General features: G+C 70.0%; 49 protein-coding genes, 1 tRNA gene and 4 pseudogenes (1 of these 54 cut by a window edge). 35 read left to right on the top strand and 19 right to left on the bottom strand.

Annotated elements, in window-relative coordinates; all coding sequences use genetic code 11:
- Together D7V80_RS11240 and D7V80_RS11235 are read left to right on the top strand one after the other, a co-directional pair.
- Nucleotides 1-894, top strand: partial view of a TonB-dependent siderophore receptor gene (locus D7V80_RS11240; RefSeq protein ID WP_120588138.1) — the 3' portion only. It extends 2232 nt beyond the left edge of the window; the window shows 894 of its 3126 coding nt (coding positions 2233-3126); its start codon lies off the left edge, out of view; the stop codon is at nt 892-894.
- A complete protein-coding gene (locus D7V80_RS11235; protein WP_120588137.1) occupies nt 894-1724 on the top strand; it encodes a 5'-nucleotidase C-terminal domain-containing protein in 831 nt (276 codons plus the stop codon). Before D7V80_RS11240 ends, D7V80_RS11235 begins: the two co-directional genes overlap by 1 nt.
- Before the next feature lie 47 nt (nt 1725-1771).
- On the opposite strand, the gene D7V80_RS11230 is transcribed toward D7V80_RS11235, so the two are convergent.
- Entirely contained in the window at nt 1772-2053 is a 282-nt protein-coding gene (locus D7V80_RS11230; protein WP_014396355.1) for a TIGR04563 family protein, read from the bottom strand.
- A gap of 9 nt (nt 2054-2062) precedes the next feature.
- Nucleotides 2063-2272 carry a TIGR04563 family protein gene (locus D7V80_RS11225; protein ID WP_014396356.1) on the bottom strand — a complete coding sequence of 70 codons (210 nt, stop codon included), beginning with the start codon at nt 2270-2272 and terminating at the stop codon, nt 2063-2065.
- A 432-nt stretch (nt 2273-2704) separates the two neighbouring features.
- Between D7V80_RS11225 and tilS the strand changes: the two genes are divergently transcribed.
- From tilS to tsaE, 8 genes are all read left to right on the top strand, one after another.
- The gene (gene tilS, locus D7V80_RS11220) at nt 2705-4075 is read left to right on the top strand and encodes a tRNA lysidine(34) synthetase TilS (RefSeq protein ID WP_120588136.1); all 1371 of its coding nucleotides are present in this window, start codon (nt 2705-2707) and stop codon (nt 4073-4075) included.
- A gap of 181 nt (nt 4076-4256) precedes the next feature.
- Complete coding sequence (ftsH, locus tag D7V80_RS11215; protein WP_120588135.1) at nt 4257-6173, top strand: ATP-dependent zinc metalloprotease FtsH; 1917 nt, start codon at nt 4257-4259, stop codon at nt 6171-6173.
- A gap of 397 nt (nt 6174-6570) precedes the next feature.
- Nucleotides 6571-7794 (top strand): dihydropteroate synthase, encoded by a 1224-nt coding sequence (gene folP / locus D7V80_RS11205; RefSeq protein WP_120588145.1) that lies wholly within the window; start codon nt 6571-6573, stop codon nt 7792-7794.
- A 164-nt stretch (nt 7795-7958) separates the two neighbouring features.
- The gene (gene glmM / locus D7V80_RS11200; RefSeq protein ID WP_120588134.1) at nt 7959-9353 is read left to right on the top strand and encodes a phosphoglucosamine mutase; all 1395 of its coding nucleotides are present in this window, start codon (nt 7959-7961) and stop codon (nt 9351-9353) included.
- Nucleotides 9354-9454: 101 nt separating this feature from the next.
- Nucleotides 9455-10180, top strand: coding sequence for a pyridoxine 5'-phosphate synthase (locus D7V80_RS11195; protein WP_120562698.1), 726 nt, complete (start codon nt 9455-9457; stop codon nt 10178-10180).
- Between the two features lie 6 nt (nt 10181-10186).
- Nucleotides 10187-10561 (top strand): holo-ACP synthase, encoded by a 375-nt coding sequence (locus D7V80_RS11190; protein WP_120588133.1) that lies wholly within the window; start codon nt 10187-10189, stop codon nt 10559-10561.
- A 14-nt stretch (nt 10562-10575) separates the two neighbouring features.
- Nucleotides 10576-12108, top strand: a complete 1533-nt coding sequence (locus D7V80_RS11185; RefSeq protein ID WP_120588132.1) for an NAD(P)H-hydrate dehydratase — start codon at nt 10576-10578, stop codon at nt 12106-12108.
- Nucleotides 12105-12590: a tRNA (adenosine(37)-N6)-threonylcarbamoyltransferase complex ATPase subunit type 1 TsaE gene (tsaE, locus tag D7V80_RS11180; RefSeq protein WP_120588131.1), complete on the top strand. Its 486-nt coding sequence runs from the start codon at nt 12105-12107 to the stop codon at nt 12588-12590. Before D7V80_RS11185 ends, tsaE begins: the two co-directional genes overlap by 4 nt.
- A gap of 1 nt (nt 12591) precedes the next feature.
- Here tsaE and D7V80_RS11175 read toward each other — a convergent pair whose 3' ends face one another.
- From D7V80_RS11175 to D7V80_RS11155, 5 genes are all read right to left on the bottom strand, one after another.
- The gene (locus tag D7V80_RS11175) at nt 12592-13461 is read right to left on the bottom strand and encodes a class II glutamine amidotransferase (protein ID WP_120588130.1); all 870 of its coding nucleotides are present in this window, start codon (nt 13459-13461) and stop codon (nt 12592-12594) included.
- Nucleotides 13462-13548: 87 nt separating this feature from the next.
- Nucleotides 13549-14814 carry an imidazolonepropionase gene (gene hutI, locus D7V80_RS11170; RefSeq protein WP_120588129.1) on the bottom strand — a complete coding sequence of 422 codons (1266 nt, stop codon included), beginning with the start codon at nt 14812-14814 and terminating at the stop codon, nt 13549-13551.
- A gap of 2 nt (nt 14815-14816) precedes the next feature.
- Nucleotides 14817-15536, bottom strand: coding sequence for a hypothetical protein (locus tag D7V80_RS11165; RefSeq protein WP_120588128.1), 720 nt, complete (start codon nt 15534-15536; stop codon nt 14817-14819).
- A gap of 10 nt (nt 15537-15546) precedes the next feature.
- Nucleotides 15547-17202, bottom strand: a complete 1656-nt coding sequence (hutU, locus tag D7V80_RS11160; RefSeq protein WP_120588127.1) for a urocanate hydratase — start codon at nt 17200-17202, stop codon at nt 15547-15549.
- A gap of 129 nt (nt 17203-17331) precedes the next feature.
- Nucleotides 17332-17769: a hypothetical protein gene (locus tag D7V80_RS11155; RefSeq protein ID WP_120588126.1), complete on the bottom strand. Its 438-nt coding sequence runs from the start codon at nt 17767-17769 to the stop codon at nt 17332-17334.
- A 230-nt stretch (nt 17770-17999) separates the two neighbouring features.
- Here D7V80_RS11155 and D7V80_RS11150 point away from each other — a divergent pair, with 230 nt between their 5' ends.
- The 5 genes from D7V80_RS11150 to D7V80_RS11130 all read left to right on the top strand — a co-directional run bounded on the left by D7V80_RS11150 (nt 18000) and on the right by D7V80_RS11130 (nt 26728).
- Complete coding sequence (locus D7V80_RS11150) at nt 18000-20360, top strand: FdhF/YdeP family oxidoreductase (protein ID WP_120588125.1); 2361 nt, start codon at nt 18000-18002, stop codon at nt 20358-20360.
- A 15-nt stretch (nt 20361-20375) separates the two neighbouring features.
- Nucleotides 20376-22601, top strand: coding sequence for a hypothetical protein (locus D7V80_RS11145; RefSeq protein ID WP_120588124.1), 2226 nt, complete (start codon nt 20376-20378; stop codon nt 22599-22601).
- A gap of 187 nt (nt 22602-22788) precedes the next feature.
- A complete protein-coding gene (locus tag D7V80_RS11140; protein ID WP_147447041.1) occupies nt 22789-24543 on the top strand; it encodes a hypothetical protein in 1755 nt (584 codons plus the stop codon).
- Nucleotides 24544-24591: 48 nt separating this feature from the next.
- Nucleotides 24592-25797, top strand: coding sequence for a sigma-54-dependent Fis family transcriptional regulator (locus D7V80_RS11135; protein ID WP_120588122.1), 1206 nt, complete (start codon nt 24592-24594; stop codon nt 25795-25797).
- Between the two features lie 58 nt (nt 25798-25855).
- Complete coding sequence (locus D7V80_RS11130; protein ID WP_120588121.1) at nt 25856-26728, top strand: MaoC family dehydratase; 873 nt, start codon at nt 25856-25858, stop codon at nt 26726-26728.
- 48 nt (nt 26729-26776) lie between these two features.
- On the opposite strand, the gene D7V80_RS11125 is transcribed toward D7V80_RS11130, so the two are convergent.
- Complete coding sequence (locus D7V80_RS11125; RefSeq protein ID WP_043321491.1) at nt 26777-27013, bottom strand: helix-turn-helix domain-containing protein; 237 nt, start codon at nt 27011-27013, stop codon at nt 26777-26779.
- Nucleotides 27014-27350: 337 nt separating this feature from the next.
- On the opposite strand from D7V80_RS11125, the gene D7V80_RS11120 reads away from it, so the two are divergent.
- The 6 genes and pseudogenes from D7V80_RS11120 (at nt 27351) to D7V80_RS11095 (ending at nt 33554) form a co-directional block, all read left to right on the top strand.
- Complete coding sequence (locus D7V80_RS11120) at nt 27351-27758, top strand: (deoxy)nucleoside triphosphate pyrophosphohydrolase (protein ID WP_120588120.1); 408 nt, start codon at nt 27351-27353, stop codon at nt 27756-27758.
- A gap of 2 nt (nt 27759-27760) precedes the next feature.
- A complete protein-coding gene (locus D7V80_RS11115; protein ID WP_199738503.1) occupies nt 27761-28699 on the top strand; it encodes a hypothetical protein in 939 nt (312 codons plus the stop codon).
- 176 nt (nt 28700-28875) lie between these two features.
- Nucleotides 28876-30895, top strand: a pseudogene (gene ftsH, locus D7V80_RS11110) (ATP-dependent zinc metalloprotease FtsH).
- 105 nt (nt 30896-31000) lie between these two features.
- Nucleotides 31001-31249, top strand: a complete 249-nt coding sequence (locus tag D7V80_RS11105; protein ID WP_120588119.1) for a hypothetical protein — start codon at nt 31001-31003, stop codon at nt 31247-31249.
- A gap of 84 nt (nt 31250-31333) precedes the next feature.
- A complete protein-coding gene (locus tag D7V80_RS11100) occupies nt 31334-31924 on the top strand; it encodes a nucleotide exchange factor GrpE (RefSeq protein WP_120588118.1) in 591 nt (196 codons plus the stop codon).
- A 94-nt stretch (nt 31925-32018) separates the two neighbouring features.
- Nucleotides 32019-33554, top strand: a complete 1536-nt coding sequence (locus tag D7V80_RS11095) for a trypsin-like peptidase domain-containing protein (protein WP_199738501.1) — start codon at nt 32019-32021, stop codon at nt 33552-33554.
- 22 nt (nt 33555-33576) lie between these two features.
- Here D7V80_RS11095 and D7V80_RS11090 read toward each other — a convergent pair whose 3' ends face one another.
- On the bottom strand, nt 33577-34212 hold the full coding sequence (locus D7V80_RS11090) for a DUF6066 family protein (RefSeq protein ID WP_120588116.1): 636 nt from the start codon (nt 34210-34212) through the stop codon (nt 33577-33579).
- A gap of 198 nt (nt 34213-34410) precedes the next feature.
- On the opposite strand from D7V80_RS11090, the gene D7V80_RS11085 reads away from it, so the two are divergent.
- Nucleotides 34411-34770 (top strand): PilZ domain-containing protein, encoded by a 360-nt coding sequence (locus D7V80_RS11085; protein ID WP_120549467.1) that lies wholly within the window; start codon nt 34411-34413, stop codon nt 34768-34770.
- An 85-nt stretch (nt 34771-34855) separates the two neighbouring features.
- On the opposite strand, the gene D7V80_RS11080 is transcribed toward D7V80_RS11085, so the two are convergent.
- Nucleotides 34856-36406, bottom strand: a complete 1551-nt coding sequence (locus D7V80_RS11080; protein ID WP_120588115.1) for a Glu/Leu/Phe/Val dehydrogenase — start codon at nt 36404-36406, stop codon at nt 34856-34858.
- A 285-nt stretch (nt 36407-36691) separates the two neighbouring features.
- Here D7V80_RS11080 and D7V80_RS11075 point away from each other — a divergent pair.
- The 4 genes from D7V80_RS11075 (at nt 36692) to D7V80_RS11060 (ending at nt 39547) form a co-directional block, all read left to right on the top strand.
- Nucleotides 36692-36767: transfer RNA gene (locus D7V80_RS11075), tRNA-Thr, on the top strand.
- Between the two features lie 66 nt (nt 36768-36833).
- Nucleotides 36834-38183: a hypothetical protein gene (locus D7V80_RS11070; RefSeq protein WP_120588114.1), complete on the top strand. Its 1350-nt coding sequence runs from the start codon at nt 36834-36836 to the stop codon at nt 38181-38183.
- Nucleotides 38180-38530, top strand: a complete 351-nt coding sequence (locus D7V80_RS11065; RefSeq protein ID WP_120588143.1) for a DUF2019 domain-containing protein — start codon at nt 38180-38182, stop codon at nt 38528-38530. The genes D7V80_RS11070 and D7V80_RS11065 overlap by 4 nt, the downstream gene beginning before the upstream one ends.
- 243 nt (nt 38531-38773) lie before the next feature.
- Complete coding sequence (locus tag D7V80_RS11060; protein ID WP_199738500.1) at nt 38774-39547, top strand: ferredoxin--NADP reductase; 774 nt, start codon at nt 38774-38776, stop codon at nt 39545-39547.
- 19 nt (nt 39548-39566) lie between these two features.
- Here the strand turns inward: D7V80_RS11060 and D7V80_RS11055 are convergent, their stop codons facing one another.
- On the bottom strand, nt 39567-39800 hold the full coding sequence (locus D7V80_RS11055) for a tautomerase family protein (RefSeq protein ID WP_014396389.1): 234 nt from the start codon (nt 39798-39800) through the stop codon (nt 39567-39569).
- Nucleotides 39801-40015: 215 nt separating this feature from the next.
- On the opposite strand from D7V80_RS11055, the gene D7V80_RS11050 reads away from it, so the two are divergent.
- Complete coding sequence (locus D7V80_RS11050; RefSeq protein ID WP_120588112.1) at nt 40016-40279, top strand: hypothetical protein; 264 nt, start codon at nt 40016-40018, stop codon at nt 40277-40279.
- A gap of 58 nt (nt 40280-40337) precedes the next feature.
- On the top strand, nt 40338-41546 hold the full coding sequence (locus tag D7V80_RS11045) for an erythromycin esterase family protein (protein WP_120588111.1): 1209 nt from the start codon (nt 40338-40340) through the stop codon (nt 41544-41546).
- A 328-nt stretch (nt 41547-41874) separates the two neighbouring features.
- On the opposite strand, the gene D7V80_RS11040 is transcribed toward D7V80_RS11045, so the two are convergent.
- The 6 genes from D7V80_RS11040 to D7V80_RS11015 form a co-directional block, all read right to left on the bottom strand.
- Nucleotides 41875-43017: a hypothetical protein gene (locus D7V80_RS11040; RefSeq protein WP_147447040.1), complete on the bottom strand. Its 1143-nt coding sequence runs from the start codon at nt 43015-43017 to the stop codon at nt 41875-41877.
- Nucleotides 43018-43089: 72 nt separating this feature from the next.
- Nucleotides 43090-43710, bottom strand: a complete 621-nt coding sequence (locus D7V80_RS11035) for an FMN-binding negative transcriptional regulator (protein ID WP_120588109.1) — start codon at nt 43708-43710, stop codon at nt 43090-43092.
- Between the two features lie 48 nt (nt 43711-43758).
- The gene (locus tag D7V80_RS11030) at nt 43759-44556 is read right to left on the bottom strand and encodes a DUF3014 domain-containing protein (protein WP_120588108.1); all 798 of its coding nucleotides are present in this window, start codon (nt 44554-44556) and stop codon (nt 43759-43761) included.
- A 36-nt stretch (nt 44557-44592) separates the two neighbouring features.
- Nucleotides 44593-45117 carry an OmpA family protein gene (locus D7V80_RS11025; RefSeq protein WP_120588142.1) on the bottom strand — a complete coding sequence of 175 codons (525 nt, stop codon included), beginning with the start codon at nt 45115-45117 and terminating at the stop codon, nt 44593-44595.
- An 88-nt stretch (nt 45118-45205) separates the two neighbouring features.
- A complete protein-coding gene (locus D7V80_RS11020; RefSeq protein ID WP_120588107.1) occupies nt 45206-46579 on the bottom strand; it encodes a sigma-54 dependent transcriptional regulator in 1374 nt (457 codons plus the stop codon).
- Nucleotides 46569-48686 (bottom strand): nitrogen regulation protein NR(II), encoded by a 2118-nt coding sequence (locus D7V80_RS11015; RefSeq protein WP_120588141.1) that lies wholly within the window; start codon nt 48684-48686, stop codon nt 46569-46571. Before D7V80_RS11015 ends, D7V80_RS11020 begins: the two co-directional genes overlap by 11 nt.
- 192 nt (nt 48687-48878) lie before the next feature.
- Here D7V80_RS11015 and D7V80_RS11010 point away from each other — a divergent pair, with 192 nt between their 5' ends.
- Nucleotides 48879-49430 carry a glutathione peroxidase gene (locus D7V80_RS11010; protein WP_014396399.1) on the top strand — a complete coding sequence of 184 codons (552 nt, stop codon included), beginning with the start codon at nt 48879-48881 and terminating at the stop codon, nt 49428-49430.
- 2 nt (nt 49431-49432) lie between these two features.
- Here the strand turns inward: D7V80_RS11010 and D7V80_RS11005 are convergent, their stop codons facing one another.
- Nucleotides 49433-50134, bottom strand: coding sequence for an MBL fold metallo-hydrolase (locus tag D7V80_RS11005; protein ID WP_120588106.1), 702 nt, complete (start codon nt 50132-50134; stop codon nt 49433-49435).
- Between the two features lie 82 nt (nt 50135-50216).
- Between D7V80_RS11005 and D7V80_RS11000 the strand changes: the two genes are divergently transcribed.
- The 6 genes and pseudogenes from D7V80_RS11000 to D7V80_RS43865 all read left to right on the top strand — a co-directional run.
- Nucleotides 50217-50543 (top strand): YeeE/YedE family protein, encoded by a 327-nt coding sequence (locus tag D7V80_RS11000; protein WP_120588105.1) that lies wholly within the window; start codon nt 50217-50219, stop codon nt 50541-50543.
- Between the two features lie 263 nt (nt 50544-50806).
- On the top strand, nt 50807-52069 hold the full coding sequence (locus tag D7V80_RS10990; protein ID WP_147447039.1) for an FAD/NAD(P)-binding oxidoreductase: 1263 nt from the start codon (nt 50807-50809) through the stop codon (nt 52067-52069).
- Nucleotides 52066-52764: a carbonic anhydrase gene (locus D7V80_RS10985; RefSeq protein WP_233585258.1), complete on the top strand. Its 699-nt coding sequence runs from the start codon at nt 52066-52068 to the stop codon at nt 52762-52764. Before D7V80_RS10990 ends, D7V80_RS10985 begins: the two co-directional genes overlap by 4 nt.
- A 50-nt stretch (nt 52765-52814) precedes the next feature.
- Nucleotides 52815-53213, top strand: a pseudogene (locus D7V80_RS43875) (FUSC family protein); the annotation flags it as partial.
- Nucleotides 53096-53479, top strand: a pseudogene (locus tag D7V80_RS43870) (FUSC family protein); the annotation flags it as partial. The pseudogenes D7V80_RS43875 and D7V80_RS43870, both read left to right, overlap by 118 nt.
- A pseudogene (locus D7V80_RS43865) lies at nt 53418-54449 on the top strand (TolC family protein); the annotation flags it as partial. The pseudogenes D7V80_RS43870 and D7V80_RS43865, both read left to right, overlap by 62 nt.
- Nucleotides 54450-54671: 222 nt before the next feature.
- On the opposite strand, the gene D7V80_RS43860 reads toward D7V80_RS43865, so the two are convergent.
- Nucleotides 54672-55922: a choice-of-anchor Q domain-containing protein gene (locus D7V80_RS43860; protein WP_370452481.1), complete on the bottom strand. Its 1251-nt coding sequence runs from the start codon at nt 55920-55922 to the stop codon at nt 54672-54674.
- Nucleotides 55923-56053 lie beyond the last annotated feature (131 nt).

Below are 56053 nucleotides of genomic sequence, written 5' to 3'. Positions count from 1 at the left end.
TGGACCGTGCTCTCCGCGCTCACGCTCACCTTCGGCCTGCGCCTGGACGCCATCCAGCTCCCGGACGCGGAGGCGTCAGGCACGCTCGACGCCAGCAAGATGGTGGTGCGGGTCAACCCGCGCGTGGGCCTGGTCATCGCGGCGTCGGACGCGCTGGTGCTCAAGGCGCTGTACGGCCGCGCCTTCCGCGCCCCCACGCCCCAGGAGCTGGTCGAGCGCATCCCCGACACCGACTACAACCAGGGCCGCTTCGAGGGAAACCCGCTCCTGAAGCCCACCACCGTGGACACCTTCGAGCTGGGCATGGACCTGGTCCAGGCCGCGGGCGACACCCGCGTGCGCGTGCGCGCCAACGCCTTCCTGCAGAACTTCGCCTCGCCCATCACCCCCGTGGACACCAGCGGCAACATCGTCCCCCTGCGCAACCGCGAGCTGGGCGTGCGCGTGTACGGCGTGGAGGCGGAGGCCCGCCTGGAGGCGTCCAAGCGCGCCGTCGCGTGGGTCAACGCCAGCCTGTCCCGCGCGCAGGACCTGGAAGTGCCGGAGCAGTCCCGGCTGCTCACGGACGTGCCCCAGGCGCGCTTCAACGCGGGCGTGTCCATGCCCATGGGGGACTGGCTGAACCTGGACGTGGTGGTGCGCTCCGGCGCCGAGCGCCGCAACAACAACCGCTCCACGCTGGAGCTCATCCGCCGCTACGAGATCCCCGCCTACAGCCTCATCACCGCGCAGCTGCGCACCGAGCCCTTCTGGGAGCACTTCGAGGTGACGCTCTACGCCCAGAATTTCTTCGACCACGACCTGCGCGACGACGTGCCCCGGCCGGACCGCGTCACCGGCCTGCTGCCGCGCGAGGGCGTGTCCGGCTACCTCACCCTGAGGGCCTCCTACTGATGGACCGCCGCCACCTCACCGCCGCGCTCGCCGCGCTCACGCTGCTGCCCGGCTGCCTCGCGTACAACGACTCCTGCACCCCGCTGGTGGACGACCCCGACGCCGTCGTGGGCTACCTGGGCGAGGAAGTGCAACTGGGCTCCGCCTTCACCCGCCACGACAACAACGCGCTGGGGCAGCTGGCCGCGGACGCGTTCCTCCACGCGGAGGACGGCGCCGCGAAGCCCACGGACCTGGGCATCATCAACGGCGGCTCGCTGCGCGATGAAGGCCTGTGCGTCACCCGCACGTCCCTGCGCACGGGGCCGCTCACCGACGGCGTCCTGCACGAGGTCATCCTCTTCGAGAACCTCCTCGTGACGGTGGACCTCACGGAGAAGCAGCTCGTGGACCTCTTCGAGCACTCCGTGGAGGCGCTGGCCGTGGAGGGGCAGGCCATCGTGTCGCCGTCCGGCGCCTTCCTCCACGTGTCCGAGGGCACCACCCTGCGCGTGGACTGCGGGCGTCCGGCGGGCCAGCGCGTGACGGCGCTGCGGGTGCGTGGACGCGACGTGTCCATCCCCGCGCGCGACGACGCGTCCATCCGCTACCGGGTGGCGATGTCCACGTTCCTGCTGGAGGGAGGGGACGGCTACGGCGGCATCCTGGGCAACGCGGGACAGGACCCGGACCGCAACCCGGTGACTGCGCGCAAGCAGGGCGGCACGGACGCCAACATCGTGGCGGCGTACATGAAGAGCACGTACCCCAGCCCGGTCCAGGCGCTGAAGGAAGCCCCGCGCATCGTCTTCACCAACTGCGCCCGGCCCTCCCGGCCCGCCCCGCGCTGACGTCGCGCGCGGTGTCGGACTTGCGGGGGCCGGGGTGGACGGCGCCCTTACGGCTTGGAGGGCTCGTCCGAAGAGGCCGGGGCGCTGGACGTCACCACCGCCGGAGCGGAGGTGGCCGTCTGCGCCGCGGCGGCCACCGGCCGTGGAGGCAGGGGGCCCAGCACGTCATTGACCGAAGGCATGCGGCGGATGTCCGCGCGGGCGACCTTCCATGCCTGCTGGACGATCCACGACAGGGAACGATCCTGCCGCGTCGCCTCACGCTGGATCTCTTCCAGCATGTCCTCGGGGAAGTAGAGGGATTGCTTGCGGTGATCCGTGGTGGCCATTGCCCTGCCTTACGGCCTTTCTTCGCGCGGGTCCGTGCGCTCGTCGCCCGTGACATCGTTCACGGCAGGGAATGACTTGATGCGGTCGCGGGCGATCTTCCAGGCCTGCTGCACCACCCATGAGAGGGAGCGGTCCTGCCGGTTCGCCTCCTCCTGGATCTCCTTCAGCATCTCCTCGGGGAAGTACAGCGACTGCTTGCGCTTGTCGGTGCCTGCCATGCCTGGGTCTCCGGGGCGGATTCGAGGTGACGACCTGAACACACCGGAGCGGTTATCCGACAGACGCCCTGAAGGGTCAACGGTTTCGGAGCACTCAAGCGTGCGCCCGGAGGCTGAACGCCCCACTTCCGACAATGGGTGGCAGGGAAAAGAGAAACGCCCCGGCCTCCGCGAGGGAGACCGGGGCGCTTCGGAAAGAGGGACCGCAGGGAGCGAATCTCCGAGCGGCCCCGTGGACCCAGAGGGGGAGGGGGGGGACCCCTAGGTCCAACGTCATGAAGTCCAGAACGTCCGACCAACAACCGCGAAGCGCCGTTCTATTTCCGCCCCGCGTCCCTGCATTGTGGGAATCATGGAATGCATCCCCACGCCTTCCGTCCACCGCGAATCTGTAACCCGGTCATCTGACACTCCATTCCGATCGCTGGCGCCATGCCTCGCGCGTCTCCTGAAAGTTCCCCGCTGCCCGGCAAGCTCGCCCGCTCGTATGCCGAGCACGGCGCCCGCTCGCGCTCGGTGCTGCTGGCCGTCTCCGGAGGCGCGGACTCCACCGCGCTCCTCGTGGGAACGGCGCGCGTGCGCGAGGCGCTGGCGCTGCGCGTGGAGGTGGCGACGGTGGACCATGGCCTCCGGGCGGAGGCCGCGGAGGAGGTGACCTCCGTCGTAGGCCTGGCCGAGCGACTGGGGCTGACCTGCCACGTCCGGAGGCTCGCGCTGTCGCCCGGAGCGGGGCTGGAGGCGCGGGCGCGCGAGGCGAGGTACGCGACCCTGGAGGTCCTGCGACAGGAGCGCGGGCTGGACTTCGTGGCCACCGGCCACACGCTCGACGACCAGGCGGAGACGCTGCTGATGCGCCTGTCCCGGGGGACGGCGCTCCGGGGCGCACGCGCCATCCACGCCCGCGCGGACACGCTGCTCCGCCCGCTGCTCGCGTGCTCGCGCGAGGACGTGCTCGCCTTCCTGGCCACCGAGGAGGTGGGGTTCGTGGTGGATCCGATGAACGCGGACCCCTCCTACTTCCGCACGCGCGTACGGAAGGACGTGCTCCCCGCGCTCAACCGCGCCGCGGGCTTCAGCACGGTGGAGCACCTGGCCACCTTCGCGCGGCTCGCCTCCGAGGACGAGGCCCTGCTCGAGGGGCTTGCGGACGGGGCGTGGGCGCGGCTGGTGCTGACCGGAGGCGGGCTGGATGCCGTGGGGCTCCGCGCGCTGGAGCCGCCGTTGTGGCGCCGCGTGCTCGCACGGCTGCTGGGCTTGGCGGGCGCGCGGGTGGATCACGCCACGCTGGAGCGCGCGCGGGAGGTGATTGCGCGCGGGGGCGTCATGCCGCTGAGCGACGGCTTCCTCCTGAAGGCCTCCGGCGGGCGGGTGCGCTGCGTGGCGCCGGGAGGGGAATCACCGCCCGCTCCGCTGGTGCTCGCGGGGCCGGGGGCCCAGGGGAACTTCGGCGCGTGGCGCTTCCAGGTGGCCGCGGAAGGATTGCCGCCCCCAGGCGTGTTGGCCCTGGTGTTGAAGGAGGGGACGGCGTGGCCGCTCACGGTGCGTTCCAGAATGCAGGGCGACCGCGTCCGGACGCGCGCGGGCCACCGCAAGGTGCAGGACGTGATGGTGGATGCCCGCGTCCCTTCGGAAGAGCGCGACGCTCGACCCGTGGTGGTGGACGCGCGCGGCGTGCCGCTGTGGCTTCCCGGCATCCTGCCGCGCTTCGTCGAACCCGGAGCGGCTTCGCGCGAGGTGGCTTCCCGACACTCCCTGTGGGCCTTTCCTCCGCTCACGAGCGAACGGAAGACCCCTCCGTTATAGAGTCGAAGCTCTGAATCAGGGGATGGTCGCGGTCCCCTAAATAGTTGAGGGCTTTTTGCTGTTGCTGATACGGTCCGTCGCTGGCCTGCACACGGGCGGGCGCCGGGCACATGACGAACTTCGCCAGGGTTCTTCCTGGCACGGCCCTCATCCCGCCGAGTACCGAAAGGGCAGCTGAAACGTGCGTTCGACCTACAAGACCATCGGGCTCTGGGTCATCCTGATCGTCCTCTTCGTCGCCTTCTACAATTTCTTCTCCCAAGGCAACGAGCAGGTGCAGGAACCGACCTTCACCCAGCTTCTGACCAAGGTGGAGGAGAAGAAGGTCCGTGCCGTCTCCGTCAAGGGCAACACCTACTCCGGCACGTTCAGCGACTCGAACGACAAGTTCCGGACGACGGGGCCCGCGCCGGACGTGGCCGTGCTCAACCAGCTCCGCGCCTCTGGCGTGGACGTGAAGTACGAGCGCGAGGAGCAGAACAGCCTCTGGCTGACCATCCTCGGGCAGTGGATGCCCGTCGTCTTCCTGTTCCTGTTCTTCATCTTCTTCATGCGCCAGCTCCAGGGCGGCAGCGGCAAGGCGATGACGTTCGGGAAGTCGAAGGCGAAGCTCCTCAGCGAGAGCCACAACAAGGTCACGTTCGCGGACGTGGCCGGAGTGGACGAGTGCAAGGAGGAGCTGGAGGAGATCGTCGCCTTCCTCAAGGACCCCAAGAAGTTCACCAAGCTGGGTGGCCGCATCCCCAAGGGCGTCCTGATGATGGGCCCTCCGGGCACGGGCAAGACGCTGCTCGCCCGCGCGGTGGCCGGTGAAGCGGGCGTCCCGTTCTTCTCCATCTCCGGCTCGGACTTCGTGGAGATGTTCGTGGGCGTCGGCGCCAGCCGCGTGCGCGATCTGTTCGAGCAGGGCAAGAAGAACGCCCCCTGCATCATCTTCATCGACGAGATCGACGCCGTGGGCCGCCACCGTGGCGCGGGCCTGGGCGGCGGTCACGACGAGCGTGAGCAGACGCTCAACCAGCTGCTGGTGGAGATGGACGGCTTCGAGTCCAACGACGGCGTCATCCTCATCGCCGCCACCAACCGTCCGGACGTGCTGGACCCGGCGCTCCAGCGCCCGGGCCGCTTCGACCGCCGCATCATCGTTCCCCGTCCGGACCTCAAGGGCCGCCTGGGCGTGCTGAAGGTGCACACCCGCCGCGTGCCGCTGGCCCCGGAGGTGGAGCTGGAGGTCATCGCCCGCGGAACGCCCGGCATGACGGGCGCGGACCTGGAGAACCTGGTCAACGAGTCGGCCCTGATGGCCGCGCGCCAGAACAAGGAGCGCGTGGACCTGGCGGACTTCGAGCAGGCGAAGGACAAGGTCTTCATGGGCCCGGAGCGCCGGTCCATGATCATGACCGACAAGGAGAAGCGGAACACGGCCGTCCACGAGGCCGGCCATGCGCTCCTCGCCAAGCTGCTGCCCGGCTGCGACCCGCTGCACAAGGTCACCATCATCCCGCGCGGTCAGGCCCTGGGCGTCACCTGGAGCCTGCCCACCGAGGACAAGGTGAACGGCTACCGCAAGCAGATCCTCGACCAGATCACCATGGCCATGGGTGGCCGCATCGCCGAAGAGCTCATGTTCAACGAGATGAGCAGCGGCGCGGCGAACGACATCGAGCGTGCGACGGAAACGGCGCGCGCCATGGTGTGCCGCTGGGGCATGAGCGAGAGGATGGGCCCGCTGGCGTTCGGCAAGAGCGACGGTGAGGTCTTCCTGGGCCGCGACTTCAACTCGTCCAAGGACTACTCCGAGGACACCGCCCGGCAGATCGACTCGGAGGTCCGCAGCATCGTGGTGGGCTGCTACACCCTGGGCAAGCAGCTGCTCACGGACAAGCTGGACGTGCTCCAGCGCGTGTCCGACGCCCTGGTGGAGTACGAGACGCTCGACGCCGAGGACGTGAACATCATCCTCCAGGGTGGCCAGCTCACCCGTGAGCGCCCGGCGCCGCGCGTGAGCTCCACGCCGAAGCCGACGGAGAAGAAGGACAAGCGGAAGATCCTCGACGCGCTCGAGGGCCTGCCCAACATGGAGCCGAAGAAGGCGTAACGCCCCTCAAGGCTTCCTCCTGAAGTGACGAAGGCCCTTCCCGTGAACCGGGGAGGGCCTTTTCGTTTGTCTTCGTGAACTCCAGGCACCACTCCGGGCCCTCGGCATTCCCTCCCTGGGGCCGTGTCCCCTGTCCGCGAGCGGATTCGTGCTGGCACCACGGGGCTGGGAAGGCCTCGTTGGGGGACGACACGTCGATGCGCAATGGATGAAAGCGGGAGCGCAGGGCGCAGCGGCGTTGGCGATGCTGGCGGCGTTGCCACGGTGCGGCGGAGTGACGGGGGCGGAGGACGCGGTCCAGGAGGGGGCCGCGTTCCTGCCGTCCTCCCTTCCCTGGATCGCGCGAAGCGGCGACACTGATTGCTCGCCGTCCTCATGCTCCGAAGGGGTCCTGACCGTGCTGCGCGCACGCCTCATCTCCCGCGACCGTCCCGACGACCTGTCGCTGGTCCTCCGCCGCCTGAACCTGTCCCCCCGCAACCGCGAACACCTGACGCGCGAGCTGGGCTATGCGCACGTGCTCGTCACCGGGGGCCGTCCCTCCTACGAGGAGGAGCTGGTGCCGCCGTACGGCTCCAAGGAGCGGGAGAAGCTGCCCACCTGGACGCCGGGCGGACACGTGGACCACCCGGGTGAGGTGCTCCTGTCCGGCAGCCGCCAGCAGTTCGACCGGCTGATCTCGCTCGCCCGCAAGTCGCCGCGCACGGATGGCCTGGCGCGCGTGCTGGAGGAGGTGCTGTCCCCCGCGCCCATGCCGGCATTGACGCTGAGCGGGCGCCGGTTCGAGTGGGGCACGCGCACGTACCTCATGGGCGTGGTGAACGTGACGCCGGACAGCTTCTCCGACGGCGGCAGCTTCCCGGACGCGGCCAGCGCCGTGGAGCACGCGCTGAAGCTGGTGGACGCGGGCGCGGACATCCTCGACGTGGGCGGTGAGTCCACCCGGCCGGGCTCGCTCCCGGTGTCCGCGGACGAGGAGCTGGCGCGCATCCTCCAGGTGGTGGAGGGCCTCAAGCGCCGCTCCACCGTGCCCATCTCCGTGGACACCACGAAGGCGGCGGTGGCGAAGGAGGCGCTCAAGGCCGGCGCCCACCTCATCAACGACATCACCGGCTTCCACTCGGACCCGGCGCTGGCGGGCGTGGTGGCCGCCGCGGGCGCCGCGTGTTGCCTCATGCACACCCAGGGCATGCCGAAGACGATGCAGGAGGCGCCCCGCTACCAGGACGTGGTGGGCGAGGTCATGGACTACCTGGAGGAGGGGATGTTCCAGGCCACCGAGGCCGGCATCCCTCGCGAGCGCATCCTCCTGGACCCGGGCATCGGGTTCGGCAAGACGCTGGAGCACAACCTCTTCCTCCTGCGCCGCCTGGACGAGCTGCGGGGATTGGGGCAGCCCCTGCTGGTGGGCACCAGCCGCAAGTCCTTCCTTGGGAAGCTGACGGGCGGCAAGGGCCCCCAGGAGCGCCTGGCGGCCACCCTGGGCTCCGTGGCGGCCATGGCCGTCCTGGGGGGCGCGGACGTGGTACGGGTGCACGACGTGGGCGAGACGCGGGACGCGCTGGCCGTGGCGGACGCCATCCGGAGGGCCCGGGGCGGCGGCGACCTGTACGGCGGCTGACGGGGGCAAGCCCCCGCGTCGCAAACAGGCCGGGTCCGCACGCCTGGGCGCTTGCCTGGGTGACACCGCATCCCTAGCTTCGGGCCCATGTGCTGGACGGGGTATAAGCCCCGGACGCGAGTGGCCGGAGCCCTTCCGGCAATGGGAAAGGTGGAGCGGCACACATGGCGTACAGGATGGACATGCCCCCCAAGGAAGCGCAGAAGACGGAGCGGCTGTTCGGCACGGACGGCGTTCGTGGCGTGGCCAACGTCTATCCGATGACGGCCGAGGTCGCGATGAAGCTCGGCCGCGCCCTGGCGTACCTCATCCGCAACGGTCCGCACCGCCACCGCGTCATCGTGGGCAAGGACACGCGCCTCTCCGGCTACATGCTGGAGCAGGCCCTGGCCGCCGGTCTCATCTCCATGGGCGTCGACGTGGAGCAGGTGGGCCCGCTGCCCACGCCCGGCATCTCCAACCTCACCACGTCCATGCGCGCGGACGCGGGCGCCGTCATCTCGGCGTCCCACAACCCGTACCAGGACAACGGCATCAAGTTCTTCTGGCGCGACGGCTTCAAGCTGCCGGACGAGACGGAGGCCAAGATTGAAGAGCTGGTCTCCAGCGGGGAGATCGACAACATCCGCCCCACGGCGACGAAGATCGGCCGGGCCATCCGCCTGGACGACGCGCGCGGCCGCTACATCGTCTACCTGAAGGCCACGTTCCCCCGCGAGCTGACGCTGGAGGGGATGACCATCGTGGTGGACTGCGCCAACGGCGCGGCGTACCGCACGGCGCCCGCGGTGCTGGAGGAGCTGGGCGCGAAGGTCATCGCGCTGGGCGTGTCCCCGGACGGCAAGAACATCAACCACAAGTGCGGCGCGCTCCACCCGGAGGGCCTGGCCAAGGCGGTGGTGAAGCACGGCGCCCACCTGGGCGTCGCGCTGGACGGCGACGCGGACCGCCTCATCGTCGTGGACGAGAAGGGCAACGTCGTGGACGGCGATGCCATCATGGCCATCTGCACGGGTGAGCTCGTCGCGCGCAAGGAGCTGAAGAAGAAGACGCTCGTCTCCACGGTGATGAGCAACATCGGCCTGGAGCGCGCGGTGTCCCAGTGGGGCGTGAAGGTGGTCCGCACGCGCGTGGGCGACCGGCACGTCGTGGACGAGATGCGCCGCAACGGCTACAGCCTGGGCGGCGAGCAGAGCGGCCACCTCATCTTCCTGAACCACACCACCACGGGCGACGGCACGCTCGCGGCGCTCCAGCTCTTGGCCGTGATGTGCCGCCAGCAGAAGCCGCTGTCGGAGCTGGCCTCCATCTTCCAGCCGGTGCCGCAGACGCTGCTCAACGTCGTGGTGAAGCAGAAGAAGGAGCTGGGTGAGCTGCCCACGGTGATGAAGGCCATCAAGAACGTGGAGCAGAAGCTGGGCAGCAACGGCCGCGTGCTGGTGCGCTTCTCCGGCACGGAGCCCAAGGCCCGCGTCCTGATTGAAGGCGAGGACGCGGCGCGCAACGAGGCGTACGCCCGCGAAATCGTCGAGGCGCTCTCCAAGGCGCTCAACGGTTAGCGACAGCGGTTGACTTCCGGACGCCGGCCACGAATAGAGGGGCCGGCGCGGGCCCGGGCCTTCGGACAATCCCGCACCGCGCCAGCGCAAGGAGCGGGACGATGGGACAGCGACTGGGTGTCAACGTGGATCACGTGGCGACGCTGCGGCAGGCGCGGCGCACCGTGTATCCGGATCCGGTGACGGCCGCGGCGATGGCGGAGCTGGCTGGCGCCCGGCAGATCACCATCCACCTGCGCGAGGACCGGCGCCACATCCAGGACCGGGATCTGCGCATCCTCCGTGAGACGGTGCAGACGCTCCTGAACCTGGAGATGGCCGCCACCGCGGAGATGGTGAAGATCGCCTACGAGTACAAGCCGGACGTGGTGACGCTCGTCCCCGAGCGGCGCGAGGAGCTCACCACCGAGGGCGGCCTGGAAGTGGCCGGCCAGCGCGAGTCCATCGCGAAGATCATCAAGAACCTCAAGGACGGGGAGATCGCCGTCTCGCTGTTCATCGATCCGGACCTGGACCAGGTGCGCGCGTCGCACAAGGTGAACGCGGACCGGGTGGAGCTGCATACGGGCCGCTACTGCGAGGCGCGCAACGAGAAGGAGCGCGCGCGGGAGCTGGCGCGCATCGTGGACGCGGCCAAGGCGAGCGCCAAGCTGGGCATGGGCGTGGCCGCCGGGCACGGGCTCAACTACGACAACGTGCAGGCCATCGCGCGCATCCAGGAGATCGACGAGCTGAACATCGGGCACGCCATCGTGGCGCGCGCGGTGCTGGTGGGCTTCGAGCGCGCGGTGCGTGAGATGCTCGAACTGATGCGCGACCCGGGGTAGGCCCGCATGCCCATCGTCGGACTGGGGTTGGACCTCTGCTCCATCGAGCGCATCCAGCGCATCCTCGACGGTCCGCGCGCGGAGGCGTTCCTCGCGCGCGTGTACACCGACGGCGAGCGCGCGTACTGCGCGCCCCGGCACGACGCGGCCAGCGCGTACGCGGCGAGGTTCGCGGCGAAGGAGGCGCTGGTGAAGGCGATGGGCGTGCCTCCGGGCGTGAAGTGGCGGGACATGGAGGTGGTGCGCGAGGGCGGTCCGCCGCGCTTCGTGCTCTCCGGAGTGGCCCGTGAAGTGATGGAAGCGCGGGGGTGGGAGGCGATGCTCGCGCTCACCCATGATGCCGGCGTGGCCGCGGCCACGGTGGTGCTCCAGACGAAGTAGGGAGGTTGGAAGCCATGCAGCGCGTGCTCACCGCGAACCAGATGCGTGAGGCCGAGAAGGCCGCCGAAGAGCAGCACGGGATGCCGTCCGGGTTGTTGATGGAGAACGCGGGCCGGGCGCTCGCGGAGGCCGCCCGGAGCGTCGCGGGGCAGGGCGGGCGCTTCACGGTGCTGTGCGGCCCCGGCAACAACGGCGGGGACGGCCTGGTCGCCGCGCGCTTCCTCTTGGAGGGGGGCGCCCGGGTGGTGGTGTCGCTGGTGGGGGACACCGGCAAGCTGACCCCGGAGGCGAAGCGCAACCTCCAGGCGCTGGAGGGCTTCGGTGAGTCGCCCCGCGCCTTCGAGGCCCTGCCGGAGGCGGGCCCGGGCGACGTGGTGGTGGACGCCCTCTTCGGCACGGGGCTCAAGCGCGCGCCGGAGGGCGTCTTCGCGGACGCCATCGGCACGGTCGCGCGGTGGCGGCGCGCGGGAGCGAAGGTGGTGGCCGCGGACGTGCCGTCCGGCCTGCAGAGCGACACGGCGGAGCCCTTCTCGCCGTGCGTGGAGGCGGATGTCACGGTGGCCTTTGGCTTCGTGAAGCCCGCGCATGAATTGGAGCCCGGCGCATCGCTGTGCGGCGACGTGCGGCGCGTGGACATTGGCCTGGGCGGTGAGTCCACGCGCGCGGTGTCAGGGGCGGAGCTGTTCCGCGTGGAGGAGAAGGACGCGCGCGAGGCGCTGCCCAGGCGGCGCGCGGATTCGCACAAGGGCACCTACGGCCACGTGCTGGTGGTGGCGGGCAGCCCGGGCAAGACGGGCGCCGCGGCGATGGTGGCCCTGTCCGCGCTGCGCAGCGGGGCGGGGCTCGTCACGGTGGCCACGCGCCCGGAGGCGCTGCCGTGGGTGATGGCGCACTCGCCGGAGATCATGGGCATCCCGCTGCCGGGTGAAGGCCCGCTGGGGAAGGGCGACCTGGAGGCCCTCAAGGCCGCGCTGGAGGGCAAGGACGCGCTGGTGATGGGGCCGGGCATCCCCCGGGGCCCGGAGACGGGCGCGCTGATTGGCGACCTGCTGGCGTCCGTGGAGGTGCCCACGGTGCTGGACGCGGACGCGCTCAACGCGGTGGCCGAGGACCTCAAGGTGCTGCGGGAGGCGAAGGGGCCCGTGGTGCTCACGCCGCATCCCGGGGAGATGGCGCGGCTGTGGGGCCGGACGACGAAGGACGTGCAGGCGCACCGCGTGGGCGTGGCGCTCAACCTGGCCACGTCGCTCAACTGCACGGTGGTGCTCAAGGGCTCGCGCACGCTCATCGCGGAGGCCGGCGGGCGCGTGTTCATCAACCCCACTGGCAACGCGGGCATGGCCACCGGCGGCACGGGCGACGTGCTGTCGGGCGTGTGCGGCGCGCTGCTCGCGCAGGGGATCCCGCTGCCCAAGGCCGCGTGGACGGCGGTGTACGCGCACGGGCTCGCGGGCGACCTGATGGCGCGGGAGCGCGGGCTGATGGGCCTCATCGCCACGGACCTGCTGATTGGGCTGGGCCACGTCTGGACGCGGTGGGAGCGATGAGCGGAGATGCGCAGCCCACGCGCTCGCGGCGGCTCGTGTCTCCTTCACCGGAGGAGACGCACCGGCTGGGCGTGAAGCTGGGACAGCTGCTCCAGCCCGGGGACTTCGTGGGGCTGATTGGCGACCTGGGCGCGGGCAAGACGCACCTGGTGCGCGGCGTGGCGGAAGGGGCGGGGGTGGCGCAGTCGGAGGTGGCCAGTCCCACCTTCGCCATCGTGTACCCGTACGCGGGCCGCATCCCGCTGTACCACGCGGACCTGTACCGCCTGACGGACTACGACGAGCTGTACGCCACCGGGTTCCTGGACCTGGTGGGCGGCGACCACGCGATGCTGGTGGAGTGGTTGGACCGCATCCCCCAGGCCGCGCCGCGCGACTTCCTGCGCGTCACGCTCCGTCATGAGGGAGAGGACGCGCGGAGCCTCGACGTGGAGGCCTTCGGCGCGCGTCCGGCCGCGTTGCTCGACGCGTGGCTTGCCTGAATCAGACCGCGGCGTGCTGCTCTGGCGGCCGCGGGTTCAGCACCCCGTCCGCCAGCGTCTGCACCTTCCAGCGGTGGAACACGAGCCGCGAGTCCACGCCCACCACGTCCTCTTCATCCACCGGCACCCAGTGCGGCCCGCCGCACAGCGACTCGCTGGCGACCAGGAACTGCTGAAGCGGCACGCCCGTGTTCGGTGCGCGCAGGACCTCCGGGCAACCGCCGATGCCGGACGAGATGAAGAGGGTGCGGTTGCGGCGCGTGGCCACCATCGCCTCGCCGTCCGTGACGAGGAAGTTCATCGCGGAGCGCTCCTTCGGCTCGCGGCTCCCCGGCACGTCCGTCAGCGTGGACACCAGCGTCATCGTCTCCGCGAGCGCCTGCGCCATCGCCTCCACGCTCACCGCGCCGTCGAGCGGCCCGCGCGCCGACAGCCGCGACAGGAACAGGTAGAAGCAGCGCTCGCTGTCCGTGGTGCCCTTGATGTTGACGCGCAGCTCCGGGTGGATGAGCGCTTCCACGGTCGCCTTGTGCTTCGCGAACTCGCGCAGCGTGCCGTTGTGCACGAAGGACCAGCGGCCGAAGTAGAACGGGTGCGAGTTGCGCAGCTCCACCGCGCCCACGCTCGCCAGCCGGATGTGCGCCACCACCGTGCGCGCGGAGACCTGGCTCGACACGCGCTCGAAGTCGGGGTCGCAGTGCGCGGGGCCCACACCATGCGCGACGAGCGGCGAGGACTCCGGCCCGTACGTGGCGATACCCCAGCCGTCCTTGTGTTCACGCGACTGGATGAGGAGGGAATTCCTCTCCGTCACAAGGGCGGTATGGACAGCAGCGGGAACAGCACTCCTGAATCCAAATAATCGGCACATGGTGGCAGCTGATCTCTACAACGGCCGGCCCACGAGGGAAGTTCCACCTGCCCCCTTGTCTGATGCCAGTTGTTCAGCGGCATCCACTCAGGGGCAGTGATTCATACGCGCGCGAAACACCACACGCCCGCCCTTCACCACCACACGCGCGTGACTGATACCCAGATGATAAGGCAGATGCCGGTAGCTGCGACAGGCGAACACCACCAGGTCGCCCGCATCACCCACGGCCAGACGCCCCTGCCGTTGCAACCCCAAGCATTGCGCGGCCCCTCGGGTAGCGCCCCAGTAGGCCTCCGCGGCTGACAGGCCGTTCTCCAGGCAGGCGAGCCCCAGCACCAGCGCCAGGTTCTCCGTCATGGAGGAGCCGGGATTCACGTTGGAACCCAAAGCAATGTTGACGCCCGCGTCGCGCAGCTTCCGGCCGGGCGCGTAGGGGCGCATGCGCAGGAAGAGGGTAGAGGTAGGCACGAGTACGGCGGTGACGTTCGCGGCGGCGAGCGCGCGGATGCCCTCGTCCGTGACCTGCTCCAGGTGGTCCGCGCTGGCGGCGCCCACCTCCGCGGCGAGCGCCGAAGCGCCGCACGCGGTGAGCTGATCCGCGTGCAGGCGCGGTGTGAGGCCCAGCGCCTTGCCCGCGTTGAGCAGCCGGCGGGACTCCTCCACGGTGAAGGCGCTGTCCTCGGTGAAGACGTCGCAGAAGCGCGCCAGGCCCTCGCGCGCCACGGCGGGCAGGATTTCGTTGATGCAGAGGTCCAGGTACTCGGCGCGGCGGTCCTTGTACTCCGGGGGCACCGAGTGCGCGCACAGCAGCGTGGGCACCAGCTCCAGCGGTGACAGCGCGCCCAGGCGGCGCACCGCGCGCAGCATCTTCAGCTCATCCGCCAGATTCAGGCCGTAACCGCTCTTCACCTCGGCGGTCGTCACGCCCTGCGCGAGCAGCCGCTCCAGGCGGGGCAGGGCGAGCGTGGCCAGCTCCTCCTCGCTCGCGGCGCGCGTGGCGCCCACCGTGTTGGCGATGCCGCCGCCGGCCTTGGCGATTTCGAGGTACGTGGCGCCCTGGTTGCGCAGGTCGAACTCGTGGGAGCGCTCGCCCGCGAACACCAGGTGCGTGTGCGGATCCACGAAGCCCGGGCCCACGAAGCCGCCCTCGGCGTCGATGACTTCCGTCGCGTCCGTGAGCGCGCCCTTGGGCAGGCCGGACTCCGGGCCCACGTAGGCCACGCGGCCGTCCTTCACGCCAATGCCCGCTCCCGGGCGCGGGGTGAGGGCTGCTTCCGCGGGCTCGCGGTGGGTGCCCTCCACGGTGAGCACCTCGGAGGTGTTGCGCACCCACAGGTCCAGGGCTTCCATGCTCAGCGTCCTCCGCGTGCGCCCATGACAGGCGCGTTCCAGCTCGTGTCACCCGAGTGCGCCCGGCCGAAGCCGCCGGACAGCTCCAGCTTCGTGCGCGTCTCGCCGAACTTGAGCTGCGCCGCCACCACGGCGCCGTAGAAGTGCGTCGTCACCTGCGAGCCGGGGTTCACCAGCGACTGCTGCACGCTGAAGAACGGCACCAGGCCCAGCGACATGCCGGGCTCCGGCTGCACGGTGAAGGAGCAGGTGGCCTCCACGCCGAACAGGCTGCTGGTGCTGTCCGTCTCACCCAGCCCGAAGTCGGACGCGCCTCGGATGGAGAGGGCCGGCGCCAGGCCCACCTTCTCCGAGCCGATGTAATACGACATGCCCGAGTACACGCCGTAGGCGGGCACCGGCAGGCCGACGAACTCGCCCTGCAGGCCCACGTGCCACGACAGCCGGTCGCTCACGGGCACCGTCACCGAGCCGTCGAGGTTGATGCCCCACTGCTCGTTCTGGAAGGGCTTCGCGTCACCCTGGAAGGTGCCGTTCTCCCCGCGCTCCGACAGCTGCGGGGCGTTGAGGCGGGGGCCGGCGCGCAGGCCCAGCTGGAAGAAGTTCTGCTGGGGCACGCCCGGGCCCAGGCGCATCACCATGGGCCCGGCGGTGGTGGGCGTGCAGCCAGCGAGCACACCCATCACCGCGGTCATCACGAAGGGTCGGACGCGTCGTGGCATCCGCCGCACTCTAGGCGGTGAGGCCGGGGATGCGCACGCCCCGCTCCTTCGCCACGTCGATGGCCTCCGGGTAGCCCGCGTCCGCGTGGCGCAGCACGCCCATGCCGGGGTCGGACGTGAGCACGCGCTCGATGCGGCGCGCGGCCTCCGGCGTGCCGTCCGCGACGATGACCTGGCCCGCGTGCAGCGAGTAGCCCATGCCCACGCCGCCGCCGTGGTGGAACGACACCCACGAGGCGCCGTTCACCGCGTTCACCAGCGCGTTGAGGATGGGCCAGTCCGCCACCGCGTCCGAGCCGTCCTTCATGGCCTCCGTCTCGCGGTTGGGGGACGCGACGCTGCCGCAGTCCAGGTGGTCGCGGCCAATCACGATGGGCGCCTTCACCTCGCCCTTGCGGACCAGCTCGTTGAACGCGAGGCCCGCCTTGGCGCGCTCGCCGTAGCCCAGCCAGCAGATGCGCGCGGGCAGGCCCTGGAACGCCACGCGCTCCTGGGCCATGTCCAGCCAGCGGTTGAGCGACGCCTTCTGCGGGAAGAGCTCGCGCACCGCGCGGTCCGTGCGGCGGATGTCCTCCGGGTCTCCGGACAGCGCCACCCAGCGGAAGGGCCCCAGGCCCTCGCAGAACAGCGGGCGGATGTACGCGGGCACGAAGCCGGGGAACTCGAAGGCGTTCTCCATGCCGCCCACCTTCGCCTGGCCGCGCAGGTTGTTGCCGTAGTCGAAGACGTGGCTGCCGGCGGCCTGGAAGTCGTTCATGGCCTGCACGTGCATGATCATCGACTCGCGGGCGCGCTTCACGTAGCCCTCCGGGTCGCGCTTGCGCAGCTCCGCGGCGGCCTCCAGCGACAGGTCCGTGGGGATGTAGCCGTTGAGCGGATCATGCGCGCTCGTCTGGTCCGTGACGAGGTCCGGCTTGATGCCGCGCTTGTACAGCTCCCGGAACACCGACGCCGCGTTGCCGATGATGGCGATGGAGCGGCCCACGCGCTTCTGCTGCGCGTCCTTCGCCAGGGCCAGCGCCTCATCCAGGTCCTTGGCCACGACGTCCAGGTAGCGCGTCTCCACGCGGCGCTGGGCGCGGTGCGGATCGATTTCCACGCCCAGGAACACGGCGTTGTTCATGGTCGCGGCCAGGGGCTGCGCGCCGCCCATGCCGCCCAGGCCACCGGAGAGGATGAGGCGGCCGGCCAGGTCCTCGCTGCCGAAGTGGAAGCGGCCCGCGGCGGCGAAGGTCTCGTAGGTGCCCTGCAGGATGCCCTGCGTGCCGATGTAGATCCACGAGCCGGCCGTCATCTGGCCGTACATCATCAGGCCCTTCTTCTCCAGCTCGTGGAAGTGCTCCCAGTTGGCCCAGTGGCCCACGAGGTTGGAGTTGGCGATGAGCACGCGCGGCGCGTCCGGGTGCGTGCGCAGGATGCCCACGGGCTTGCCGGACTGCACGAGCAGCGTCTCCTCGTCGGTGAGGCTCTGGAGGCTCTGGACGATGCGGTCGAAGGACGGCCAGTCCCGGGCGGCCTTGCCGGTGCCGCCGTAGACGACCAGGTCTCCGGGCTGCTCGGCCACCTCCGGGTCGAGGTTGTTCATCAGCATCCGGAGCGCGGCCTCCTGCACCCAGCCCTTGCAGGAGAGGGTGGTGCCGCGAGAGGCGCGGATGATGCGGGACATGCGGAAGACTCCTGGAAAGGGGGCGCCAGGAAGGGGCGCTCGGGGCGGGCACCCTAACCGAACCCCCGGGGCCGCGGGGGGCTTGCGTGCAGGGACAGCGTTGCTCCCGGACACGCTGGACGCCGTGCGTCAGTAGTCCTTGCGCGCGTCGATGTAGGCGCTGAAGTGGAACACGTTGGTGGAGTCGTAGAACTTGAAGTAGTTGCCAGCGCCCGCGGGCAGGCTCAGCCAGTAGGCGGTGCCCGAGCAGCCGGTGCAGATGAACGCGCCGTTGCGGCGGATGTTCCAGATGCCGGTGATGTCATCCACGGTGGTCGCGATGGCCGGCGAGCCCACCAGTTCGAAGTCGTACTCGTTGCCGCCCGCGAACCCGTGGAAGTTCACGAACGCGGTGTTGGTGGACTGGTTCCAGGAGACGACAACGTTGGCGCTCGTCACCGGGTAGCGCCCGGTGGTGTCGGCGACGTAGAGGCCCTGGCTGGACCAGATGCTGTGGACCATCGGCGCGGCCAGGGCGGGGAGGGACAGGAACAGCGCGGCGACGACGGCGGAACGGAAGGCCTTCATGGGGGGATGCCTCCTGCTGCGGGGGTGACGCGGAGCGCCGGGGGGCACTCCGCGTGAACCCCATTGTTGCACGAGCCCCGTGAGGCTTGAAATCGTGGTTTTCCGTGGAGTTATGGGGACTCTGGAGTCCTGGCGCACGTCGACATCGGCGATGCCTGGCCAGCCGGTCCAGGCCCCCGCCTGTCGGGAAGGCTCGGGCGCGGTAGAGTCCCGCCGCGCAGAGGTGGGACATGGATCAGGGACAGGACGGGAAGGGGAACGCGCTGGCGGTGCCGGCGGCCCAGCCTCCGTTGGAGAACCGGGCTCCGGACGTGGGTCCGGTGAAGACGGTGGCGGGCGGCGTGACGGCGGTGCTGAGCGCGTTCAAGCACGTGCTGGGCGAGGCGGGCCCGTGGCGCGGCGGCAAGCTCATCTGGAAGGTCAACCAGCAGGACGGCTTCGACTGTCCGGGCTGCGCGTGGCCCGACCCCTCGCACCGGTCCGTGCAGGAGTACTGCGAGAACGGCGCGAAGGCGCTGGCGGAGGAGGGCACACGCGAGCGCGTGACGCCGGAGTTCTTCCGCGAGTGGAGCGTGGCGCGGCTCGCGGAGCAGTCCGACCTGTGGCTGGGCAAGGCGGGCCGCCTCACGCACCCCATGGTGCTGCGCGAGGGCGCGGCGCACTACGAGCCCATCTCCTGGGATGAGGCCTTCGCGCTGGTGGCGGAGGAATTGAACGCGCTGGGCTCGCCGGACGAGGCGGCCTTCTACACGTCCGGCCGCACGAGCAACGAGGCCGCGTTCCTCTACCAACTGTTCGTGCGGCAGTTCGGCACCAACAACCTGCCGGACTGCTCGAACATGTGCCACGAGTCCAGCGGCACGGGGTTGTCGGAGACGATTGGCATTGGCAAGGGGTCGGTGACGCTGGAGGACTTCGACCACGCGCAGGCCATCTTCGTCATCGGGCAGAACCCGGGCACCAACCACCCGCGCATGCTGACGGCGCTCCAGGCCGCCGCGCGCAGGGGCTGTGAAATCGTCAGCATCAACCCGTTGCCGGAGACGGGGCTCAACCGCTTCAAGCACCCGCAGGAGGTGCTGCACCTGTTCGGCCCGGGCACGGCGCTGAACAAGCTGTTCCTCCAGGTGCGCATCAACGGCGACGTGGCGCTGCTCCAGGGCCTGGGCAAGGCGCTGCTGGACCGCGAGGCGAAGGCGCCGGGCACGGTGGTGGACCGGGCCTTCGTCGAGGGCAAGACGACGGGCTTCGACGCGTACGTGGCGCACCTGGCCACGGTGTCCTGGGACGACGTGGTGGAAGAGAGCGGGGTGCCGCGCGAGCAGATCGAAGAGGCCGCGGACATCCTGGCGCGCTCGGAGCGCACCATCTTCTGCTGGGCCATGGGGCTCACGCAGCACAAGAACGCGGTGGGCAACGTGCAGGAGATCGTGAACCTCACGCTCCTGCGCGGCAGCATCGGCAAGCAGGGCGCGGGCGTGTGCCCGGTGCGCGGTCACAGCAACGTGCAGGGCGACCGCACCATGGGCATCTGGGAGCATGCCAAGCCGGAGTTCATGGACGCGCTGTCGAAGGAGTTCGGCTTCGCGCCGCCGCGCCACACCGGCCTGGACACGGTGGGGACGATCCAGGCGCTGCACGACGGGCGCGTGAAGGTGTTCTTCGCCATGGGCGGCAACTTCCTGTCCGCCACACCGGACACGGAGTTCACCGCGCAGGCGCTCCGGCGTGCGCGGCTCACGGTGCACGTGTCCACCAAGCTCAACCGCGCGCACCTGGTGCATGGCCAGCGCGCGCTCATCCTCCCGTGCCTGGGGCGCACGGAGCACGACGTGCAGGCGGCGGGGCGGCAGTTCGTGACGGTGGAGGACTCGATGGGGATGGTGCACGCGTCGCGCGGCGCCGTGGCCCCCGCGTCCGAGCACCTGCTCAGCGAGCCCGTCATCGTGGCCCGGCTGGCGCAAGCGGTGCTGGGTGCGCGCTCGAAGGTGTCGTGGCTGTCCCTGGTGGAGGACTACGACCGGGTGCGCGAGCTGATCCAGCGCTGCATCCCGGGCTTCGAGGACTTCAACCGCCGCGTGCACCAGCCCGGCGGGTTCGCGCTGCCCAACGGGCCCCGCGAGGGCCGCTTCACGACGAAGGACGGCAAGGCGCACTTCACCGTGCATCAGATACCGCGCCACCGGCTGGAGCCCGGGCAGCTGATGATGATGACGCTGCGCTCGCATGATCAGTACAACACCACCGTGTACGGACTGGACGACCGCTACCGGGGCATCCACCAGGGGCGGCGCGTGGTGTTCCTGCACCCGGAGGACGTGAAGGCGCGCGGGCTGACGGCGGGGCAGAAGGTGGACCTCACCAGCCACTTCCAGGGAGAGACGCGGGTGGCGCGCGAGTTCCTGGTGGTGCCGTACAACATCCCGCGCCAGTGCGCGGCCACGTACTTCCCGGAAGCGAACGTGCTGGTGCCGGTGGGCAGCTTCGCGGAGAAGAGCCGCACGCCCACGTCGAAGTCCGTGATCATCACCGTGGCCCCCAGCCCCGAGCCCTCGGCCCTGGTCCCGGCCAGCACTTCGAGGTCCGGGTGAGCCCGTCGAGGTCCCATGCAGCCGTTGGTTGAAGCCTCCTGGCCGGAGCCACTCCAGGCCCTCCATGCGCGCGTCGCCGCCGCGGCGCCGCAAGAGGCCGTGGCGTCGAGCGCGGAGTGGCGCGAGGACTTCGCCCGCTGGGTGCGCGGTGCTTCGCTGGAGGAGCGCACGCGCGCCCAGGCCGCCGCGTGGGAGCGGCTGTCCCCGGGAGAGCGCACCCCGGCCGAGCTGCTGTTCCTCCTGTCCTCCCTCAGCGAACTGCTCTGGCCCTACGAAGAGCCACGCCAGGGGCTCTTGAAGCAGATGCTCGCGAGGCGGGACGCAGCGGTGGCCGCGCTCCGCGAGGCGGGCGACACGGAGAGCGCCGAGCGCATCCAGCGGGAAAGCACCACCACGATCTCCACGGTGCTCACGCGCCACCTCAAGCGCCACCCGGAGGCGCTGTCGCTGCTGGTGCGCGACGTGTCCTGCACCTACGACGGCCGCGCGTTGCGCTTCCAGGACTCGGTGGAGGTGGACCTCAAGTACGTCATGGGCACGGGCGCGAAGTCCGTGGACCTGCTGGAGCAGCTGCGCTCGCTGCTCCCCGACACGCGCGACGGTGGCCGCGACAAGCTCACCGACTTCATCCGCTCGCGCGCCGCGCGCATCCCGTGGCGTGAGGCCAGTGAAGTGCTGGGCGAGCGCCTCTTCGCGCTGGCCACGTCACCGGACGGCCGCACCGGCATGCGCGGCTTCCTCGCGTGCTACCCCAACGGGCGCAAGGAGCCGGACTGGTGTTCGCGCGCGGGGCTCCTGTTGGCGCGCACCGTGGAGGTGGGCGGACCGCCCGCGGTGGTGGAGAACCTCTGCGACCTGCTCACGCTCTTCGACGCGCCTCCGGTGGATGGCCTGCGCGGCGCACTGGGCGCGCTCGTGCAGAGCGACTTCGAGACCGCCGCGGACCTGGGCCACGCGCGCTTCGTGCTCGACCACTGCCAGGGCACGATGCGCAAGGCCGAGCCCGCGCTGGCGCTCACGCTCCTGTGGCTGGAGGAGCGTCTGTTCCGCGCCTCCGTGCGGCGTGGCGTGCCGGAGGCGTTCGAGCGGCGCACCCGCGCCCGCGCGAAGCTGGAGTCGCTGCCCGGCTTCACGCACCTGGTGTGGCTGGCGGAGGAGTGCGCGGAGATGTGGCCGCGCTTCCGCACGCCCGCGCGGCCCGGTCTGGATGGGTTGGTCGCCTGGCGCAAGGAGGTCACCTGGCGCATGGGCCGCAAGCCCGTGCTGCGCAAGGCGGCCATCGAGTTCCTCCTGTGGTGCGCACCCGATGAAGCCTCGTCGGAGGCGGAGCTGGCCACGCTGTCGCTCGTCCGCAACGCCACGGATCGGCGGCTGGTGCGCAAGCTGCTGGAGCATCCGTCTCCCCGGGCCCGCTTCCGCGCCCGCTCGATTCAGTCCTACCTCCAGGCCGGAGCAGGGCAGGACAAGCACGCACCTCCCTCGGAGCCCTCCGAGCCCTCGACGCTGACGGCCTCCCTGCGCCACCTGCACGTGACGCGCGCGGTGCCCCTGGGGGGACGCACCTGGCTGCGCGACCGCGACCTGGAGGACGTGCTCGTGGGCGCGGTGGGGCGCGTGGAGGCGGACGCCGCCCAGCGCCATCTCCAGCGCTTCCGCGAGGAGACGCCGGAGCTGGTCGCGGGCCTGCTCGAAGGGCTGCGCTCGGAGCTGGCGCATGTGCAGGCGGCGCTGGGTTCGCTGGTGGCGTCGCCGCTGTCGCTGTCCATGACGGTGCACCGCCACCCGGAGCCTCCGCCGGAAGCCGCTTCGGAGATCGCCTTCATCGTGTCCGTGGAGCGCGAGGGCTTCGTGCGCACGCGCCGTGTCGTCCGCGTGCCGGTGGCGAAGCTGGAGCAGCGCGGAGAGGGGCAGTGGCTGCCCACGTTCCGCCTGGGCCGCGAGCGCCTGGACGCGCTGCTCGCGCGCACGGAGGCCGCGTTCTGCCTCTTCCTGGTGCCCGCCTTCGTGCGCCCGGAGCTGTGGGTGATGCCGGCCCGGCTGGCTCGCGCGTCAATGGAGGCGCAGGGCGCCCTGTCCGGTGTGCCGCGTGAGGCCGCGCAGGGAGCCTCCCGGTCCCTGGCGCAGTGGCTGGTGTACGACGTGCTGGGCCTGTGGGTGGGCGACGAGCGCCCCGACGTCATCGACGCCTCCCGCGAGGGTGACGCCGCCGCCGGCTTCGTGGTCGACCTCACCGTGCGCTGACCCTCCGGAAAAGCCCCCGGAATTGTCCGGGAATATCCAGAAGCCCCGGCGTAATGGCCCACGAGGGGTGCTGGAACACGCCTGGGAGGGGTCCCGGGTCACAGGTCCGTCCGTCGGCTGACGGAAGAGGGCATGCCTCCACGCGCGCATCGTCGCCGTGTCTCCAGGGAAGCGAGAGGCATTCGTCATGAAGACTTCGTTGCGTGCGGCGTGGGCCCTGCTGGGTCTGGCCGCCACGGTCGGGCTGGGTGCGTGTGGTGAAGGCACCGGAGTGAACGCCGAGCACCGGCTCGTGTCGTCCTCCGATGAGCCCGTCCTGGCCCAGCAGACGTCCGCGCTGTCGGACACGCTGGAGCAGTACGCGGCCAAGTGCGACGCGGCCATCGGCGCCACGGTGCCGGACTTCAACTGCGAGCTGGGCACGCTCGTGCCCACGACGAACCACGTCAACGGCAAGTGTGACCGGCCCAACCGGCTCAACGAGCAGTGCGACCCCGGCAGCCGCTTCCAGGTGCTGAAGGACACGGCGGACGTGTCCATCGTCGCGCACTGCCGCAAGCAGGGGAACGCGGCGAACTACTACGGCGACATCGCCGTCATCCAGACGAACAAGAAGAACGGCGCCACCTGCTTCTACCAGGCGCTGGGCACGCTCTACGGCGCGGACGTGAAGGCGCCCTCCAAGGGCACGGGCGCGTGGAGCTGGAAGACGCCCGCGGACACGGCGTCCATCCGCTGCGTGCGCTGCCATGACAACGGGGCGCTGATCCGCTCGCCGTACCTGACGCAGCTGACGGGCGTGAACAAGCTGCCGGGCGCGGGCGACTACGGCTTCAACCGCGACCAGCCCTACCGCTTCATCGGCGCGGACTTCGCGACGTGGAAGGCCTACAAGGTGGAGGTCGCCGGCAACGTGTGCCTGGGCTGCCACCGCATGGGCACGAACAACCAGCTGGGCTACGACGACGGCGTGGCGCTGGACCTGGGCATCCGCGCCACCGCGACGTCGGAGGTGGCGAAGAACCCGCACTCGCCCTCATCGCCCATCTGGATGACGCCGGGCTCCACCTACTACAGCCCGGACAACGCCGCGGCCGCCGCCGAGCTCCGCGCCTGTGCGCTGCGCCGCAACGAGGTGCCGCTGCCCAACACGGCCGCGTGCCGCATCACCCAGTACACGGACGTGGGCATCCCCAACCTCCCGGGCACCTTCACGGCGGTGTGGGAGCCGAGCACGCAGTCGGAGATCCAGGCCTACGCCCGCACCTACGCGGACTACCGCGAGAAGTATGATCAGCTCTGGTCACAGGGCTGGCGGCTGCACACGCTGCAGCCATACGTGGTGGGCACGCAGGTGCTCTACAACGCCGTCTGGCGCCCAAGCACGGAAGGGGAAATCCAGCTCTACGGCGCCACGTACACCGCCTTCCGCGCGAAGTACGACGAGCTGTGGCCGCAGGGCTGGCGCCTGAAGATCCTCCAGCCGTACGTGGTGAACGGGCAGACGTACTACACGGCCGTCTGGCGCCCGAGCACGGAAGGGGAGATTCAAATCTACGGCGCGACCTATGCGTCGTACCGCTCGACGTACGACTCGCTCTGGCCGCAGGGCTGGCGTCTGAAGCTGCTTCAGCCGTACGTGGTGAACGGGCAGACGTATTACACGGCCGTGTGGCGCCCCAGCACCGAGGGCGAGGTGCAGGTGTACGGCGTCACGTACGCGTCCTACCGCGCGACGTATGACTCGCTGTGGCCGCAGGGCTGGCGCCTGAAGTTGCTGGAGCCGTACGTGGTGAACGGGCAGACGCTCTACACGGCGGTGTGGCGGCCTGGCACCGCGGGCGAGCTCCAGCTGTATGGCTCCGACTACAGCGGCTACCGGGGGTACTACGACTCGCTGTGGCCGCAGGGCTGGCGCCTGAAGATCCTCCGCGCCTACTGAGCGCGGTCCACCATCCGTCACCGGTCCCGGGGGGGAACCGTTTCCTCCATGAACCTGCCGAGCGAGGAGTCCGCCGTGCCGCGTTTCCACTGCGAGATGAAGTCGGAGCAGAAGGGGGCGCGCGCGCGGGCCCAGGATGAACGTCCAGGGACCTACGTGGACGGGGTGCGGTGGCGCCAGTTCCGAGCCCGGGCACGGAGTGGATCCACGGGGGGCCATCCCCCCGCGCGTCACGAGACGGTATTGCCCGCGCCGTCGAACATCGACGAGGCCCAGCGTGCGCGTCGGATGCAGGTGGCTCCGGAGCAGGCGACCTTCGGAGAGCTGGTGGCCACGTCCGCCGCGGCGAGGGCCAGCTTCGAGCGCATGGCGTGCGCGGCGGCATGCAACGCCACGGTGCTGCTGGAGGGGGAGACGGGCACGGGCAAGAGCCGCGCGGCGCTCGCCATCCACCGCGCCGGGGCTCGCGCGAACGCGCCGTTCCTCGTCGTGGACTGCGGTGCGCTCCCGGCCAACCTCCTGGAGAGCGAGCTGTTCGGACACGAGAAGGGAGCCTTCACCGGCGCCATCCAGCGCCGCGTGGGCGCCTTCGAGGAGGCCGACGGAGGCACCATCTTCCTGGACGAGATCGGCGAGCTGCCCGCCGAGCTCCAGCCCAAGCTGCTGCGCGTGCTGGAGAACCGGGAGATCCGCCGCCTGGGCTCCAACACGTACCAGGCGGTCAACGTGCGCGTCATCGCGGCCACGCACCGCGACCTGCGCACGGAGGTCCACGAGGGCCGCTTCCGCGCGGACCTGTTCTTCCGCCTCGCGGTGGTGGGCATCCCGCTGCCGTCACTGCGCGAGCGCACGGAGGACATCCCGCTCATCGTCGAGCGCATCCTCGCGGGGCTGGGCGCCACGCCCGAACAGCTCGCGGAGCTCACCACGCCGGACTTCCTCGCGCGGCTCCAGCGCGCCGCCTGGCCGGGCAACGTGCGCGAGCTGCGCAACCACCTGGAGCGCTGCCTCGTCTTCCAGAGCGCGCTGCCGCCCACGTCACCGGATGCCCTGGCCCCTGTCGCGCCTCGCGCGGTGGATGCCTCGTTGACGTACGCGGAGTCCCGGCGCCGGGCGCTGGAGACCTTCGAGCACGACTACGTCGAAGCGCTCCTCAAGCTGCACGGAGGCAAGGTGTCCCAGGCCGCCGCCGCCGCGGACATGGACCGCGTCTACCTGTACCGGCTCCTGCGCCGGCACGGGCTCAAGAGCTGACGCACGCGGGCTCACAAATCCCGCGCGCGGCGGGAGCGGGTGTCGGAGAATCCGCCGCATGTCCGCTCCCATCCTCGACCTGCACTCGCTCCCGGCGATGCCCGCCACGCTGCTGCGCGCGGCGAATCCCTTCGGGAAGTCCCGGGGCAGCACCACGCTGCCGGCCCTGACGCTGCGGGCGCATGGCTGCCGCGCGTCGCCCGTGCTGCTGGAGCGCTACCGCACCGCGTGCGGCTTCGACGCCGACGGCCTCCTGCCGCTCACGTACCCGCAGGTCATGGCCACGCCGCTGCACCTCCAGCTGCTGAGCCTGCCGGACTTCCCGCACTCCGCGATGGGCATCGTGCACGTGCGCAACCGCATCCAGCAGCACCACCGCCTGCCCGACACCGCCGCGCTCACCGTGACCTGCCGCTTCGACGGCCAGCGCGAAGTGCCCGCCGGCCACGAGTTCGACATCGAGACGCGCGTCGAAGCCCAGGAGAGCGGCGAGCTGCTGTGGCAGGCCGTCAGCACCATGCTGCGCCGCCACGCCGGGCGGAAGGACAAGGACGGCGCGCGCAAGGCCCCGCCGCTGGAGGACACGCGCTTCGCGTCCAGCCGCCCCGCGTCCTGGAACATCCCCGCGGACACCGGGCGCCGCTACGCGCGGGCCTCCGGTGACTTCAACCCCATCCACCTCACCGCCATCACCGCGAAGCCCTTCGGCTTTCCTCGCGCCATCGCGCACGGCATGTGGACGCTCGCGCGCTGCGTGGCGGAGCTGGGCGAGGCGGCCCACGCGGACGCGCTCCAATTGGATTGCGACTTCAAGAAGCCCCTCTTCCTTCCGTCCCGGGTGACGTTCCAGACGGCTCGCGAGTCCGCGGGCGTGGCGTTCCGGGTGCTGTCGGAGGAGGGGAAGCCGCACCTCGTGGGGCGGCTGGGCTGACGGGACGGGCGACGCGCCGGCGGGCCGGGGAGGGGCCCGCCAGACGCGTCAATCACTCAGCTCCGGGAGGTCCGGCAGGCTGTCCGGGTCCAGCTTCATCAGGGCGCACAGCCGGCTCAGCGTGGGAATGGTGGGGACCATCACTCCTCGCTCGACGCGGGCCAGGACTTCCACGCCCAGTTCCAGGTGCTCCGCGACTTCCTCCATGGAGAGCCCCGCCTGCTGCCGCGCTGCCTTCAGCGCGGCGCCAAGCGCTTCGGCCCGCTCTCTCCGACTCTGTGTCATCCCCCGAGCATGGCGCCATCCGGCCCGCGCGTCACTTGAATCCCACACGCACCCCTCATGGACGGCGGCCCGGCCGGGGAGCGCCTCCCTGGGACGTGAAGTCCCCAACAGCCCGCTTCCCTCAGGATCCAGGCGGCTCCAGGCCCCCTCCGGGCCCGCTGGAACCCCGCTTTTGCGGCCCTGACCCACCCGCCGGGGCCGGGTGGGGTGGCCTCGCGTCCCGGGCGTGCGCACGCTGCTGCCCAGGAGGGACCTTGCGCATTGGCGCCGGTCAGGGGCTGTGTTACGCCGCCGCACCCTGTCGTCCATCTTTGGGACCCCAATCGAGGAGAAGTGAATGACCCGTCGTCACGTGCGAGTCGTCGGCGCGATGCTCCAGAACGAGATGGGTCGCTACCTCATCACCCAGCGTCCTCCCACCGCGTCGCTGCCCCTGCTCTGGGAGTTCCCGGGCGGCCGGGTGGAGGAGGGGGAGCAGGACACGGTGGCCCTCGCCCGCGAGCTGCTCGAGGAGATGGGGGTCCGCATCCAGGTGCTCGAGCAGGTCATGCACACCCGCCACGAGTACCCGACCTACGACATCGACTTTCGCGTGTTCCGCTGCCGCCTGAGCGACCCGGACGCGGAGATCCACCACCTGCGCGTGCATGACCACCGCTGGGTGGCCCTGGAGGAGATGGGCGAGTACCGCTTCCCCGACGCGGACGCGAAGACCCTGGCCCGGCTGCTGGACCTGGACCACTGACCGTGCGCCCCACCACGCGCCTCGCCGCCGCCGCGGGCCTCCTGCTGTCCGCCGCCTGCTCCAGCTCCCGTCCCACGCCCTCGGCCTCCAGCGCCCCGGACGCCGGCATGCACCAGGTGCCCGCCACGGGGATGGAGGGCTGCCTGCTCTACACGGACGGCCGCCAGACGGGCGCCGTGCCCCGCCAGGTCCCGGAGCTGTCCGGCCTGGCCGCCAGCCAGCGCCACCCGGGCATCTTCTGGGGCCACAACGACTCCAACAACGCCTTCGAGCTGTTCGCCCTGGACGAGACGGGCGCGGTGAAGGCCACGCTGAGCCTCACCGGCGCGGACCCCCGCGACATCGAGGACATCGCCGTGGGCCCGTGCACGCCCGGCGGCAACGAGTCCTGCATCTTCCTGGCGGACACCGGCGACAACTTCGAGCGGCGCAAGGAGGTGCGCCTGTTCCGGCTGCCGGAGCCCGCGTCCGTCACCGACGCCTCGCTCCCGGTGGAGGCGCTGCCCTTCACCTACGAGGACGGCGCGCATGACGCCGAGTCGCTGATTGTCGACACCCGCTCCGGGCAGGTGGGGATCCTCACCAAGACGCGCGCGTCCCTGGGCGACCTGTACGCGGTGGAGGGCCTGAAGCCCGGCGCCACGGGCAAGGCTCGCCGGCTTGGCACCCTGCGCGTGCCGGATGACGTGGACCGCCTGTCCACCGCCGCCGCCCTGCACCCCTCCGGCGAGCGCCTGCTGGTCCGCACCTACACCCGCGTGTGGGAGCTGCGCCGCCCGGACGCGAAGCGGCTGGCGGACTTCGTCCAGGCGCAGGTGGTGGAGGTGCCCGGCGCCAGCCAGGCCCAGTCGGAGGCGGTGACGTTCCTCCAGGACGGCCGCGGCTACCTGTTGGGCAGTGAGTTCGCGGGCGAGCCCCTGGTCCGCGTCGACTGCCACTGATCGGACAGTCAAGACCTCGTTCGTCGTCATCCGATCACGCCCTGCGGTTGACGGCTTGGCGGGGGTGACCATCTTTGGCCGGCTGAGGGAACCGTCACACGACATGGTGTCGGTGTGTACGGGGGAGGGGGAGGGCGAGCGTGCCGACGATGAAGCCACAGGACCTGCCGCCGGGGATGGGCCCGCGCGGAAAGAAGAGCGACAAGCCAACACCCACGAAAGGTGGGTTCAAGTTCGGCTCACCACTGGGCTACATCCTCCTGCTCGTCCTGGGGTTCCTGCTGTTCCGGAACGTGTTTCAGGACGCGGGCGTGCGCCGGGTGTCGTACAGCCAACTGCGCGACGCGGTGGAGAACAATCAGTTCAGCCGCGTGCAGATTTCAAACGAGTGGGTGAAGGGCTTCCTCAAGGAGAACGCCCAGCCTCCTCCGGGCGAGCGCGGCACGCTGCGCAGCGAGCCCAGCGCCCTGCCGTGGATGGCCTACCGCGTCCCCGGGGATGAAGGCCTGGTGCCCCTGCTGGAGCAGAAGGGCATCCAGTTCGAGGCCGTGCCGCAGTCCAGCTTCAGTGAGGTGTTGTGGATCTGGCTCATCCCGATGGGCCTGCTCATCCTCTTCTGGAGCTTCATGATGCGCCGGATGTCCGGTGGCATGGGCCAGGGCCCGCAGAGCGTCATGTCCTTTGGCAAGACGCGCGCGAAGGTGCAGGCGGAGTCCGACACCGGCGTGGGCTTCAAGGACGTGGCCGGCGTGGACGAGGCCGTGGACGAGCTCCGCGAAATCGTCGAGTTCCTCAAGACGCCGGAGAAGTTCCGCCGCCTGGGCGGCCGCATCCCCAAGGGCGTGCTGCTCGTGGGACCTCCAGGCACGGGCAAGACGCTGCTGGCTCGGGCCGTGGCGGGTGAAGCGGGCGTGCCCTTCTTCAACCTCTCCGGTTCGGAGTTCGTGGAGATGTTCGTCGGCGTGGGCGCGGCCCGCGTCCGCGACCTCTTCGCCCAGGCCACCGCGAAGGCGCCGTGCATCATCTTCATCGACGAGCTGGACGCCATCGGCAAGAGCCGCAACTCGGGCGTGGCCGGCGGCCATGACGAGCGCGAGCAGACGCTCAACCAGCTGCTCGCGGAGATGGACGGCTTCGACAGCCGCGCGGGCCTCATCATCCTGGCGGCGACGAACCGCCCGGAGATTCTGGACAGCGCGCTGATGCGCCCGGGCCGCTTCGACCGGCAGGTGCTGGTGGACCGCCCGGACAAGCGCGGCCGCGAGCGGGTGCTGGAGATCCACGCCAAGGGCGTGAAGCTGGCCCAGGACGTGGACCTCAAGGTGATTGCCTCGCGTACGCCGGGCTTCGCCGGCGCGGACCTGGCCAACGTGGTGAACGAGGCGGCGCTGCTGGCCGCGCGCAAGAACCGCGACGCGGTGATGCGGGCGGACTTCGAGGAGGCCATCGAGCGCGTGGTGGCGGGCCTGGAGAAGAAGAACCGCCGCATGAACGAGCGCGAGAAGGAGATCGTCGCGCACCACGAGGCGGGCCACGCGGTGGTCGGCTGGATGCTGCCCTACGCCGAGCGGGTGACCAAGGTGTCCATCATCCCGCGCGGCCTGGCGGCGCTGGGCTACACCATGTCGCTGCCGCTGGAGGACCGCTACCTCATGTCCTTCGACGAGCTGCGCGACAAGATGGCCGGCATGATGGGCGGCCGCGCGGCGGAGGAGATCTTCATCGGCGAGGTGTCCACCGGCGCGTCCAACGACATCAAGCAGGCGACGGAGATCGCCAAGATGATGGTCCGCGACTACGGCATGAGCACGCTGGGTCCGGTGGCGCTGAGCGGTGAGCAGGGGCCGGGCTTCTTGCGGTCCGCGGGCCTGCCTGAGTCGCGCAGCTACTCCGAGCAGACGGCGCGGATGATCGACGACGAGGTCCGCAAGATGGTCTCCGAGGCGCTGGACCGCGCCCGGGAGGTCCTCCACACGAACCGCGACAAGGTGGAGGCCCTGGCGGCGCGGCTCCTGGCGACGGAGGTCATCGAGGAGGAGGCGATGATCACCATCCTGGGGCCCAAGGTGCAGGCGCAGCGCGGCCTGCTCCACCCGGAAGCCCGCACGGTCATCTCCGCGCACCCCGTGGGGGGGCACGGAGTCCGAGCCGAACGTGCCGCCCACGCAGCACGCCGAAGGCAAGCTCGACTCTTGAGCTGAGCCTGCCTGCCCTCCGGGCAGCCCTTCGCCCACCGGATCCACCGCCAGCCTGCGGTGACCGGTGGGCGAAATTACTTTCCAACAACAAGGAGGCGTCGCCGTGGAGAACCGGATCGGAAAGAGCTACGTCGCGCGGAAAGCGTTGTTCGCCAAGGGCCTGAAGGACGGCCGGCTCTCGGTGCAGGAGATCGAGGAGGCGCTGCCCGCGGGGACGCTGACGGCCGCCGAGCGGTGGCTCCTCTACTACTCCCTTCGCGCCGCCCAGGTGGAGATTATCGACGAGGTGACCGGGCAGGTGGATCACGGCTTCATGGCGGAAGCGCCGCCCCAGGCCCCGTCCAACCACTAGGCGCGTTGACAGGACCGTCCTCGCGGTTACGTTCGCGCCGCTCATCGAGGTTCGCTTCTTCCAACCCCTGGCGCAGGTTCGACAATGGACGGCAATCCCCGCAGCGACGAGACCCCGGAGACGCAGGCCCCCTCCGACACCCAGGTGGAGGCGGCTGACTCCGATACGCAGGCCGAGGCCGCCCAGGATGGCGAGGTGGCGCGGCTCCAGGCCGAGCTGGAGGCGGCCCGCCGCCGGGTGAACGAGCTGGCCCGGGGGCTCCAGGACCTCACCAAGGACCGCGAGGAGTTCAAGCAGCGCATCACCCGCGAGCGGGAGCGCATGCTGGACGTGGAGCGCGGCAACGTGGCCCACACGCTGCTGGAGGCCATCGACGAGCTGGATCTGGTGCTCAACGCCAGCCAGCAGGACACGTCCCCCGTGGTGCAGGGCGTGCGGATGATCCGCGACAGCCTGCTGTCCAAGGCCCAGGCCACCGGCATCGAGCGCATCCAGGTGATGGGGCGCCCCTATGATCCGAACGTGGCCGAGGCGATGGACATGGAAGTGACGCCCGTCCCCGCGGATGACCAGAAGGTGGTCGCCGAGTTCCGCGCCGGCTACCGGCTGAAGGACCGCGTCATCCGCCCCGCCCGGGTGAAGGTGGCCCGGTACGTGGCCCCGGCCGAGGCTTGAGAGGCCAGGCCTGAGGTCCCCTCGCGGCCCGCGACCCCCTGGGCGTCGCGGGCCGGGAAGGGTGGAGGCCACCGGTCTGTTGGGCCCTGACGCCATGGCCCGCCGTGTAAGCTGCCACCCCGTGTCCGTCCGACTGTTCAGCGTCCTTCTCGTGGTGGCGCTCGCCCCGGTGGCGGGAGCCGCCGAGGATCCGCTCAAGCCCTGGCTCCAGGCCCGGGTGCGCGAGCACCTGGCCTGGTTTGCTTCTCCGACGCCCGCGACGGCGGACGCCCCGGTCACCGCGGGCGTGTCCTCGCTGTGGCGCGAGCGCCCCGCGGGCTACGCGGGCCTGCCCCATTTCACGCCCCCCACGTCGCTGGCGCCGCTGATCCGCGCGGTGGAGGCAGGCGTGGTGAACATCACCACGGTGGGGCCCGGCGCGGTGGCGGGCGCGGTGAAGCGCTCCACCGGCTCCGGCTTCGTGCTGACGCCCGACGGGCTCGTCGTCACCAACAACCACGTGGTGGCCAACGCGCAGGGCCCGGCGCTGAACCCCACCGGCTCCGGCGTCACGCCGGGCAAGGACGGCCCCCGCGAGGTGCCGGTGCAGCAGGTGTCCGTGCGGCTGGCGGACGGCCGCGAGTTCCCCGCGGAGGTGGTGGGCCGCGACGCGTCCACGGACGTGGCGCTCCTCAAGCTGAACGGCGCCGGGCTGGGGACGCTGCCCGCGGTGTTCCTGGGCGACTCGGACGCGCTGGAGGTGGGGGACTGGGTGGTGGCCATCGGCAACCCGTTCGGCCTGGACCACTCGGTGGCGCACGGCATGATTTCGGCGAAGGAGCGCGTGCTGGGCGTGGGCCAGTTCGACGACTTCATCCAGACCGACGCGCTCATCAACCCCGGCAACTCCGGCGGGCCGCTCTTCAACATGAAGGGCGAGGTGATTGGCGTGAACACCGCCATCATCAGCGAAGGGCAGGGCATTGGCTTCGCGGTGCCCATCAACCTGGTGAAGGACCTGCTGCCCAACCTGCGGGAGAACGGGAAGCTGGAGCGCGGCTGGCTGGGCGTCGTCATCAACGAGGACGGCGCGGATGCCACCGAAACGGCCCCGGTGGTGAAGGACGTCTACCGCGGCAGCCCCGCCGCCCAGGCGCACATCCGCCCCGGGGACCGGCTGGTGGCGGTGAACGGCCGGCCCATTGGCAGCTACCTCCAGCTGCTGCGCAAGGTGGCGCTGCTGGCCCCGGGCACGGAGGCCAAGCTGACGCTGCTGCGTGACGGCGGCACCCAGGAGGTGGCGGTGCGGCTCGTCGCCCGGCCCGCGCAGGAGGCCACCGAAGGGCTCTCCAACCGGGGCGGCAGCAGCGCCAACGACCTGGGGCTGGTGCTGCGGGACCTGACGCCGGAGGTGGCCGCGCCCCTGGGCTACGAGGCCTTCCTGGGCGCGCTCGTGTCCGGCGTGGTGCCGCGCAGCCCGGCGGAGCAGGCCGGCCTGCGCGCGGGCGACGTCGTCATGGAGGTGAACCGCCGCCGCGTGAAGGATACCGCCGCGGTGAAGGCCGCCCTGGAGCGGGGCAGCGCCGGGGCCAGCATCCTCCTGCGCGTCCAGCGGGGCGACGCGCTCCAGTACATCGCCATCGCCCGCTGAACCGGCTTCGGGGCCGGGCGCGCTACCTGCCGCCCGCGTCCTTGCCGTTGAGCCACAGCCCCAGCTGGTTGCCGGTGCGGCCCTCGGTGACGAGGACGGCCTCGATGCGCGCGTTGACGCCGTAGTTCTTCCCGCCGCCCTTCTTGGGCAGCGACCACACCGACTGCGGCGTGAAGACGACCTGCGCGCGCACGCCCCGCGCCATGAACATGCGGTTGAACGTGCCGCCGTTCCACATGTCCGGCGCCGTGCCGCTCACCGTGAGGTAGTTCATCACCGGGTTGCCCTGCGCGTCCGTCTTCTTCGGCGCCCCGTGGCAGAGCCCGTACTTCCCGCCCGAGAAGAAGGGCGTGATGTTGATGGTGTACTCGTTGGTGCCGGGGTTGAAGTCGCCCGGGGACACCATGCCCGCGTCGTCCTCGGTGACGATCATGTACAGGCGCTTGCCCGTGTACTTCTTGCGGAAGGCCTCCGCCTGCTGCTTGCACTGCGGATCCACGAGCGCCCCGTCACACTCGCCCACGTACTTCTCCAGGAAGGCCCCCAGCCCGCCCAGGGGCTCGGACTCGTCACGCAGCTTCGCGAAGCGTGAGTCGACGTCGGCCAGGGCGAGCGTGGGCACAAGGAGGGCGAAGGCAGCGGCCAGGATGCGATTCACGGCGGGAAACTCCGGAAAAAAGGGGGGAAGGACAGCCCGGGGATGGTGCCACTCCCGCCGCGCCGGGGGCAGCGCTTTCCCGTGAACCGGAACATGGTGAGTCACAGTGCGTCAGGGTGGATGTAGGTGATTATTTTGCCTACATCTGGCTACCGTGTAGTTTGCCCCTGTCCCCACCTGTTTCGGAGCCCTCCCCGCATGAACACGCAGCCCCAGGAACGCCGCTCCCACCTGCGCTTCGACAAGATCTTCACCGTGTACCTGTCCACCCAGGACGGGATGATGCGGGGCATCGGCCGCAACATCAGCGCGCGGGGCATGTTCATCGAGGTGCGCGACTCGCTGGGGCTGGGCGAGAAGCTGAAGGTGACGTTCGCGGGCGAGGACGGCACGGAGATGACGTGCCTGTGCGAGGTCCGCTACCAGGTGGCGCTGGCCTTCGGCCGCAAGGACGGGCGGCCCGGCAACAGCCGCGGCGTGGGCCTGCGCATCGTGGCCTACGAGACCCTGGACGACGCGCCGCTGCTCCTGGTGGACCGCGAGCGGGTGATGCACTGAAACACCACGGGGCACGGCCCTTCCCCCATTGAGCGGGAAGACACCGTGCCCCGAGGGGGCGACGCAGGAGACGGCTTTGCGCCGGTTACTGCGAGAAGCCTTCCAGCAGGTAGTGGGCTTCGATGCGCTTGAGCGCGAGGATCATCGCGGCGCAGCGGCTGTCCACCGGCTTCCCGATGCAGTACGGGCGGCTGTCGTGCATCTCCGTCTTGCGCGGCTGGTTGCGCGAGATGTCCCGGATGATGCGGTAGTTGCGCTTCATGGCGCGCTCGAGGCGCTGATCGACTTCCGCCTCGCTCCAGCGCTCCATGCGCTTGTTCTGGATCCACTCGTAGTAGGACACCGTCACGCCGCCGGCGTTGGCGATGATGTCCGGGATGAGCTCGATGCCGCGCTTCTGCAGGACGCGGTCGGCCTCCGGAGTGGTGGGGCCGTTGGCGCCTTCCGCGACGAGCTTGACCTTGAGGCGCTCCGCGACGTCCGCGGTGATCTCGCCGCCCAGGGCCGCGGGGACGAGAATGTCCGCCTGCACGTCCCAGAGGTCCTTCTTCTCGATGCGCTGGGCGCCGGGGAAGCCCACGACGGAGCGCTTGAGGTTCTTGGGGTCCGTCACGTACGCGGACAGCGCGCTCACGTCGATGCCGTCGCCGTTGAAGATGGAGCCGTCGGCGTCGTTCACCGCGAGCAGGCGCGCGCCCATGTTCGCCAGGATGTTGGCGGCGTGGCTGCCCACGTTGCCGAAGCCCTGGAGGACGAAGGTCTTGCCCTTCACGCTCTCGCCGCGGTCGGCGTAGTAGTCCTCGATGCAGAACGCGACGCCCTGGCCGGTGGCCTTGCCGCGGCCTTCCGAACCACCGATGCGCACGTCCTTGCCGGTGACGATGCCGCGCAGGTTGTGGCGCTCGCGCTCACCGTCGGAGAACTGGCGGTACAGGAGCGCCATGATCTCCGGGTTGGTGCCCACGTCCGGCGCCGGGATGTCGATGTTCGGCCCGATGAGGCTCTTGAGCCGGTACATGAAGCGCAGGGTGATGGCCTCGATCTCCTCGCGGCCGTACTCGCGCGGATCCAGCTGGATGCCGCCCTTGCCGCCGCCGAACGGGACCTCCGCGATGGCCGTCTTCCAGGTCATCTCCGCGGCGAGCGCCTTGAAGAGATCCAGGGACACCTCGCGGTGGTAGCGCAGACCGCCCTTGTAGGGGCCACGGGCCTGGTTGTGCTGGACGCGGTAGGCCTTGAAGCGCTGCGACTCACCGGGGACCAGCTGGTACACCAGACCGTCCGGCAGCCGCAGGTGGCCGTGGCGGATGGCGACGTCCGAGCCCAGCAGGGCGCGGCCGTTCAGGATGAGGTTGCCGTTGGCCAGGCGCTCCAGGCCTTCGGGGTTGCGCACCTGGGTGACGGAGAGGTCGGCGAAGGACTTCGCCGCCTCCGCGGACAGCGGCACGAGCCGGTCCTTGAGCTTCGCGGTGACGTAGAAGATGTGCTCGTAGTCGGGCTCTTCGAGTTCCAGACGCACCCGCTTGTCCAGGCCGATGAGATCCGCCGCGTAATTGAAGATCTCCATCGCCTCCGTGTAGATGGTGCGCTTGGGCGTAGGGGCCGGGGCGCGCATGAAAGTCTCTTCGCTGGCCATGATGGAACGTGCTCCTTGAGGGCCCACCCGGATGGGGGCCACTGGGAAAGCGGCGCCCTTATGAGCACAGCCGCCACGGGGATTCAACCAGTCTGGCGCCAGGCCATTTCTCCGAATTATGGAGAAAAGTCGCGGGCTTAGCCGACGCGGTGTGTCAGCCCACCGGATGCACCGTGTCACGAGTGTCAGACTGGTGGGTGGGGATGGAGGAGGGCGCTTGAAAAGTCGCGGAGAAACTCCTTGCCGGGTCCGGATACGGATGGTACTTACGCGCCGCCTCGGTGCGCCGACATAGCTCAGTTGGTAGAGCAACTGATTCGTAATCAGTAGGTCTCCGGTTCAAATCCGGATGTCGGCTCCAAGAAGAAGAAGGCCGGTTGCCCCTGTGGCAGCCGGCCTTTTTCGTTTTCGCGCTCCGGAGATTCGCATGCGGCTGCCATGGCTGGTGCTGGCCCTGTTCTGGGCGCTGGCCGGGTGCGGTGGCGGGGCGAAGGTCGTCCGGCTCGACACGGGGCGCGGTGCGCCGGTCGTCCATGTGCCTCGTGCGGAGGGATCCGTCCTTCGGGTCGCGCTCGGTGGGGATGCTCTGAAGGAGGCGGTAGCTGGGCTGGCCCCGGGCCTTCGGCTGTCGCCGCGAGCCCAGGAAGCGGCACGGCGCCTCTTCGAGGTGGAGCCTCGGAGCGGTTCGTATCTGGTGGACGTGCAGCGCCGCCGCATCACGCCGCTCGGGCCTGGGGATCAACTTGCGGCTGAGTCATCGCCGCCCGATGTGGAGCTGACTCGCGCGTATCTGCGTTGGTGTGGCCGGACCGGACGGACGGGTGACTGTCTGGGGCTCCTGAAGGAGAGCCTGGTTGTCGCGGGGGATGCGCGCTTCGCCCTGGCGCTCGCGTTGGCGAAGGGGGCGGTGCTCGACGAGCTGTGGGACGCAGTGAAGGACATGGCGAATCCTGAAGCGCTGGTGCAGGCCGCGCTCTGGACTGCGGCCACGTATGCGTTGCTCTGGACCGTGCCGGAGCCCGCGACGAAGGGCGTGGCGGCGGTGCTCACGGCGGCGCTCATTGGCTACGTGGGCATCGACACGTTCTGGGCACTCATCCAGGGCTTCCGGCACCTGATGGCGGAGTCGGACGTGGCGTTGACGTTCGATGAGCTGCGGGGGGCGGGGAAGCGGTTCGGAAAAGTGATGGGCCGTCAGGCGGCGCGGGCGTTCGTGATGCTGGCGACGGCTGCGATTGGGAGTACGGGCGCGACGCTTGGGGCGAAGCTCCCGGGCTTACCAGGGGCGGGCGGGGCCGCGGTCCGGGCTGAGGCGGAAGCCGGCGTCGTCTACGCGGCGGTGGGACAGGTCGAGTCCGTGGCCGTGGCGGCGGACGGATTCACGTTCGGCCTCGCGCCTGGCGCCGTGGCCATGTCGTCGGGTGGAACACGCGGCGGGAGTGCTTCCTCTGGATTCAAGGCATGGCAGACACACCGGGGCATGACGAAGGCGCGAGGAAGCGCGGGCCCGAGCAGGGAGTGGCACCACATCGTCGAGCAGACCGAAGGGAACGTTCGTCAATTCGGGCCTGACGCGATTCACAATACCGAGAATGTCGTCGCCCTGGACAAGACGCTCCACGACCTGGTCAGCGCGTTCTATTCAAGGAAGCGTGCCTTCATCACCGGCTCCCCGGACATGACGATTCGAGAGTGGCTGAGTACGCAGCCGTATGCAGCTCAGCGGGAGTTTGGCTTGCTCGCGATTGAGAACATCAAGGCAGGGATGTGGCGATGACCCTGGAAGCCCTCGTCAAGCAGTTCGCCGATAACGTTGCCGCACAGACTGATGCCATTTTCCAGCCTGGAGCCGACCCGGACGATCGTCACGGCAGCCTCTACATCCAGGCGTTCAAGGAACTTCGTGCCCATGGTGATGCAGGGCGTGAGGCGCTTGCGCGCCTGTTCATGCATGAAAGGGCGGACGTCAGGGTCGCGGCTGCTTCATTCTTGCTTCGCTATCGGACCGCTGAAGCCAAGGCTGTTTTGGATGAGGTGGCTCAGCGGAAGGGGTTCTTTGCTTTCGAGGCGGGGCAGGCGCTGAAACGCTGGGAAGAGGGCACCTGGGCGCTGGATCCGGAGTAACGGGCCCGCGCCTACCCTGGATCCCGAGGCCGGCTCCGGCCGCCGGGGCGGCTCCACGGCTCCCGGGGGAGGGTGGCCCTGGCTGGCGGACCCCCTGGAGACCTGAACCCGCCGATAAGCGCAAGGCTGCCCGCCGGGCTCCTTCCTCTGGTACGGAGGGGGAATCTGTCGCACAACATCGCCCGTTAACTGGCGCGTTCGGGTGGTCTAGAACGCCGCCGGCCCTCTTCTGGAGCAACAACCGTGAGCAGTCTCATGAAGGAGTCCGTGCTGCGCGTGCACCACTGGACTGACACCCTCTTCAGCTTCGTCACCACGCGGGACCCGGGTTTCCGCTTCGCCAGCGGCCAGTTCACGATGATCGGCCTGGAGGTCGAGGCCCGCCCCCTGCTGCGCGCCTACAGCATGGTGAGCGCCCACTACGACGACCACCTCGAGTTCCTGAGCATCAAGGTGCCCGGCGGGCCCCTGACCTCCCGGCTGCAGCACCTGAAGGAGGGCGACAATATCCTGGTCAGCAAGAAGGCGACCGGCACGCTCGTCCTCAAGCACCTGCTGCCCGGCAAGAACCTCTACATGCTGAGCACCGGCACCGGCCTGGCCCCCTTCCTCAGCCTGGTGAAGGACCCGGAGATGTACGAGCAGTTCGACCGCGTCATCCTCACGCACACCTGCCGCCGCGCCGAGGAGCTGGCCTACCACGACCTCTTCCTCCACGAGCTGCCCCACAACGAGTTCTTCGGGGAGCTGGTGAAGCAGAAGCTCACGTACTACCCGAGCGTCACGCGCGAGGACTTCCGCAACACGGGCCGTATCACCGACCTCATCCGCAGCGAGAAGCTGTTCAACGACGTGGGCCTGCCGCCGCTGAACCCGGAGGTGGACCGCGTGATGCTCTGTGGCAGCCCCGGCATGCTCTCGGACCTCACGACCATGCTGGAGGAGCGCGGCTTCCGGGAGGGCACCCCCGGAGAGGCCGGCCACTACGTCACGGAGAAGGCCTTCGCGGAGCGCTGAAGCGGCCACGGCCCGCCGCCTACTTGAGCGGGTTGTAGCCGGGCTTCTTGTAGAGGCGGTCCCACTGGCCGGCGATCTCCGGCCGGTAGACCGTCTCCGCCCAGTCCGTCGGGGAGACCTCCTCGATGGCGACCGAGATGGAGCCCTCCGCGCTGCCGAGGGCCTCCATCACGTCCTTCACGATCCGCTCGGCGAGCTGGGCCTTCTGCTGCTCGGACTTGCCGGGGTAGAGCTTCACGGTGACGTGGGGCATGGACCGATCCTCTACTTCTGGGACGGGGCCTTCGCGGGGAGGCCGGACCTGAATGGGCTTTGAACCCAGGTTTGACAATGAGGGCGATGTGAAGCTCTACACCTGGGCTTCAATCCCTTTGCAACGGGATGGTTCGCTTGCAAGGCATTGAATTGCAAGCGCATGCTTGCTTTCGATATTCAGACAGGCGCGGTACTCACCGAGAGGAGCTCCCGATGCTGACGCGTGTCGTGAAGAGTGCTTTCGTCGTGATGGGGCTGTCCCTGGCGCTGGCCTGCGGTGGAACGGAGGCGGCGGACGCCGAGCAGACGGAAGGCATCTCTGCCGATGTCCAGGGTCCCACGACGGAGGCGGTCTCCGATGACGTCTCTGCCCAGAACAAGCCGGGCTGCGGCGCCTGGAAGCAGCCGTGTTGCGAGTTGAAGTATTGCAACTCCGGGCTCGAATGCGATCCCTCGACCCTGAAGTGCCTGCTCTAAAGCCATTCCGGCTGCTGGCCACCTGTGTTCTGGTGGCCGGCAAATGGAAGGGCTGCGAATGAGATATCTGCTGCTCCTGATTCCGCTGCTTTCGAGCTGTGCCTCTTCACCCAGAAGCGAAGCCCCTCCGGTTTCAGACGCCGACCGGATCGTCCGGGAGCTTTGCGACAAACAGCTGGCGCTGCTGGGGGAGGAGTCCCACCATGGCAGTGCCAGGACCGTGGCCTTCAAGGCGGAGTTGACCCGCCGGCTGGTGGAGGAGTGCCAGTACGACGCCTTCTTCATCGAGACAGGCACCTACGACTTCCTCCACATCCAGACGCTCTTGAAAGCGGGCCAGCCCGTCAGCGATGACATGCTCACGACTGCCATTGGCGGGATGTGGGCCAGTCCGGAGATGGCACCTCTGATTCCATTCCTGTCCGCGCGGCTCCGGGCGGGGACCCTCGCGGTCGGTGGAATCGATGATCAAATCAACAGTGGCACCTGGGCGCAGAAGGAGATGGCGCGTGAACTCATCCCCTGGTTCAACGGCCTGGGGCTGGCGGAGTGCGGAGCGGACTTCGATTGGCACCTGGCCTGGCGGTACGACGAAGCCCGCCCGTACACGGCGGAGACCCCGAAGGTCCTCCTGGGCTGCGCGAAGGCGTTGGAGTCGGCGTTCTCCAGGCCCGGAGCGGCAGCGACGCAAGAGCAGCTGCAGCTGGCCCGCAATCTGGTGCGGAACCTCACCCGTGAGGCCGCCGCGCGGGCCCGGAAGCAGGCGCAGCCGGATGCGCCCAGGGACTGGGGTGATGACGTCGCGCGAGATCGCTCCATGTTCATGAACCTGGAATGGCTCCTGTCCCAGTCCCCCCAGCCCCGGAAAGCCATTGTCTGGACCGCCACCGTTCATGCCGCGAAGGACATGTCGAGCCTGGAGGCGGACGACCGGCAGCGGATCCCCTTCGGCACCTATGTCCGTGAGCGCTTCGGGGACCAGTCCTTCGTGCTGGGGTTCTCCGCGAGCTCCGGGAGGTATTCCATCGGAACCAGCTCCCACACGTTTGACCTCGCACCCGCGACGCCCGATTCGCTGGAGGGCCAGGCGTTCTTGAACCACGCCGCGGACACCCGGTATCTAGATGGGCGCCAGCTTCGTGAGCTTGGACCCAGCGTGGCCCGTCCCCTGAACTATTCGGCGTGGATGGAGGCCCCCTGGGCAACGGTCATGGATGGGCTGCTGATCGTCCGGGAGGAGTCCCCTTCGCGCAAGGCGCCCCGCTAACGCCCCTTCGTCGACGATAGGACAGCCTCGGGGGAGGGGGCGTCACGTGCGCCCCTCCGTCCGTCAGACATCGCCATGCACCCGGGGGCGGCTCTCCCTGGAGGGATGGGCATGCATAGCGTGCGTCTCCCTGCCCGGAGGCCGGCGATGGCTCGACCGCCCAGACCGAAAATGCCTCCCCCTGAGCGCGCCCATGTCCCCGCACTTCCGCCGACGCTGTCTCGTGGCCCTGCTGGTGCTGTTCGCGGGTGCCCTGGCACTCCTTCCCTTGCGTGCCAGTGCCCAGATGCAGCCCCGGTCACCCTGCGCTGAGGACGCTGTCGCGGCGTCAGAGCACGCTCTTGCCGAGCGCCAGCACCACCTCGAGGAAGCGCCGGTCGGCGAGGAGCAGGGGCACCATGGGCGCCATGGCCGCGGCGACGACGGCCAGCGCCGCGCGGATGTCCACCGGGAACCAGCGCATGTCGCGCGCCGCGGTGAAGGACGTATTCAGGTCCGTTTGCGAGGAGAACTCGGGCGCGCCCAGCGGCTCCAGTCCCTTCGGTATCTCGTGGTGGAACCACCGCTGCTCGAAACGCCGTGAGTGCCAGGACGCCACACCCGAGTAGGCATGGTCCCCCCTTCGCTTCGCCATCAAGAGCTGACGGAAGAAGAACATCATCGGCGAGAAGACGACGACCAGGCAGATGAGCGCGAAGGCGAACAGGTGAAGGGCGTAGCCGGAGAGGTTCGCGCTGGAGGCGTGCACCAGACGCTGCGCGGTGAGCGTGGCGGACAACGCGAGGACGATGACCGAGAAGCTGGCCTGGGATGTGCCCAGGAAGCCCAGGCCGCCCGTCGCGTCCGGATGGGTGGGCACGAAAGCGAGCGGCAGCCTGGAGACCTTGAACAGGAACATCGCCCACAGGATCGCCCGCCACAGCCAGCGCAGGAGCAGGAACCGGATGATCGGCATGCTCACCGCGAGGTACCACCACCCGGCCAGGGTGAGCGGGCCCCCGGGCTCCGCATGGAGCCAGGCCGGACGGTTCGGCAGGTAGGGCACGTGCACGAAGGACGGGGCGAAGGCGATGACCATCAACCCGGCCTCGATGAGGCCGTTTCGCCGCCCCCGCGTGGCGTCGCGAGCAATGGCCTCGTAGCGGGGCAGGTGCTTCGCATCAATCAGCTCCGAGATGACGAAATGGCGCACGGCCGCCGCGAGGCGCATGTCGATGTAGCCATCGGCCGCGACGAGCAGCGGTAGGGACACCAGGAACTCGACATGGGTCGCCACGTTGCGCAGGAAGGCGTGTGCCAGCTGCCCTCCCTCCAGGAGCGACAGGACGAGGAGCGGCAGCCAGCTCACCAGCACCAGGACGGCGATGCGCGCGGGCAGCGAGACCCGGTCGAGACGGGGGAAGCGGTGCCGCCGGTCGAGCGAGGTTTCCTGGACCAGCGAGAAGTCGAGCAGCGAGGCGGGGACGTCCATGGGCATCCCAAAGCTGTGCCGTGGGAGGGGCTCCCGCCAGTCGGCGAAGCAACCAGGCCGGGCAAAGGCAGGTCACCTGCCGCGCTGTCGCATCAGCTCGAGCAGGGCCAGCGCATCGCCGCCCTGGCCCGCGAGCGCTTCCATCATTCCCGCCTGGTCTTCCGCGGAGCGGTTCTGGCCCAGCTTGAACTTGCCCTGCAATTCCTCGATGGGCAGCTCGAAGCCGACGATGTGCTCCAGCAGCTGCGCGCGGACCTCCTCCGGCAGGTGGGCCGCGTGGCCGGGGGCTCCGCTCGCGGGCTCGTACTGCGCCAGCATCAGGTCGATCAGCTTCGACAGCTCCGCCTGCGTGTCGAAGATTCGCGGACGCCCGAGCGCGTGCACCACCGCGTAGTTCCACGTCGGCGCGGAGGGCTGCTCCTTGTACCAGGTGGGGGAGATGTACGCGTGGGGCCCATGGAAGACACAGAGGGCCGGCCGCTCGCCGTCGAAGTCCTTCCAGTGTGGATTGGCGCGCGCCACGTGCCCCAGCAGCGTGCCCTTGCCGCCCCGGTCCGGCACCAGCATCAGCGGCAGGTGCGAGACGTTGATCCCCGAGCCGTGCGAGATGACCGTGCTGAAGGCGTGCTGCTGCATGAACGCGTGCAGCGTGGGGAGGTCCGACTCCTGGAAGCTTCGGGGCGTGTAGAGCATGCGGTCCGGACAGCCTTGCACGCCCCCGAGGGTGGGAGAAGCAGCTCGCTACGGTCCGCGGGCCTGCTCCTGCGACGGCAGGCCCAGGGCGGCCGCCAGCTCCGTGAGCTTCGCCTGCACCTTGCGCATGTTGTCCGGGCCCATGCGCAGCAGGTGCTTCTCCGCCGCGCCCAGCGCTTCCAGGTTCGGATCCGCGTAGACGTAGAGCGCGCCCTTCGGCGTGAGCTCCGGAGGCGTCTTGGGGACGGGGACCCGGGTGAGACGCACAATGGCTTGCGACAGGGTCGTATCCAGGCTCCGGCCCGGCGGGGCCAGCTCCGCGTGGGCGGCGTCCAGGAGCGGCTTGAGCTCCTGATACACCTGTCCCGCCTTCTTCGTGTCCAGGGAGGTGATGACGCGGGCCACTCCGTCGTAACGGGTATGGCTTTCCGGCGCCGCCACCGTGTGGCCGTGACGCTTTGTCACGCGGAAGGTCCCGGCGGGCGCCATGAAGGACAGGGGCATGCGCGGGCTCTGGCCTTCGGCGACCAGGTTCACGGACGCGGCGAAGCGGCGGGCCAGGTCCTCGGAGGACAGCCAGCGCGCGTAATCCGCGTCGCTGGAGAGTCCCTTCAACAACTCCCTCACGCGAGCGTCGGTGCCGGAGAGCTGCACCGCCGGGGGCGCGGGCGGCGCCGGGGGCGTGGGCTCCGCGATCGCCGGCGTAGGGGTGGGAGGCGGCTCCGGCGTGCGCAGGAGGAAGTAGCTTGAACCGCCCAGGAGCGCCACGGCGGCGGCGATGCCCAGGGGCCAGCGCAGGGAACGGACGGGAGACGGCGGGAGGGGGGCGTTTTCGCTGGGGCTCATGTGGATGGGGGCTCGGTGGGAGGTCGGAGAAAGGGACTACAGCTCGCCAGCGCGGGCCTGTTCGGCCAGGCGGAAGGAGAACTCCGCGCGGCGGTTCTTCTCAGGCGTGTTCGCGTCCGCGGGCCGCTCCTCGCCGTAGGAGATGACGGAGATGCGGCCGGGCTCGACGCCCAGGTTCACCAGGTAGGCGCGCACGCTGGCGGCGCGGCGCTGGCCCAGCGCGATGTTGTATTCGGTCGTGCCCAGCTCGCAGGTGTGGCCCGCCACCGTCACCTTCGCGAGGCTGCGCTGACGCAGGGCCTGGGCGATGCGCGACAGCTCGTCGGTGGCCTCGGCGGGGAGGAGGGAGGAGTCGAGCGGGAAGTAGATGGGCGCGGCGTTGAGCGCCGCGAGCGCCTGCTCCGTGTCGTCAGGCGTGGGCAGCGCCGCGTTGCCACGGTCACTGGCGGTGGGGGCCGGCGTGTGGGCCGCCGCGTCGGTGGTGCTGGTGTTGGCCGCGCGCCTGGCGCAACCAGAGAGGCCAATGACTGACATCAGGAGGAACAGGTGGGTTCGGTTCATGCCCTGATACATGAGCAAGGGCTGTGCCGCGGTCCCTCCGTCTGGCGTCTCGCGCGGGGTGGCGCGATGACTCGCAAAGCGCGTCGTCCTAGCGTTGCGAAACGCCGCTGTCCGTCTTCTCCCGGCGGTGGATGGTGGAGACATCAATCCCCAACAGCTCCGCCGCGCGCGTCTTGTTGCCTCCACAGCGGGCAACCACCCACGCGATGTATTCACCCTCCAGCTGTCTCAGCGGCACCACCTGTCCGTGGGCCGCGGCCAGCGGGTGGACCTCCGGCGCGGCGTCCGCGGTGTGCAGGCGCAGCTGGGCCAGGTCCACGGTGGGCTGCGCGCCCAGGACGACCAGTCGCTCCACCAGGTTCTCCAGCTCGCGCACGTTGCCGGGCCAGGGCATGCGCGTGAGCGTGGCCACGACCTCCGGGGACAGGGCGGTGACGGCGGAGCGCGGATTGCGGGCGAGGGCCTGCGCCACGAAGTGCTCCGCGAGCTTGGGGATGTCCTCCATGCGCTCGCGCAGCGGCGGCACCCGGAGCGAGACGACGTTGAGCCGGTAGAAGAGGTCCGCCCGGAAGCGGCTCTCCTTCACGCGCGCGTCCAAATCCTGATGCGTGGCGGCCAGGATGCGCACGTCCACGCGGCGCGAGCCATCCGCGCCCACGGCGCGCACCTCGCCGTCCTGGAGGACGCGCAGCAGCTTCGCCTGGAGCTCCGGGGGCATGTCCCCGATTTCGTCGAGGAAGAGCGTGCCTCCGTCCGCCTCCACGAAGAGGCCCCGGCGCGTGGTGGTGGCGCCGCTGAAGGCGCCCTTGATGTGGCCGAACAGCTCGCTCTCCAGCAGGGCGTGGGGCAGGGCGGTGCAGTTGACCGCCACGAAGGGCGCCTGGCTCCGGGGCCCCTCGGAGTGGAGCGCCCTGGCCACCAGCTCCTTGCCGCTGCCGCTCTCGCCCCGGATGAGCACCGGCGCCTCCGAGGCCGCCACGCGGTCGATGAGCTCGTAGAGCGTCCGCATGGGCGCGCTGTGGCCCAGGAGCGAGCCCAGGCCGCCGCGCTGGGCCACCTGGCGCTTGAGGTCGCGGTGCTCGGTCCGCAGGCGCCGGGACTCCAGCGCGCGCCCGACGTGGAGCAGGACCTCGTCCAGGCGGAAGGGCTTGGTGAGGTAGTGGTAGGCGCCGCGCCGCATCGCCTCCACGGCGCTCTCCACCGCGCCGAAGGCGGTCATCAGGAGCACCGGAAGCTCCGGGTCGTGCCGGCGCGCCGCCGCGAGCACGTCCAGCCCGTCCACCTCCTCCATGCGCAGGTCGCACAGGACGACGTCGTAGACGCGGGCCCGCAGCTGCGCGATGGCGTCCGCGCCGCCCGTGGACAGGTCCACGCGGTAGCCCGCGTCCGTGAGGGGCTCCTTCAGCATCTGTCCCATCTCCTCGTGGTCATCCACCACGAGGATGCGCGCGCTAGACGGCATGCCGTTCCTCCCAGCCGGAAGCGGCGGCCACCGGCCACCGCAACGTGACGACGGTGCCGCGGCCGGGCTCGCTTTCGACCCCCACCTGGCCACCGTGGTTGCGGACAATCTGTGCCACCACGCTCAGCCCCAGGCCCGTGCCCTGGCCCCGCTTCTTGGTGGTGAAGAAGGGGTCGAACACCTGGTGCAGGTGCTCCGGCGCGATTCCCCGCCCATCGTCCTGGACGCGGATCTCCACCGCCTGGGCGTCTGCCGCCATGCACGCCGTGGCGCTCAGCCGCACGTGGCCTCCGGCGCTGCATGCGTCACAGGCGTTGAGGGTGAGGTTGAGCAGCACCTGCTGGAGTTGATCCGCGTCCGCCGCCAGGCTGGGCAGCCGCTCGGGCACGTCCAGCTCGAGGTGGACGTGCCGGCGCTCGGCCTCCACGTCGAGCAGCTCCTGGAGGCCTCGCACGAGAGGCGCCAGGGGGACGACGCCGGCCCGCGCGGGCTGGAGGCGTGAGAGGTCCAGCAGCTGGCGGATGATGCGGCTCACGCGGTCTATCTGCGTGACGATGGCGTTGAGGCCCCGGCCCTGCGGGTGCTCCACGCCGCCCACCTTCTGGAGCATGTATTCGGCGTGGCCCCGGATGATGCCCAGCGGCGTGCCGATTTCATGGGCCACGCCCGCGGCGAGCACGCCCACCGTGGCCAGCTTCTCCGCGCGCAGGAGCTGATCCTCCAGCATGCGCACGTTGCTCAGGTCCTCCAGCACCAGCAGCGTGCTCGCCTCTCCGTCGCCGTGCTCCAGCGGGACGGCGTGGACGTTGAACTGGTCCTTCTCGTTGAAGAGGCTGAGCGGCTCGCCGTGCAGGCTGCGCACGGCGCCCTTGTCCCGCGCGGCCAGCACCAGCGCCGTCAGCCGCTGCACCGCGGCCGTGGGCGCGGTGGGGAAGGCCTCCGGGAGGGTGCTCCCCACGGCGGTGGCCGGCAGGCGCGCGCGCAGGGCCTGGTTCACGGCGCTGATGCGGCCCTCGCGGTCGAGGGCCAGGATGCCCGTGGGGATGTGGTCGAGGATCTTCTGTGTCTTCTCGTGCAGGTGCGCGAACCTCGCGGCGTGGCGCAGGGTCTCCCGCAGCGCCACCTCCCGGCGGTTGGCGAGCACCACGTAGGTCCCGAACGCGACGAGGAACACCGCCACGAGCAGCGCCGCCAGCGACAGGCGCAGCACCAGGGTGCGCTCGTGGGCGCGCAGGGCGCTGGTGGAGGAGAGCGTGGCCACGGACCAGGAGGCCTCGCCTCGCATGCGCAGGGGGCGGAACGTGGCCACCGCGTCCGCGGACCCCAGGCCCAGGCGCGTGGCCTCCGCCTCGTTGATCCGCAGCGACCCTGCCGCGCCCGCGCGCATCCGCGCCACCAGGGTGCGCAGGCCCGGCACGAGCGCGCCCGCGGGCTCCCCCAGCCGCCGGTGCCAGGACGCGAGCGCCGGGTCGCTCATGGGCGCGGGCGTACCGTGGGCGCCCAGGAGGAGCAGGCGCGTGTTCTCGTCCACCGTCACCATGCGCAGCGGCGCGAAGAGCGGCTCGGTGTCCACGAGGATGGCGACGGCGCCTCCGCCCCCGGGCAGGTCGGAGTCGATGCGGATGGCGAAGACGCGCATCCACCCGGAGGACGCGGCGCCTTCAATGGGGTACGAGGGAATGACGTGCCCCACCGGGGCCGTGAGCGCCTGCCGCGCGGTGTCCGCGAGCGCCGGGGGATGGACGGCCTCCCTGGGCAGGTGGCGCGACTTGTGGTCGACCAGGAAGAGCCGCTCGTCGCCGTCCGGGCCCAGCACGGCGATGGCCCTGTACTGACCCACGGCCTCCAGCAGGGCGCGCAGCTCGTTGTGATGGTCTCCGGCGGAGCCGGGCTGGGCGAGCAGCTCGCTCGCGAAGCGCAGGTTGTCCCCCAGGTCCTCCAGCGACCGGGCGACGCCGCTGGCGGCCTCCTCCAGCTGGGCCTGCCGGTCGCGCCCGAACTGTTCCACGAGCGCCTGCCGGTCGCGCTGGATGAACCACACGGCTCCGCCCGCCACGCTGGCCAGGGCAACGAGCAGGAGGACGAGGGGGACGAGGAGCCGGTGCATGAAGTGCGAGGGAGTCCACACAACGCAAGGCCCGGGCCAGCCGTTCCCTCCAGGGGCCGGCGCCTTGCATTGCGCCGCGACCGCCGCAAATCACCACACCAGGGCTGGCACTTTGCCGGACCTGTGCGGGGCTGCCCCCTGGCGGGCCTGGGCTAGAGTGGCCGCCCCCTCAAACGGAGACCGAGCCTGAACATGAGCCAGAACCTCTACGACATCCCCCTCACCGGCATCGACGGCGCTCCCCGGACGCTCGGTCAGCACAAGGGCAAGGTCCTGCTGGTGGTGAACGTCGCCTCCAAGTGCGGCCTGACGCCCCAGTACGAAGGACTGCAGAAGCTCTACGCGAGCCGGCAGGGGCAGGGCCTGGAGGTGCTGGGCTTCCCCGCGAACAACTTCATGGGGCAGGAGCCGGGCAGCGAGGCGGAGATCCAGCAGTTCTGCACCTTGAAGTACGACGTGACCTTCCCGCTGTACTCGAAGATCTCCGTGGTGGGGCAGGACAAGCACCCGCTCTACCACGCGCTGACGGGCGCCATCCCGGACGCCACGGGCGAGGGGCCCATGCGCGCGAACCTCAAGGGCTACGGCATCGAAGCCAACCCGAAGCCGGAGGTGCAGTGGAACTTCGAGAAGTTCCTCGTCAGCCGGGATGGCCGCGTCGTGGGCCGCTTCGCTCCGGACGTGACGGCGGAGGATCCGCGGCTGGTCCAGGCCATTGACGCGGAGCTGGCGAAGCCGGCCTGAGCTCAGGCCTCCGGCGCGGGGACTTGGGTCCGTCCGCAGGCGCGGTTGGCCGGGACGGCCAGGTCGATCTTCTTGGGGCGGGGCAGGTGGAGGTTGTTCATCACCTCGATGAACTCCTCGCGGCTCCTGCCCGCGACCCGCGGGTTGTGGCGCTTCTCCTCGCCGATGCTCGTCACCGTGTTGCCGTGGTAGTCGTGCGCGGGGAAGACGAGCGTCGCGTCCGGGAGCTGGAAGAGGACGCGGGTGATGGAGTCGTAGAGCTGGCTCGCGCTCCCGTTCTGGAAGTCGGTGCGGCCGTTGCCGCGCACCATCAGGGCATCCCCGGTGAACACGCGGTCGCCCAGCAGGTAGCTCACGCTGTCGTCCGTGTGGCCCGGCGTGGCGAGCACCTGGAAGGCGCACTGTCCGACGTGCACCGTGTCGCCGTGCTTCACCTGGAGGTCCGCGCATGGGGCCCCGCCCGTGCCAGCCACCACCTGGCACCGCGTGCGCTCTCGCAGCGTGCCGGACGCGGTGACGTGGTCCGCGTGCACGTGGGTGTCGAAGACGTGGGAGAGGACGAACCCCAGCTCACCGACGAGCTTCAGGTCGCGGTCCACCTGCTCCAGCACCGGATCGATGAGGACCGCCTGGCCCGTGGCCTCATCCCCGATGAGGTACGTGTAGGTCGAGGACTCGGAGTCGAAGAGCTGGCGGAAGAGCATGTCGAAGTCTCCGGTCCATGGGGCCATGATACGGGGAGCGGTCCATCGGGCTCCCGGCATCCCTGGATTCTTTGACAAAGACATGTCTTCTTCAATCGTCCTTCCGCTCGTGGGTGGAGTTCTCATCGGGCGGATCCTCTTCCTCGGGGGCCTGCTCACGGGGGGCCTGTTGCTGGCGTGGCTGCGTCCGGGCGGGCTCCCGGCCTCCGGGCCCCTGCCCCTGGGACACCTGTCGCTGCTGGGGAGCGCCGGGCTGCTGGTGGGCTTCGGCTCCCAGCTGGGCAATGGCTGCACCAGCGGCCACGGCGTCTGCGGCATCAGCCGGGGCTCCGTGCGTTCCATCGTGGCCACGCTCACGTTCATGGCCACCGGCGCGCTCACCGTCTTCTTCGTCCGCCACGTGTCCTGACCCATGCGTTCTTCTCTCTTCGCCTTCCTGAGCGGGCTGCTCTTCGCCCTCGGGCTGGGGCTGGGCTCGTGGGGATGGTCGTGGCCCGGCGCCTGTCCGCGTGGCGGCGGGTGAAGCCCGTGAAGCCGCCAGAGGCCGTGCGCGCGTAGTCGCGACCTGGGGCCCGCCGAGGGCGCCCATGATGTGGACCCGGCAACGTGCGTTCGCATCGCAGGGCAGCTGGCGCGGTGGGGGTGTCGTGGGCAGGCTCGCGGCTTGCCCTTATGAACGCTCCCTCATCCACACTGCGCGAGGCGTCCCCATCCCTCAAGCCTTCCTCCGCCTCCGAGCACCACCGCGTGCTGATCATCGGCGGCGGCACCGCGGGCCTCACGGTCGCGGCGCGGCTGCGGCGCAAGGGCGTGCGGGGCGTCGCCGTGATCGAGCCCTCGGCGCAGCACTTCTACCAGCCGCTGTGGACGCTGGTGGGCGCTGGCGCCGCGGACATCGCGAGCACCGTGCGGCCGGAGGCGGACTACATCCCAAAGGGGACGCGGTGGATCCAGGACCGGGCGGAGGAGGTGGACCCCGTCCGTCAGCAGGTGCTCACGCGGGACGGCGCGCGGCTGACCTATGACTTCCTGGTGGTCGCTCCCGGCATCCAGCTGGACTGGGACCGGGTGCGCGGCCTGCGCGAGGCGCTGAAGACGCCGTACGTGTCCAGCAACTACGACTTCCGGCTCGCGCCGAAGACGTGGGAGATGGTGCGGGCGTTCCAGGGGGGCACGGCCCTGTTCACCCATCCGGCCACGCCCGTGAAGTGCGCGGGGGCGCCGCAGAAGATCATGTACCTGGTGGCGGACCACCTGCGCCGCAGCGGGCTCACCGGGAAGTCGCGCGTCGTCTTTGGCTCGGGGGCCAAGGCGCTCTTCGGGGTGCAGCCCTACGCGCGGGTGCTGGAGGGCGTCGTGGAGCGCTACGGCATCCAGACGCACTTCAGCCACGACCTGGTGGAGGTGCGCGCGCACAGCCGTGAGGCGCTCTTCGCGGTGACGCGCGACGGGCGCCGGGAGTGGGTGACGCTGGGGTATGACCTCCTGCACGTCACGCCGCCGCAGAGCGCGCCGGACTTCATCAAGCGCAGCGCGCTGGCCCATCAGGACGGCCCGAACGCGGGCTGGGTCAAGGCGCACAAGCACACGCTCCAGCACCCCGACCATCCGAACGTCTTCGCCATTGGAGACGCGAGCGACCTGCCCACGTCGCGCACGGGCGCCGCCATCCGGGCGGAGGCGCCGGTGCTCGTGGAGAACCTGGTGGCCGTGATGGAGGGGCGCGAGCCCACGGCCCGGTATGACGGCTATGCGTCCTGCCCGCTGGTGACGGGCTACGGGCGGATGCTGCTCGCCGAGTTCGACTATGACGGCCGGCCCGCGCCGAGCCTGCCGTTCATCAACACGTTCGTGGAGCGCCGCGACCTGTGGCTGCTCAAGAAGTACGGCCTGCCGCGCCTGTACTGGGACTGGATGCTCCGTGGTCGCGCGTGAACACTGGTGGAAGTGAACGCTCGACGGTGGGGGCCCTGCGTGCGAGCGTCACGGCCGTGACGCCCTACGACAAGATCTTCGAGAACAACAAGGCCTGGGCGGAGGAGCAGCTCCGCTCGGATCCGGACTACTTCACCAAGCTGTCGGTGTCGCAGCAGCCGGACTTCCTCTACATCGGGTGCTCGGACAGCCGCGTGCCCGCGAACCAGATCATGGGGCTGGCGCCGGGTGACGTCTTCGTTCACCGCAACGTCGCCAACCTGGTCAACAACGTCGACCTGAACGTGATGTCGGTCATCAACTACGCCGTCCGGCAGCTGGACGTGAAGCACATCATCGTCTGCGGCCACTACGGCTGCGGCGGCGTCCGCGCGGCGATGCAGCCCAAGGACCTGGGCATCCTCAACCCCTGGCTGCGCAACATCCGCGACGTGTACCGGTTCCACAAGCAGGAGCTGGACGGCATCGCGGACGAGACGAAGCGCTACGAGCGGCTGGTGGAGCTCAACGTCCTGGAGCAGAGCATCAACATCATCAAGACGGCCGCCGTGCAGAAGTCCTACCTGACGCGAGGCTTCCCCATCGTGCACTCGTGGGTGTTCGACCTGCGCAACGGCCTCATCCAGGACCTGAAGCTGGACTTCGTCCAGACGCTCCACAGCATCCAGGAGGTCTACGACCTCACGAAGGAGTGAGACCCCGGGGCTGACGACAGCGCCGGGGAGCGCGGCCTGGACCCGCGGAGATGAGGACTCCGCGGCTCAGGGCATGGGTGTTCTCGCTCAACACCTTCGCCGCCGCGATGGCCGCGCTGTTCCTCGGCCTGCGCTTCTCCCTGCCCAGGCCGTACTGGGCGATGATCACCGTCTACGTCGTCAGCCAGCCGCTGTCCGGCACGCTGCGCTCGAAGGCCGTCTTCCGGCTGCTGGGCACGGTGCTGGGCGCGGGGATGGCGTGCGTGCTCGTCCCCAACCTGGTGAACTCGCCGGAGCTGCTGTCGCTCGCGATGGCGCTGTGGGTGGGCTGGTGCCTGTACCTGGCGCTCCTGGACCGCACGCCGCGCAGCTACGTCTTCATGCTGGGCGGCTACACCGCGGCCATCATCGGCTTTCCGGGCGTCTCCTCGCCGGGGCCCTCTTCGACACGGCGCTGGTGCGGGTGGAGGAGATTGGCCTGGGCATCGTGTGCGCCACCGTCGTGCACACCGCGTTCTTCCCGCGCCCGGTGGGACCGGTGCTGCTGGAGCGCATCGATGGCTTCCTCGTGGACGCGGGGCGGTGGGCCCGGGACGCGCTCGCGGGGCGGAGGGACGCGCGCACCCGGCGGGAGTGGCACCGGCTGGCGGAGGATGTCACCGCGCTCCACCTGCTGGCGACGCACCTGCCGTTCGACACCGCGGGCCTGCGTCCTCGGGCCGGAGCCGTGCGCGCGCTGCACGAGCGCATGTCCATGCTGCTGCCCATCCTCTCAGGTGGACCTGTTCGGGCGGATTCGCCGGGGCATCGAGGCGGCGCGCGCGGACACGGAGGCGGTCCAGGCCGCGCTGGACCTGACGCACATCACGGTGGCCGCGGAGACGACCCGGGCGTACGCGAGCGTCTGCTCGGTGGGCAACGAGGTGTCGGTCGCGCGTCGCGTGCTGGCGCTGCAAGAGGAGAGCCTTTCGCGGACGCGGCGGCTGGTGGAGGCGGGGCGGGGGACAGCGCTGGACTTGAGCCGGGCGCGAGCGCAGGTGGAGGTGCTTCGCGCGAACGTGCCTCCGCTGGTGGCACAGCGACGCATCGCGCTGCTGCGGCTGGCGGTGCTCAGTGGCAGGCCGCCCGCGGCGTTTCCCCCGGACGTGGAGGCGTGTGAGGCGCCGCCACGGCTGAGCTCGCCCATCCCGGTGGGGGATGGCGCCGCGCTGCTGCGCAGGCGTCCGGATGTCCGACAGGCGGAGCGGACGTTGGCGGCGGCGACGGCGCGCATTGGCGTGGCGACGGCGGACCTCTATCCCACGGTGAGCTTCGGAGTGTCCGCGGGGTCCGGAGGCCTGCTGGGGTCCTTCGGGCAGGAGAGCACGCTGGGCTGGAGCCTGGGGCCGCTGCTGTCCTGGACGTTTCCGAACACCCGCGTCGCCAGATCGCGCATTGCCCAGGCGGATGCGGCCGCGCAAGGAGCGCTCGCGCAGTTCGACCGCGTGGTGCTCAACGCGCTGCTGGAGACGGAGATCAACCTGACGCAGTACACGCAGGAACTGGAGGGCGTCACCGCGCTCACGGCCGCCCGGGACTTCAGCGCCCAGGCCGCGCGCGAAGCGGACGCGCTCTACCGCGGAGGGCGGGAGGACTTCCTGACGGTGCTCGACGCGGAGCGCACCCGGGCCAACGCCGAGGCGTCGCTGGCTTCCGCGCAGACCCGGCTGGTGTCCGATCAGATCGCCCTGTTCCTGTCGCTGGGTGGGGATGGGAGGAACCGCCGCCCGCGGGTGGACCGTAGGGTGCGCGCGGATGCGCTTCTTCCTGTCCCTGCCGGACGGCCGCTCCCTCGCGCCGCAGAAGCCGGTGGTGTCCGTGAGCTCCGAGCCCGTCGTCCTCTCCGCGCCCGGAGTGAATGGATTCGCTCAGGGCTCGACGATGAAATCGACAGTCATGCTCCCGCCGGCATCGCCGGTGCCATTAGGGCCAACGAAGGGGCTTGCGGTGACGGTGTGATTTCCGATGGAGAACGGCACCGGGGTGTAGTTCCCGGTCGGGGAGTCTCCTCCGAGGGCATAGGGGGCCACGTTCTCCGTCTGGAATGACGGATTGGCATCGAAGCCGAAGATCACACTGCCAGCGGACCCGCGCACCACCGCGATAATCGACAACTGCGGCGGCAGACTGGAGAGTTTGAGCGTCTCGCCAGGATGGAGCCACTGGATTGCATTGTCTGTGGTGGCATCGACCAGCATGAGCCCGACCACCCTAACACCCACCTCGACCGCTCCCATGTCGCATGCGCCGTTGCCTGGCCGCGGCTCGCCCCATTGGTCCAAGGGCTCGCAGGCGTCCACGTCAGGCGGTGCGAGGGGAGAGGCTGAGTTGAGCGCCGGGCTGGTAGGCAGCGGGACGTGGGCCTCGGTGAGTCCCCCATTGCTCGCGAGCGGGCCCAGGTCAGCGGGAACGTTCAACTTGAAGGTGCCGATGAAGTTGGTGATGGAGCAGCCGTTGCTGTCCCCGATCAGGTTGTACTTGCTGTCCCCGCCCAGAACTCCGGCGCAGTCGGCGGGTCCGGACTTGAGGTCCGGTCCGGGAGTGCTGCGGTTCCCGGCGATGATGCTGTTCTTCACCACCGTGCTCCCGGAGATGAGATGGATTCCGCCGCCGATGAAGCTCGTGAGGTCGCCGCCCACCCCTGTGTTGTCGGTGATGGTGACGTTGTTGAGCAGCGCGTTGCCGTTTTGTGAGATCCCCCCGGTCCCGGCGGCAGGAGACGTGGCCTTGTTTCCGCTGATCGTGGTGTTGCGCAGGGTCATATTCCCTTGGTTACGAATGCCACCGGCCCGGTTGGACTCATTGCCGGCGATGGTGGAGTCGTAGACCGAGAGTTCGCCATTGTTCAGGATTCCGCCCCCGAATGCCCCGATGGTGTAGTTGTTGAGGATGGAGCTGTTCCGGATGGTGGCGGTGGTCCCAGTGCTGATCGCCAGCCCGCCTCCGCCGGTGAAGCTCTGGTTGTCGCGGACCACCGAATTGAGCAACTGAAGGCTGCCGCCACTGAGCCGGATGCCGCCTCCGAACTGGGCATTCCCACCCTGCAAGGTGAGGTTGACAATCTCCACATTGCCGCCAGTGATGGAGATGACGCTATCGGGGATGTCCTGAGCAATCACGACGCTAAGCCAGAGGAAGTAAGTCCTGTCAGGGGGTAGAGTTGCCGCTCCTCCGGTTATGCGGAAGGAGCGGCGAAGTGCCCCACCAGCACCGAGCGTTGGAACTGACGGCGGCCGAGCGGCGTGGGCTG

Source organism: Corallococcus sp. CA054B, assembly GCF_003611625.1.
GTDB lineage: Bacteria > Myxococcota > Myxococcia > Myxococcales > Myxococcaceae > Corallococcus > Corallococcus coralloides.
The sequence above is the reverse complement of the archived record's forward strand: the minus strand, read 5'-3'. Positions and strand labels throughout refer to the sequence as shown.

Excerpts from the sequence above, each read along its gene's own strand:
- D7V80_RS11235 (WP_120588137.1), top strand. The coding sequence starts at position 894 with ATGGACCGCCGCCACCTCACCGCCGCGCTCGCCGCGCTCACGCTGCTG.
- D7V80_RS11230 (WP_014396355.1), bottom strand. The coding sequence starts at position 2,053 with ATGGCCACCACGGATCACCGCAAGCAATCCCTCTACTTCCCCGAGGAC.
- D7V80_RS11225 (WP_014396356.1), bottom strand. The coding sequence starts at position 2,272 with ATGGCAGGCACCGACAAGCGCAAGCAGTCGCTGTACTTCCCCGAGGAG.
- tilS (WP_120588136.1), top strand. The coding sequence starts at position 2,705 with ATGCCTCGCGCGTCTCCTGAAAGTTCCCCGCTGCCCGGCAAGCTCGCC.
- glmM (WP_120588134.1), top strand. The coding sequence starts at position 7,959 with ATGGCGTACAGGATGGACATGCCCCCCAAGGAAGCGCAGAAGACGGAG.
- D7V80_RS11195 (WP_120562698.1), top strand. The coding sequence starts at position 9,455 with ATGGGACAGCGACTGGGTGTCAACGTGGATCACGTGGCGACGCTGCGG.
- D7V80_RS11190 (WP_120588133.1), top strand. The coding sequence starts at position 10,187 with ATGCCCATCGTCGGACTGGGGTTGGACCTCTGCTCCATCGAGCGCATC.
- D7V80_RS11185 (WP_120588132.1), top strand. The coding sequence starts at position 10,576 with ATGCAGCGCGTGCTCACCGCGAACCAGATGCGTGAGGCCGAGAAGGCC.
- tsaE (WP_120588131.1), top strand. The coding sequence starts at position 12,105 with ATGAGCGGAGATGCGCAGCCCACGCGCTCGCGGCGGCTCGTGTCTCCT.
- D7V80_RS11175 (WP_120588130.1), bottom strand. The coding sequence starts at position 13,461 with ATGTGCCGATTATTTGGATTCAGGAGTGCTGTTCCCGCTGCTGTCCAT.
- hutI (WP_120588129.1), bottom strand. The coding sequence starts at position 14,814 with ATGGAAGCCCTGGACCTGTGGGTGCGCAACACCTCCGAGGTGCTCACC.
- D7V80_RS11165 (WP_120588128.1), bottom strand. The coding sequence starts at position 15,536 with ATGCCACGACGCGTCCGACCCTTCGTGATGACCGCGGTGATGGGTGTG.
- hutU (WP_120588127.1), bottom strand. The coding sequence starts at position 17,202 with ATGTCCCGCATCATCCGCGCCTCTCGCGGCACCACCCTCTCCTGCAAG.
- D7V80_RS11155 (WP_120588126.1), bottom strand. The coding sequence starts at position 17,769 with ATGAAGGCCTTCCGTTCCGCCGTCGTCGCCGCGCTGTTCCTGTCCCTC.
- D7V80_RS11150 (WP_120588125.1), top strand. The coding sequence starts at position 18,000 with ATGGATCAGGGACAGGACGGGAAGGGGAACGCGCTGGCGGTGCCGGCG.
- D7V80_RS11145 (WP_120588124.1), top strand. The coding sequence starts at position 20,376 with ATGCAGCCGTTGGTTGAAGCCTCCTGGCCGGAGCCACTCCAGGCCCTC.
- D7V80_RS11140 (WP_147447041.1), top strand. The coding sequence starts at position 22,789 with ATGAAGACTTCGTTGCGTGCGGCGTGGGCCCTGCTGGGTCTGGCCGCC.
- D7V80_RS11135 (WP_120588122.1), top strand. The coding sequence starts at position 24,592 with ATGAACCTGCCGAGCGAGGAGTCCGCCGTGCCGCGTTTCCACTGCGAG.
- D7V80_RS11130 (WP_120588121.1), top strand. The coding sequence starts at position 25,856 with ATGTCCGCTCCCATCCTCGACCTGCACTCGCTCCCGGCGATGCCCGCC.
- D7V80_RS11125 (WP_043321491.1), bottom strand. The coding sequence starts at position 27,013 with ATGACACAGAGTCGGAGAGAGCGGGCCGAAGCGCTTGGCGCCGCGCTG.
- D7V80_RS11120 (WP_120588120.1), top strand. The coding sequence starts at position 27,351 with ATGACCCGTCGTCACGTGCGAGTCGTCGGCGCGATGCTCCAGAACGAG.
- D7V80_RS11100 (WP_120588118.1), top strand. The coding sequence starts at position 31,334 with ATGGACGGCAATCCCCGCAGCGACGAGACCCCGGAGACGCAGGCCCCC.
- D7V80_RS11095 (WP_199738501.1), top strand. The coding sequence starts at position 32,019 with ATGGCCCGCCGTGTAAGCTGCCACCCCGTGTCCGTCCGACTGTTCAGC.
- D7V80_RS11085 (WP_120549467.1), top strand. The coding sequence starts at position 34,411 with ATGAACACGCAGCCCCAGGAACGCCGCTCCCACCTGCGCTTCGACAAG.
- D7V80_RS11080 (WP_120588115.1), bottom strand. The coding sequence starts at position 36,406 with ATGGCCAGCGAAGAGACTTTCATGCGCGCCCCGGCCCCTACGCCCAAG.
- D7V80_RS11070 (WP_120588114.1), top strand. The coding sequence starts at position 36,834 with ATGCGGCTGCCATGGCTGGTGCTGGCCCTGTTCTGGGCGCTGGCCGGG.
- D7V80_RS11065 (WP_120588143.1), top strand. The coding sequence starts at position 38,180 with ATGACCCTGGAAGCCCTCGTCAAGCAGTTCGCCGATAACGTTGCCGCA.
- D7V80_RS11055 (WP_014396389.1), bottom strand. The coding sequence starts at position 39,800 with ATGCCCCACGTCACCGTGAAGCTCTACCCCGGCAAGTCCGAGCAGCAG.
- D7V80_RS11050 (WP_120588112.1), top strand. The coding sequence starts at position 40,016 with ATGCTGACGCGTGTCGTGAAGAGTGCTTTCGTCGTGATGGGGCTGTCC.
- D7V80_RS11045 (WP_120588111.1), top strand. The coding sequence starts at position 40,338 with ATGAGATATCTGCTGCTCCTGATTCCGCTGCTTTCGAGCTGTGCCTCT.
- D7V80_RS11040 (WP_147447040.1), bottom strand. The coding sequence starts at position 43,017 with ATGGACGTCCCCGCCTCGCTGCTCGACTTCTCGCTGGTCCAGGAAACC.
- D7V80_RS11035 (WP_120588109.1), bottom strand. The coding sequence starts at position 43,710 with ATGCTCTACACGCCCCGAAGCTTCCAGGAGTCGGACCTCCCCACGCTG.
- D7V80_RS11030 (WP_120588108.1), bottom strand. The coding sequence starts at position 44,556 with ATGAGCCCCAGCGAAAACGCCCCCCTCCCGCCGTCTCCCGTCCGTTCC.
- D7V80_RS11025 (WP_120588142.1), bottom strand. The coding sequence starts at position 45,117 with ATGAACCGAACCCACCTGTTCCTCCTGATGTCAGTCATTGGCCTCTCT.
- D7V80_RS11020 (WP_120588107.1), bottom strand. The coding sequence starts at position 46,579 with ATGCCGTCTAGCGCGCGCATCCTCGTGGTGGATGACCACGAGGAGATG.
- D7V80_RS11015 (WP_120588141.1), bottom strand. The coding sequence starts at position 48,686 with ATGCACCGGCTCCTCGTCCCCCTCGTCCTCCTGCTCGTTGCCCTGGCC.
- D7V80_RS11010 (WP_014396399.1), top strand. The coding sequence starts at position 48,879 with ATGAGCCAGAACCTCTACGACATCCCCCTCACCGGCATCGACGGCGCT.
- D7V80_RS11005 (WP_120588106.1), bottom strand. The coding sequence starts at position 50,134 with ATGCTCTTCCGCCAGCTCTTCGACTCCGAGTCCTCGACCTACACGTAC.
- D7V80_RS11000 (WP_120588105.1), top strand. The coding sequence starts at position 50,217 with ATGTCTTCTTCAATCGTCCTTCCGCTCGTGGGTGGAGTTCTCATCGGG.
- D7V80_RS10990 (WP_147447039.1), top strand. The coding sequence starts at position 50,807 with ATGAACGCTCCCTCATCCACACTGCGCGAGGCGTCCCCATCCCTCAAG.